We start from the raw sequence: 50,314 nt of genomic DNA, 5'->3' as shown, positions 1-50,314 counted from the left end.
TCATATAATGAGTTATTTGAATAGCTCGATTTGTTGTTTGCGAATTGACTTCGCTCATGTACTTAATTCTTTTCAACCTTCATTGAAAAGCCCTATCACATTTACGAAACTTTGTTCAGTTTTCAAAGGACTACCTTGTCGTTAAGACAACTTTGATAGTATATCTTAGCGGCATATTGATGTCAAACAGAAAGTTGCGGGCTGAATAATTATTCGGCTTTCTCGAATAATTCCGAGAAGATTTAACGCGTCACCCTGTTTGACAACAACAAATATCTTACCAGCCAAACCGCCCTAGCGTCAACACTAAATTCCTTTTTCGGCAAAATAGTCTCCGCTTCGGGAAAAGCGGGGTGTTACCCGGGTTGCACCTCGGGAAAATTCAGCTATAACCGAACGAATAATTATGCGCGTTCAAAATCATTCGAAAAAAGCACTCGGTCAGTCGACTGAGTGCTTCTTCAGAAGCGCAGAGTATTCATCAACCCAGCCATTTAAATGCTCTGCAATCGGCTTGAATCCAACGTGCAGTTTACGATTCGTCCAATAATGTTTGCGATGCCGGTAAGTCGTCATCGCCGGGTCCGGCTGCAAAGCGCGAACCGAAAGGCTGATCTTACCCGAGAACTCATCAATGTCCAAAATCACAACGGAGAGGTGCTGCCCAACCGCGAACAACTCGTCTAGTGCTTTGACAAATCCGTGTTGACACTCAGAAATATGAATAAGCCCTTGGTGTTGGTCATCCAGCAGGACAAACACGCCGTACGGTTGGATTCCAGTGATCTTCCCCGTCACGATGTCGCCAATGCGATAGTTCATCTTGTCACTTCATTTCTATATAGAACTCACCTAACCAGTATACTTGAACGGTGAGTGGCACTCAAACTATGCAATAGTGATCGATTCAATCGTCACGGGGACCTTCGGCTTGTCAGCCGCAGTTTTGACCTTGCTAATCGCCGCTACCACATCCATGCCTTCAAGGACCTGGCCGAAGACCGTGTGGTGGCCGTCGAGCCACGGGGTCCCGCCCTGAGCATACGCATCGATGACGGCCTGCGGATACCCCGCCTGCGGCAGTTGGACTTTCATCTGCGGGTTAAGGTGCTCATTAGAGACGACGAAAAACTGGCTGCCGTTCGTATTCGGACCGGCATTGGCCATGGACAGTGCCCCCTTTAAGTTGAACAGGCGGTCGCTGAACTCGTCTTCAAAGGCCTGCCCCCAGATGCTTTCACCACCGGCACCAGTGCCCGTCGGATCACCGCCCTGGATCATGAAATCAGGGATCACCCGATGAAAGGTAATGCCATTATAGTAGCCTTGCTTGGCCAGCGTGCTAAAATTCTCCACCGCCTTGGGCGCTTGCTCCGGAAACAAAGCGAAGCTGATCGTACCCATGGTGGTTTTCATGACCGCCTTGGGCCCGTTAAAAGAAGCTAATTCGAGTTGGGGATACATAATTTCCTCCTAGTAAATGTTTTGGGGGTAGTATACCACAGCCTAGGCAAAGGCGTGGTTGCGCTCCGAAAAATATGATACGGTTAGCCTGTTAATTCATTTCAGGAAACGGGGAACGATAATGTCATCTCATACCTATGAAATCACCGTGATTGGCGGCGGCCCGGTCGGGATGTTTGCCGCCTTTTACGCCGGCTTACACAGTGCCGACGTGGCACTGGTCGAAAGCTTAGCAGATTTAGGGGGCCAGACCGGTAACCTCTATCCGGCCAAAATTTTGTACGACATCGGCGGCTTCCCCGGCATCAGTGGCGAAGACTTAGTAAAACAGCTGACGATCCAGGCGACCCATTTTCACCCCGCCATCATCACTGGCACCACGGTGCAAGCAATTGATCGCCAAGCGGACGGAACCTTTGTCCTTCAGACGAGTCAGGCCCCAATCCGAACCAAGACCGTGATCATCGCCACCGGCGGCGGGGCCTTTACGCCGCGGCGGCTGGCTGTCGATTACGATCCGGCACTCGATGATCAAAACGTGCTCTACTTTGTGCGCCGCTTGGCTGACTTTGACGGTCAAACCGTCGCCATCGCCGGGGGCGGTGATTCGGCCATCGATTGGGCCTTAGCCCTGGCGCCGCGGGCCAAACAGGTCTCCTTGATCCACCGCCGCGACCAGTTTCGCGGACTGGAAGCAAATGTGGCAGCGCTGAAAAACAGCTCGGTCGTTCTTCACACCCCGTTTCTCATTGACAGCGTGACCAAGGCTAATAACGAGCAGATCACCGTCAGCTTAAAAGAAGTCCGGGGCGAGCGCACCGAAACTCTCACCGTAGACAAGCTGCTGGTCAACTACGGGTTCATGAGCGAAAATAAGCAGCTGCGCGACTGGGCCGTGGCCCTCGACCGGGGCAAAATCAAAGTCAACTCCCAGATGGCCACCAGCCGCGAAGGCGTATTCGCCATTGGCGACGCGGCCAGTTATCCCGGCAAACTGGATTTGATTGCCAGCGGGTTCGGCGAGGCCCCGATCGCGGTCAACGAGGCGCTGGCCTATCTTTACCCGGACCGCCGGCGCGCCTTGCACAGTTCACAGCTTTATCATTAACAAAGAAGGTCATTTAATGGCAGACGAACAAAGCATTACCAACGAACAGAAATTGTACGAACATACCATTGCGCTGCTTCATGAACGCGGCGTGGACCCCCAGGCCATCGGCGAGCTAGTCATGTTTCTACAGGAAAAGTTCATCCCCAGCCTCACCCTGGAAGACGCGACGCAAAACGTCATGATCGTCCTGCGCAAACGCGAGGTCCAAAACGCCGTGATGACCGGTGTGCAACTAGACAAATTGGCCGAGGCTGGCAAGCTCGAACAACCGTTGCAACACATCATCGAAGAGGACGAGGGCCTTTACGGGGTCGATGAGATCCTGGCGTTCTCGATCGTGAACGTGTATGGCTCGATCGGCTTCACCAATTACGGCTACATTGACCGCGTCAAACCGGGGATTTTGGCCAAGTTGAACGCACATGAGCCAGGCATCATCCACACGTTCCTCGATGATATTGTCGGCGCGATTGCTGCCGCTGCCGCCAGCCGGCTCGCCCACTCGCACCCCGAACTGGAGGACGATAATTATTAAGCTTGCATTAAGCAACCAGTAAGCGCGGCTGCCAGCCAGTATAATAGCGACAACTAACTACTGCTCGGGAGGAAACCGATGACTCAACTGATCGACTTTATTTTGCACATCGACACGCACCTTGTCACCATTGTCAACAGCTTCGGCAACTGGACCTACCTCATTTTGTTCGCGATGGTCTTCATCGAGACCGGCCTGGTCGTCTTCCCGTTTCTGCCTGGCGACTCCTTGCTCTTTGCCGCGTGTGCGCTCGCCGCAAACGAAATTTATGGGCTGAACGTCTGGATCTTGTTTGCAGTCTTCCTGGCCGCGGCGGTGATCGGTGACACCGTGAACTACGAGATCGGGCGCCACCTCGGGCTGGCCGCCGCCAACAATTCCTTTTTCGGCCGCTTGATCAACCGGGAGAAGTTAAAGTCCGCCGAGGCGTTCTTCAACAAGCACGGCGGCAAGACCATCGCCATTGCCCGGTTCATGCCGCTGGTGCGGACCTTTGCCCCCTTCGTGGCGGGCGGCTCCAACATGCACTACGGCAAGTTCATCCACTACAACTTGCTCGGCGGCTTTCTCTGGGTGACCCTGTGCTGCGTCACCGGCTTCTTCTTTGGCAACCAGCCTTTCGTTAAAGCTCACTTCTCACTGGTGGTCATCGGCATCGTCATCATTTCACTGGTTCCAATGCTGATTACCGCATTGCGCAGCCGTAAAACCGCAGCCTAACGATCAACATCAAAAATAACGGGTCCGCCTCAATCAAGGCGGACCCGTTATTTTTGACTGTTCATCTTGCACATTCCGTCAGAAAAGCCCGAGCGTTGCTGGTGAAACTAGTGGCGGCGAGCATCCCGGCGACCACTAATGATTGCCCAGAGCATCGCGGCCTCAAACAGAATCAAGGCCAAAGCGAAGCACGCCGCAAAGAAGCCCTCAGGCAGGACGTTGATGATCGGATCGACCGCCGGATCGAACAACCAATCAGCATTGCGGAACAGCACATGGTGAAAGGTGATGAAGACTTCGTCAAAGTTGACCGCCATGAGTGCCCCCAGGATCAGGGGCACCACGGCGCCAACTGACGCCTGCCGCACCAAAAGCCAGCGGCGATGCGTCTTCGTCAGCCGCAGCAGCAGCCGCATCGCCGGAATGACCGTCACCAGAAAGACCACGATTGCCAGGATGAACAGCTGTTTGACGTCCGCGAAATGCTGCGCCCCGCTCGCCGACCAGTGAAAGTCTGGCAGGTCAAAAGAAAGCCCCGGCACCTGCAAATAGGCCATCAGGCGCAAGTAGTTGTGATAAAGGCGACCGGCACTCATGTTGGCGACCGTCCCCAAATGCGCCAGATGAATGAACACCGGGTACAGGGCATAGGTCAATAATACCGTGCCCCACACCGCCCCACTGATGACAAACAGCCACAGCAGGATGCTTTGCCCCAGCTTTTTCATCGCTCAGACCTCCCAGTCTGCCAGACTCGCCACCTGATGCGTTGGTTGAATCGGCTGCGTTGCCACTTGCGCGCGCGTCGAGATGCCCGTGTACACCAGCAGCGTGTCGATGCCGGCGTTGATCCCCGCCTTGATGTCCGTGTTGTAGTTATCACCCACCATGACCACCTGGTCGGCGGCCATCCCCATCTTGCGCAGCGCCTGGTCCATAATGATGCGCTCAGGCTTGCCAATGTAAAACGCCTGCTGCTGGGTGCTGCGCTCAACTAAGGCGATCACCGACCCAGCGCCAGGCACGTGGCCGCGCTCGTTAGGCAGGTTGGTGTCCGCATTTGTGCCAATGAACTTGGCCCCGCGCTGAATGGCCAGGGTCGCCAGCTCGAACTTGTGATAGGTAACATCGTAGTCCAAGCCTACCACCACGTAGTCTGGATCGACTTCATTAAAGCGTAGGCCGACGTCCAGCATGGCTTGCTTTAGCCCGAGTTCGCCGATCACATACACCGACTTACCGCGGCAGTCGCCGCCGTTGTCCTGCTGGATCCAGCTTGCGGTGGCAAGCGCCGGGGTGTAGACCTGGCTGGGAGCGGCTTCGATGTCATGGTTATGGGCGAGGTTCCAGCACACGTCGGCAGGCGCCTTCGTCGTGTTATTCGTCAAAAATAAAAACGGGATGTGCTTGGCTTGGAGCCGCTCCACAAAGGCTTTAGCCTCCGGAATGCGTTCCTTGCCGCGATACATCGTCCCGTCTAGATCGATCATGTAACCTTGATAAGTCAAAATAGTGTTCTACTCCTCATTAGTGGCGCGCGTACGAATGGTGAAATGACGCTTACGCGGTTTATTTTTGGCCACGGTCTCCGCTTTACCGCCGGCCGGCTTGGCCTGGCGGCTCGTCTTCTCCGTGTAGGGCGCGCGATTGCTGCGATGGTGCGGCGGCCGACTGCGCCGGCGCGGCTTGACCGCCGGCGCGTCGAGGCGTTCGAGGACAAAGTACGCACACCCGAAATTGCAGTACTCGTACAGGTAGTCCTGCAGCGTCGAGATCTGCTGATCTTTATTGGCGCGCCGGTCATCGTTTCGATAAAAGCCGCGCAGTCGCAACTGCTCGTAGCCCCAATCGCCGACAATATAGTCGTACTTCTCGAGGATGTCCATGTACCGCTCGGCAAACTTGTCGCGGGCAAACCCGTGCTTGTGATCCAAGACAAGCTGATAACGCCGCCCGCCGACGGTGATCATGTCGGGTGCCACCTGCAGGATCTCCACGATCGGTTCGGCCGGCTTATGCTCCGGCCGCTCTTTTACAGTGCGCTCTGCCATGACCATCCTCCTCTTTTTTGAACCGTCCTAGTATACCACGCCGCCGCACAACTAAAAAAGGCGCCCGAAAAGCGCCGCCTGCCCCCTATTGCTCCAACTTGGCAAACCCCGCCTTGAGGTTGCCTTGAACGGCCTCCGGCAAGAACTTGGCCAGCTGCGGCCAAAAGGAGAACTCGAGGTAGTCCTTAGTGAAATCGCCCTGCTCCAGCTTGCGAAAGCCCAGCGTCAACAGCGCGTTGGCCTGCGCGGCGGCCGTCTTTGGCGTTGCCTGGAGCACCGCTTTGCGCAGCGCCTGCAGCTCATTTTTGACCTGCTCATCCATTCCCTCGCCCCCCACTCTTTCAGTTTCATTTTACTAGGGAAACGATTAGAAATCAATGTGAGATTTTCTAATTATTGTTCAATGCTGGGGGTGCGCCTTTAGGAAGGCCTGCTTGGCGGTAAACAAGCGGTGGATCTCCGCTGCGTTCAGCGGACTCCCCCAAGGCAGGGCCGCCACCGCCGGGTCCAGGGCGCGCTCCGGGGCGTCAACGCCAACGTTGATATCCTCGGCGATCGGGACCATGCTGTGGTGAATGTGACCATGAAGGTTCAGCGTCTGTTTGGTGATCCCCAGCAGCAGCGGGTAATGGGTCATGATGAACTGCGTGTGGTCGTCTTTAATGATGGTCCCCACGTCGTGAAAGAGAAACTTCGGGCCGCCGTGCCACCCCGGATCCTGGCGGTGTAAATATTTAAACCGGGCCTGGTAATCATGGTTGCCTTTAATGAAGACGATCTGGCCGTGGAGCTGCGCAAGGATGGCCAGCACTGCGGCCTCAGTGGGCATCGCCCCTGGGTTCATTGCGATGTCGCCCAGGTGGTAGACCCGGTCGTTGTCATCATCCACGCGCGCGTTCCAAGCGGTGATCATCGCTTGGTCCATCGCCGCCGTCGTGGCGAACAGGCGCGGAGCGAAGGGATTATCGCCTAACAGCGCGGCATGAAAAAAGTGCGTATCCGCAATAAAATAATTCACGCTTGCGTTCCTTTCTCGCGGGTCGACACGACCCACATTGTCAGCGGCACCGTCAGGGTCACCGCGATCATCGAAAACAGGACCGCGATCAGTTCCCCGGCAAAGATCTTGTTGTTCAGCACCTCCCAGAAGGGGTACTTCAGCTGGGCGAACCAGATGAAGAGTCCAGCAAACCCGCCAAAAAAGCCAAAAAACAGGGTGTTCAGCGCCGTGCCGATGATCTCCGCCCCCATCTTCGTCAGCCCCGGCGGCGTGGCGGCACGGCCCAGCTCCTTCATGCCTGCTGCGACCGCAACTGCCGCCTCGGCAATCGCCCCGAGGGTGGAGAAGAGCGCCGTGGCCACCAGAATATTCTGAAACGAGACGCCGATGAGCAGATTATAGCCCTCCAGCTCCTCGGAGTCTTCGGGGCCAAACCCCTGGACATGGGCCAGCGAGGTCCCAATCAGAATAACGCCGAGCACCAGCAGCATCACCAGCAGCGACGCGACAAACGCCGTGGCGGCAACATCCCCATCGCTGGTCGATAGAAAGATGGTCGCGGCCAGCACGCTCAGCCCGATCACCACGGCGACCCCGATCGCGTTGAAGCCGCCGGCAATCAGCACGACGGCAACCACCATCAGCAGCAGATTGATGAGCAGCGCCAAGAAATTGCTGATCCCCTGCTTGCCGCCGACCAGCACCATCAAGATCAACAGCGCCAGCAGCAGCGCCTCAAATGTGTTCATGCGTCGGCCTCCTTTGGATCACCGTGGCCAGCCCGGCAGTCAGCGGCACCGCCAGGACGATCCCGAACGCTGACACCAAGGCCTGAGCAAACCCCAGCCCCATCACCCAGATGAAGGTCTGACTGAGCGCGTTGGCGTTGCGCAGCCAGAGCACTGCCTCGCTCAGCGTCTCGGCGATAAAGATCATGAACAAAACGGCGATCAGCGGCCCCATCACGTTCCGGCCGATCGCCATCCCCGCTTGAAACCGCCGCTTTTTGGCCGCCGGCAGCTGCATCACCGCCACGGCGATATCGTTGCTTTCATCAAGGACCGCCCCAAGCGAACCGATCATGATCTGCACAAAAAACAGCAGCTGCGGGACCTGGGTCACGTAGTTCATCGCCTCGATGTGCAGGCTGCGGTAGTGGGTCACCGTAAACAGCGCGTAGCCGAGCCCGACGGCCAAGGCGGTCGCCCCCAAGGTGGCCGCGGCAATGACCGCTGCTTGCCGCGAAAAGCCCGCAATAAACACCGTCGTCACGGCAGTGAACACGATCGCCATGCCTGCAAACAGAACGTAAGCCAGCTGCTGATTGGCAGGCGAAGTCTCCAGGTGCAAGGTGACCTGCAGCAAGGCCACGTTGGCCAGCAAGCTGCCAACCACCAGCCAGGCCCGGCGCCGAATCACGAGCACCATCAGGGTCAAGGTCGCTGCCAGCAGCCCGAGGACCACCCCGTCGCGCTTGACGTCCTGTAGCTGATAGCCGGCGTTTTGCCGCTGCACAAAGACCACCTGGCCGCGCCGCAGCTTGACGTCAAGGGCCCCCGAGGCGGAAAACGTGTTACTGAAGTGCACCACTTGCCCCCGGGACCGCGTGTTAAGCAGCCGCCCCGTGATTTTTTGGGCCGTCGTGTGGTCCACGTTACCAAAATTATCGACCTGCCGCTGCGGCCGCGCGCTGGTTGCCACCGTCACGCGGACCAGTGGCTGCGGGTAAAGCGGTGCGTCGAGCTCCGCCAGCCCGAACACCGCGGCAAAGACGAGCAGCGGCAGCAGCCACCGCCACTCTTTACCCGACGTGATTCTGCCGCAAAATTTCTTCATAGGCGTCCTTCACCGGCCCCGCTGGCTTGGCCCAAACTTCCCACTGCGTTAGATCAAACGGCGGAAACTGGTAGTGGTCATTGATATACTGCTCGTACACTCGCACCGCGTTGGAGTGCGGGATGTTGAGCTGCAGGATGCGTACCTGCTTAATGAGCCCCTTGATGGCCGCTTTTTCCGCCCGACCGTTCATCATCACGTTGCCGAGCTCAAGGTACGAGGTGCCATCGTTCAGGGTGATTTCTTGAATGAGATCAAAAATTTGACTGTCTTGCTGCTCCATGGTTGCCTCCCCAATCACACACAAAATGGTAAAGTGTGCTAAGGTTTTTTTATTAATACAGAGAAAGGACGGCGTGCTGATGACTAAATGGTTCCATGCAGTCCTACTTTGCCTGCTTTACCTCGGCTTAGCCGGCTTCGTGGTTGTCGGCCACCGCGGCGACCCGCTGAAGGCCCCCGAGCAGACCTTTCAAAGCGACGACTTGGCCTTTGCCGACGGAGCCGCCTACGTTGAGCTGGACGTTCACGAGTCCGCTGACGGCGTGGTCGTCATTCAGCACGACCCCACCACGCTGCGTATGACTGGCGTGAACGCAGTCATCGCCCAAACCCCGTTTCGGACTTTGCAGGGCTATCATACCAAAAATGGCGAACCGGTTCACAGCCTGCAGGAACTCTTTACCCATTATCAACACGGGCCGCAGAAGTTCCTGATCGAAACTAAGATCAAAAAAGACGAGCCGCACCCTCAGCTGGAGGAAAAAATTGCCGCCCTAGTCAACCGCTACGGAATGCAAAAGCGGGTCATGTTCCATTCCTTTTCGTTAGGCAGCCTCAAGCGGCTGCAAAAAGTGTTGCCCGCTTGCCCAAGACTATTTATCGCCGGCTCCCTCAAACGGATCAACTATTCGCTTTTTCAGTACGTGACCGGCATTGACCTTTCAACCGACCTGCTGACGCCGCAGCTGGTGGCCTCCCTGCACGCCGCGGGCCTGAAAGTCTACGCTTGGGACGAAATGACCGAGACCCCGACCAAATGGCAGTGGCTCGCCAACCTTAACATCGACGGCGTGGTCACAAACTATCCGGCCGTGGCCCACGAGTATGCCACCCTTAAAGCCGAGGCCACCACCGTGCACAAAGAGGGACTGGCCACCAACGTTTCCACTGCCGCTTTGCCCATCGTCAAGAATCCTTACACCCCGGTGCCGACTGGTAAGACGGTGCCGGCCCGGGCTGCTTTTGCAGTGCGCAAGCTCGTTGAAAGCGACGCCGGCACATTCTTTCAGCTGTCGCAAAACCAGTTTGTCCCCGCACTGACCGTCGTCCTCGCGCCGCAAGCCGGCACGCTGAATCAGCTGATCGGGCAAACGGCATGGATCCACACCTCTCGCCTGGCCGTGGCGCTGCATCCGGCCCCAAGGCAAAGCGCAGGGCGCGCCGGCTGGGCCGTCAACAATACCCAGGTGACCATCAACGCCGTGCACCAAAGCGGGGCGACCACCTGGATCCACGTCGCAGGCGGCTGGCTTAAATTGACCGCTTGCCAGCTCAAAACCCCAATTGCCAGCTTAGAGCTACCCGCCCATCCCACCGGCCTGTGGCCCAGTCAGGTCGCCCTGCGACTGACGCCGCACTCGGCGCTACTGAATCTCCCTGTCCTTGGATAGTTTAGGCTGGAGTCTGCGTCAGGCGGTATGATATGGTTTAATTAATCAACTAAAGAAAGCTGGGATAATTATGACCAACTGGCAAGCTGAAGCAGAAAAGATCCGCCCGCAACTGCTCTTAGACCTCAAGTCTCTACTGCAAATTGACTCTGCTCGCGACGTTGCGCACAAGACTGCCGAGTTTCCCTTGGGCCCAGGCCCGGCCAAGGCCTTGCAGGCGATGCTTGGCCTAGCCGAACGCGATGGCTTCAACACCCTGAACGTCGATAACGTTGCCGGCCGCATCGAGTATGGGGATGGCGACGAGATCTTCGGCCTGTTTGGCCACATGGATGTCGTGCCCGCCGGTCCTGGTTGGACCACTGATCCTTTTACCCCGGTGGAAAAGGATGGTCGCCTCTACGCGCGCGGCGCCTCCGACGACAAGGGCCCGAGTATCGCGGCTTATTACGCCCTCAAGCTGGTGCGCGACTTGGGGCTGCCGGTGAACAAGAAGATCCACTTCATTATTGGCACCGATGAGGAATCCGAATGGGTCGGGATCAACCGCTACCTTGAACAAGAGCCCGCGCCAGACTTCGGCTTCTCTCCCGACGCCGAATTTCCGATCATCAACGGTGAAAAGGGCATCGCCACTTTCGCCATCACCTTCAAGCCGCAGCCAGCCGCTTCCAGCGCGCTGACTTTGACCAAGTTTGAGGCGGGCATCCGGGTCAACATGGTGCCCCAAACGGCTACCGCGACCTTAACGGGCACTGCGCCAGAGGCGTTAACCGCGCTGATCGAGCAAAAAAACACCGAACCGGGGATCACGGTGGAAGAAGGCCGCACCGATGACGGGGTGATCATCACCCTCACTGGGAAGGGCGCTCATGCGCAGGAGCCGAAAGACGGGATCAATGCCGCCACCCACCTGGCCGCCCTGCTGACCGAACTGGACCTTGACCCCACCGGGCACCAGTACGTTGAAGCCATTGCGGCCCACATGCACGAGGACTCACGCGGGCACCTGCTGGGCATCGCCCACGAGGACGCCGTCATGGGTGAGCTCACCGCCAGTCCCGACCTGTTCAGCTACGACCCAGCCGGCGAGCAAACCGTCATGCTGAACGTGCGCTACCCGCAAGGCACCGATCCGGATACCATCATCGCGGCGATCACCAAGACGCTCGGTGCCGACCACGTCAGCGTCGCCGTGAACGGCCACGCCCAGCCGCCGCACTATGTGTCCGGCGATGACCCGCTGGTTAAGACCCTGCTCCGAGTTTACGAGCAGCACACCGGTCAGGCGGGCCACGAGCAAGTGATCGGTGGCGGGACATACGGCCGCATCATCACGCGCGGCGTCGCCTATGGGGCGCTGATGCCAGACGCAGAAAACGTGATGCATCAGGCGAATGAATACATGACCATCGACAGCTTGATCCAGGCGGTCGCGATTTACGCAGACGCGATCAGCCAGCTAGCAAAGTAAGTGAAAACGCCGTGGCCTTGGGCTACGGCGTTTTCAGTGGAGGCAGCCATGACTTTTGAAGACCAACTAAAGGCCGCTTTGCCGCCGGTCTGGCAGGACCGCGTAACCAGCTACGCCACGATCGACTCAACGAACCGGCAGGCCGCACGCCTGCTAAAAACCGGCGGTTTGCTGCCACTGCTGCTCACCGCCCGGCAGCAGACCGCCGGGGTCGGCCGCCAGGGCCATCACTTCAGTTCACCGGCTGACACCGGTCTTTACTGGTCGGCGGCGCTGACACTGCCGGCACAGGCGCCGCTTTGCCTGGTGACACCGGCCGCCGGCGTGGCTTTGCAACACGCCACTTTTGCGGTGTGGCAGCGCCAGACCACGATCAAATGGGTCAACGATCTGCTGCTTGCCGACCGCAAGGTGGCCGGGATTTTAACGGAAGTGATCCCCGGCCCTCACCCGCAGTTGATCGTCGGCATCGGCTTGAATCTGGCCCCTGACCCCCAGCGCCAAGTGAGCGGCGGCCAGAAGGTGGGGGCCCTGCTGGCCAGCGTTCCAGAGCTTGGGCCGCGCGCGGCGCTGATCAGTACCTGGCTCACCACCTTCATGTGCCTGCTCGCCCACCCTGACGAGATCATGCCAGCGTTTCGGCGGCACGCCGCCTGGCTTAACGTCCCAGTGACCATCAGCGCCCTCGGCCAGAGAGCGGCAGGCGTGCTGGTTGGGTTTGCCGCTGACGGGGCCGCCATTTTGCAGACCCCGAGCGGGCCCAAGCCTATTCAGGACGGCACAATGCGCCGCCGTTAAGCGCAAACCAAATGCCCTGCCCCGCCGATTCAGGACGAATCGCAGGGGCAGGGCATTTATCTGACTGGCGCGTGGTGCCTACGCGTGCTGGCATGCTTTCACCTTGTTCCTGCCACCAGGGTAGTCAGTGCCGCAAACTCACTGAGCTGATACACCGGCGTGATCGCCGTGCGGTTGGGCACCAGGTGCGGATTGAACCACACTGAATCAATCTTGGCATTGCGGCCACCTTGGATATCAGAGGTCAGGGAGTCGCCCACGATCAGCGTCCGGCGCGGGTCAAAGTGCGGGATCCGTTTGATCACGTAATCAAAAAACGCCATGGTTGGTTTCGGTGCGCCGATCACGTCCGAAACGAAAATGTCGGCAAAAAAATCGATCAGGCCCGCCTTGGTCAACCGCGCGTGCTGGACGGCCTCCACCCCGTTTGAGACCACGTACAGCCGGCAGTCGCGCAACGCCTCAAGTGTCGCTGCGACGTGCGGCAGCACAATGGCCTGCTGGTCGAGCAGGTGATGGTACCGTTTCTCGGCGGCGAGGCCGTCCGCGTCAATGTGAAATTCGCGAAACAGCTGGGTGAAGCGGCGCGTGAAAATCTGCTCACGCCGGATCTGGCCGGCCTCATACGCTTCCCATAAACCGGCGTTGATGGCCAAGTACCGGGCCTCGAGCACAGGCGTATAGGGCACTTTCAGGGCCGTGATCGTCTGCTTCAGACAAAGTAGTTCCCCAGCCTTGAAGTCCAGCAGCGTATCGTCGACATCAAACAGGATCGTGTTGTACATGGCGTGCCTCCAACAAGTGTTTACTGGTAGTCTATCACGCCGGCCAAAACACCGGGGTAAAATTTGGGGTATAATACCAGCAAGTATCCGTATCAAATAAAGGGAGAACATACCGTGACCAAAAACCGCCACACCGGTAGCCAGTCCAGCCGCAACCCATTACCAAAGCTGAGCCGCCAAACTTGGCCGCTATACCTAAGCACCGGACTGCGCACATTTAAATCACTTGCTTACTACCTCGTCGGCTTCATCATCATTGCTGGCACGTTTGGGGTCGGCCTGCTGGGCGGCTACTTTGCTGCCATCATCGATAAGACTGAAGTCCCCACTAAGGCGGCGATGACGCGCACACTCAGCAACGTGGAGACCTCCACCCGCCTGTACTACGCCCACAACGTGGAGATCGGCCCAGTCAAAAGCGACCTGATCCGCGACACGGTCACGCTTGACGCTGTGTCGCCGTGGCTGCAAAAGGCCATCGTTAGCACCGAGGATGAGGACTTTTGGACGAACAGCGGCGTCATGCCCAAGGCCCTGGTCCGGGCCGTGCTCACTGAGCTCACCGGCGTCGGCGGGCAGACCGGCGGCTCGACTTTGACCCAGCAGGTCGTCAAGCTTCAGTTCCTGAATTCGCAGACCACATTCAAGCGCAAGGCCACCGAGATCATGATGGCCCTGCGGTTAAATAAGTATTACACCAAGCAGCAGCTGCTCGAGGAATACCTGAACATCATTACCCTGGGGCGCAACAACCGCGGCCAAAACATCGCGGGGGTTCAAACGGCCGCAAGAGGCCTATTCGGCAAGAACGTCAAGGACATCAACCTCGCCGAAAGCGCGTTTATCGCCGGCCTGCCGCAAAGTCCTTCCGCCTACACGCCTTACACCAACACCGGTGCCTTCAAGACTGATCTGAGCGCCGGCCTGAACCGGCAGAAAACCGTGCTTTTCCGCATGTACCGCGCCGGCACGATCACCAAGGCGCAGTACGACACGGCCAAGGCTTTCGACTTGAAAAAGGCCTTCCTCAAGCCTGGCAGCGCCACTGTTCAAACGGGCTCGTCCAGCTACGTCTACAACATGGTCGAATCCGAAGCCAAGGCGATCCTCGCCGATAAACTGGCCGCCGCCGACGGTCACACCAAGGCTGATCTGACGAGAAACAGCGCCCTTAAGGCCATGTACATGAAGACGGCCGGCGAGCAGCTCACCACCCGCGGCTACCAAGTCCACGCCACCATCAACAAACAGGTCTACGACGCGATGCAAAACGTCGTTGACCAGCACAAGGGCGGCTTTGGGGCCACCTACACCAGCTACGTCAAGAACACGACCACCGGCGGCTACTCGGCGGTGAAGCAACCGGTCCAAAACGGAACGGTGCTGCTCGACAACCAAACGGGCGCGATCCTTGGCTTTGTCGGCGGCACGGCCGGGGAGGTCAACCATATTTACACCAAGCGCAGCCCCGGTTCGTCAATTAAGCCAACCGCCGTTTACGGCCCCGCGATCGAAAACAAGATGATCGGCTCCAAGACGATGCTTGCCGACTTCAAGACCAACTTCTCCGGCTACTCCGTGACTGACTACGGCGGGGTGATCTTGAACAAGTTCGTTGACGCCACCACTGCGCTGAAGAATTCTTACAACATCCCTGCCGTGAACCTTTACGACCATGTCATGAAACAGGTCAACGTCAAATCCTACATGCAAAAGATGGGCGTGACCAGCCTGACCGACGACGACTACCAGAACCTCGGCCTCGCCCTCGGTGGTGCCAAGTACGGCGAAACTGTCCAGGAAGCCGCTGGCGCCTTTGCCACTTTTGCTCGCGGCGGGACCAACGTCACCCCTTACGTGATTGAGAAGATCGTCGACCCCACGGGAAAGATCGTGTATCAGCACAAGGAAACACCGCGCAAGGTCTTCTCTAAGGCCACTAGCTACATCATGGCGCAAATGTTGCATCAAACCATTCTGAGTGGGACCGGGATCACAGCCGGCAGTAGCGTCGCGTTTAACAGCGGCAACCTGATCGCCAAGACCGGGACCTCAAACGACTACAAGGACCTCTGGTTTATCGGCTCAACGCCGGGCATTACCATGGCCAGCTGGATGGGCTACGACAACGATAACGGTGCCAATCACGTCATGAGCTCTAACGGCTCTGCGATCAACCAGCAGTACTGGGCGGCCTTGGCCAATGCCGTGTACCGCTTGATCCCCCAACAGTTTGAAGTGAACAAGACCATGAGCCGGCCAAGCGGCGTGCGGACCACGGCCGTCAACAGTAAGACTGGCGAGCGCAACGGAACGGTCCACCTGGGTGATAGCACCATCACGCTCACCGGCGACACCACGGCCAACCTCTCCTACAACTACACCCCGGGGGTGACGCAGGCCCAGTTCGGCATTGGCGGCACCGCCGCCAATTACGCGGACTTCTGGGCTAACTTTACCAATCCCCAAAAGGCGGTCAAGCCTAAACCGGATGAGTCGAGCAGTACGAGTAGCAGTAGCGTTGCCAGTTCCACCAGTGAAGCGACCGCATCGAGCGAAGCGGCCAGCAGCACGGCCGCTCCGGCGCAGTGACAAGCCAGCACGCAAAAACCGCCCACCCAGAAGTTTTCTGGGTGGGCGGTTTGGCGTGTGCTTAGCGGGTTGACTTGCGGGTTGTGATATCAAAGCCAAGGCGGATGGTCTTTTCGTCGATGTCTTCCTTGTTCATCATCTTGGTGAGCAGACGCATCGCGACGGCACCGATATCATACAAAGGCTGATCGATCGAAGTCAGCTGCGGGCGGGCCATCTCGGTGAGCTTAGTGTTGTTGGACGTGATGATCTGGAAGTCCGCTGGCACCTTGACGCCGGCATCAAGCGCGCCGTCCAGGACCCCGAACGCCACTTCGTCGTCGCCGACGATCGCCGCATTGGCGCCGGCCTTTTGCAACTGATTAAACAGGGCCAAACCAGCGTGGTAACTGGTTTCGGTTTCAAAGACAAAGCTCTCGTCGTAGGCCAAGCCGGCCTTTTGCAGTGCCTGCTTGTAGCCCTTCAGCCGGTACTGACCGTTGATTGGCTGCGTCAATGGCCCGGTGACCAAAGCGACCTGTTTTGAGCCCGCGTTGATCAGCTGTGTGGTCGCGGCCTCGACCGCAGCGACGTAATCAATGTTGACGGAGCCAACCTGTTCGTCGGGGTCGACCGAACCGGCGAGAACAATGGGAGTCTTGCTCCGGGAGAACTCCTGGCGCACGTTATCGGAAATGTCGTTGCCCATGTAGATCAACCCGTCGACCTGCTTGGCCAGTAAAGTGTTCAGGACCTGGACCTCTTTTTGGCTGTTCTCATCCGAATTAGCCAAGATGATATTGTACTTGTACATGGTGGCCACGTCGTCGATCCCGCGCGCTAAGCTCGAGAAGAACATGTTGGTGACATCTGGAATGATGACCCCGACCGTTGTGGTCTTCTTAGACGCCAACCCACGCGCCACCGCGTTTGGCCGGTAATCCAGCTTATCGATGACTTCCAGCACCTTCTTACGGGTTGCCGGCTTAACATTCGGGTTCCCGTTAACCACCCGGGAAACCGTTGCCATGCTGACCCCGGCCTCACGCGCGACGTCGTAGATCGTAATTGTTTGCTTTTCCATATTGAATTCTCTCCTCACACAGGCAATGGGTCTGCGTTAATTTCCAATCTACTGTAGCAAAAGTAAATCAGCAATGCAAGCGGTTTACTGAATTTTTCAAAGGAATTTTCATAAGCACTTTTCAGAAAGCCGTCAGACCAAGGCTATGCTATACTGACAGGGCCAAAATACCTAAGGAGGCTACATTATGAACGAACATCTGAAGCAACTACAGACCTGGGTCGCGGACCAGAGCCTTGATGTGGCATACATCAGCAACTTCACTAACATCAATTATTTCACGGGCTTTTTCTCCGACCCTGAGGAACGCATCACGGGCCTGTTCGTCTTTCCAGACCAGGAGCCATTGCTGTTCGTCCCTGCCCTGTCGATTGAGGCGGTCAAAAAGGTCGGTTGGCCGTACGCCGTAGTCGGCTACCTTGACCACGAGGAGCCTTTCGCACTGATCGCCGATGCGCTGAAGCAGCGCGTTGCCAGCCCTTTGCGCTGGGGGATCGAAAAGGACGACCTGGCCGTCTTCAAGTTTGAGGCCATCATGCGTCAGTTTCCGCAGGCGACCTTCCCTGCCGATGCCAGCCGCTTCATCGAAGCGCAGCAGCTGATCAAAACGCCGAGTGAGATCGCCCAGATGGAAGAGGCCGGCCGGCAAGCCGACCGGGCCTTCGCTGCCGGATTCAAAGCCCTGCGCACCGGTATTACCGAGCAGGGCGTCGTGGCCGAAATTGAGTACGCCATGATGAAGGAAGGCGTCATGCACATGTCTTTTGACACCATCGTCCAGGCCGGAGAAGACGCCGCCGACCCCCACGGCGGCCCCGAGCAAGTCGCCATCAAGCCGGGTGAGTTGGTCCTTTTTGACCTCGGCACCGACAACCACGGCTACATGAGCGATGCCACCCGCACGGTCGCCTTTGGCCAGGGTGTCTCCGCCAAGGCGCAGGAGCTGCACAAGGTCTGCCTGGAGGCGCAGCTGACCGCTCAGGCCGCAGTTCGCCCCGGGATGCGCGCCGCGGCGCTGGACAAAATCGCCCGCGACATCATCACCAAGGCCGGCTATGGGGAGTACTTCAATCACCGGCTTGGCCACGGCATTGGCATGTCGACGCACGAATTTCCTTCCATCATGGCTGGCAACGACATGCTGCTGCAGCCGGGAATGTGCTTTTCGATCGAGCCGGGGATCTATGTGCCCGGCGTTGCCGGCGTGCGCATTGAGGATTGTGTTCACGTGACGGAAACCGGCTGCGAGCCATTCACGCACACCCCGAAGGAATACACGGTCATCGCCTAATGACCTGGCCCAGCAGCATTTGACGCTGGGCCATTTTGGTGATCAGCCTGGCGAAAATGATACAGCCAATTGTTATTGAAAGCTGGCCCGGCACCTGAAAAAGCGTCCAGTTTAGCCCGTCAATGAATGATGAGCCAAAAATGAGATTCTAAGCACCGCTGGTTTTCTCCCTTCTGCCGGTTCCTTGTGAATTACTTATAAAGGCCGTGTGCACGGCTTTCGTCAGCGTGAAACTGGACCCTTGTTCTTGCTTCGTAAACACATGAAAACTCATGTATTTATTATTTGCACATTTTCACCTAGGCCGTTATGGTTAGGATGAAAAGAAAGAACAAGGAGGACAGATGATTATGCCTGTATCTGATATCGAACGTGCCATGAGCCCACAAATGGGTTTGCCAAACGACCTAATGTTGAAACTGATGCACCAGCACATCGAACAAGTGGCAGAACATGCCCGCGTCCGCAAAGAAGCTAAGCAAGCTTCAAAATAATCAAACATTAAATCAATACTCGCACCTGTTGGCATCAGCCAGCAGGTGCTTTTTTCGCCGCAAATTACCAGCGGAAAACTAGCTCTCCTCAAGCGGCTAGCCGGCGGGCTATGTGCGTCGACTCTGCGCACCTTGATCTAACTGGGCGCCAAGTCGACAACGCCCGAGCAGCCAGCTACGCCTGAGTCCTCGCCGCCAAAGACCAGCGGCAATGCCTCTGGCTATGCTTAGCCTTTAGCCATTTATGGCGTACAGGCTGACATGCGTAGCGGCTGGCCGGCGGGCTAAGTGCGTCGACCCTGCGCACCTTGATCTAACTGGGCTCCGGGTCGACAACGCCCGAGCAGCCAGCTACGCCTGAGTCCTCGCCGCCAAAGACCAGCGGCAATGCCTCTGGCTAGGCTGGCCGTCGGGCTAAGTGCGTCGACTCTGCGCACCTTATACTTAATCGGGCGCCGGGCCGACAACGGGGGAGCAGTTAGCTACGCTGCCCACTTCACCTGCTGCGCAGGCAAAGTGGACCGCTAGGCTAACTGTCCCCCTAGGTTCGTCGCCCCTCTGCACCTTCAAAAAAGCCGCCCGGTTGCCCGGACGGCCTGCACTGGTTAAAAAAGGCTATGCTTGCGGCTGATCATCTTCCTGCGCCGGCAGGCCAGGATCTTCGTCGTCCACGTCAGCCGCGTGGTCCGCCGTCTGGCTCGCCGCCAGATCTGCATCTGCCTGGGCGGCCTCCGTTGCCTCACCGTTATCATCCGCCGCGTTGATCTCGGCGTCATCCTTGGCTTGGGCAAAAGCACTCTTCCCGTCGAGAACAATGTCGTCGAAGTCGTCATTATTGGCAGACTCAGGCGCGCCGGTCAGCTGGTCCTTGAGGGCCGTCGTCGCGTCATCGTAGCTGGCAACGTCGCCGGTATCGGCCTTGGCTGCCACCTTATCCTTCAGGTCCGAAACCACGCCTTGGGCAGACTCACGCCATTCGGCCGTGGCGTCCTTAGCGTAGTCATAATAATCTGCGGCCCGATCCGCCAAGTCGTCCTTGGTCTTCGCAAACTTTTCCTTCAGCTCATCGCTGGTCTGCGGTGTGAGCAGGTACGTTGCGGCCAATGAACTGGCTGCCCCTAAAACAAACCCCAGCAGAAAATGACTCTTTTTTGCCATATCAATGCCTCCTAATCTGATTAACGTTCAGTGTCTTTTGTCTTCGAAAATAAACTCATTGCTTTCTGGCCGACCTTAGCCGCGACGGCGACCTTGGTCCCGCTTTTCGCTCCGCCTTTGACCTTCGTTGCCAGATTACGCGTCGAGGTGTTCAAGTCAGACACACTTTCGCCCAGCTCGCCAATCGCGGTGAAGACCGGATCGATCGCCGCAACTTTGCCATTGACATCGTTCAACAACACGTTGGACTTAGTCAACAACGCCTCGATTTCATTCGTCAACGGCTTGATCTCACCATTGACCGTGTCCAGTGTGTGGTTCACCTCGGTCACGGTTTGCTTGATCTCCTTCGTGACCCCGGACAGCCGAATCGCGATAATGGCCACCGCCAAGGCGATGATCAGAAAGGCGACCGCGGCGATCACGCCGGCAACTTCTGCTCCTGACATGCAACACCCTCCTTTAGCATACAAAATTAATGCATGCGTATACAATTAGAATAGCATCATTGCCATAAGCCGGCAAACCTTTCCCTAAGTTTCGCCAACCGGGGCGCTTTGAGCGACACAGCGGTTACGGAATTTGGTACACTAGAAGGAACATTAAGGAGCGAAAAACGTGGATCACTTATTGCTAACTAGTTCTATCACCGCGCAGACCAACGGCTGGGTTCGCTATTTTCAGCGAATCAACTGGAGCCAGATCATGGACAAGGTCCTCGGCACCGGCCTAGAGATCGTGCTGTTTTCCCTTCTTTTTCTGGTGGTGAACAGCATCGGCAAGCGGCTTATCAACCGCGGCTTTCGGACCTACACCCAGCGGCCGGGCGTCTCCAGCACCCGGGCGAAGACCATGCACACCCTGAGCATCAACATTTTGAGCTACACGATCTTCTTCTTCTATCTGTACGCGGTCTTGAGCGTCCTCGGCGTCCCGGTGGGCAGCCTGCTGGCCGGTGCAGGCATCGTCGGCATCGCCTTGGGCCTAGGCGCGCAGGGCTTTGTTGCGGATGTGGTCACCGGCTTCTTCATCCTGCTTGAGGGCCAGATCGACGTTGGTGATGCGGTCCAGCTCGGTGAGGTCACCGGCACGGTCACCTCGGTGGGCCTGCGGACAACGATCGTCAAAAGCTACGACGGCACGGTGAACTTCATTCCTAACCGCAACATCACAATTGTGTCCAACCTGTCGCGCAGCAACATGCAAGCCCTGATCAGCCTGCCGATGCGCGCGGACGCCGACCTCAATCAAGTCCGCGAAGTGATCGGCGAAGTTAACGACGCCCTCGTCCCGAAGGTCAAGGCGATCCGCCAGGGCCCGGATATTCTCGGGTTAACCCCCGGCGCCAACGGCACGTTCAGTTACCAGGTTAAATTTCTGACCGAAAACGGCGAGCAGCTGGCCGTGCAGCGCAAGTTCCTGGCCGCCTACATTGAGGCTCTGAAAAAAGCTGGCATCGAGCTGCCCAGCGCCGCTTTGACCCTGACTAAGTAGCCCGCCGCAGTCCCGCGCGCTAACACCCTGACTTTGGAGGAGTTGCCTTGCTGAACATGATCAAAGGTGCCCTGATTGGCATCGCGCTTGTTATCCCCGGCCTGTCCGGCAGTATTTTTGCCGTCGTGGTCGGCCTTTACGACCGCCTGCTTACGGCGGTCAACCACTTCCGAGAGGCGCCTAAAGTCCACGCCAAGCTGCTGCTCCCGGTGGGCATCGGCGCCGTGATCGGGGTGCTGCTGTCCACCCGCGCCGTACTGGCCATGACGACGACTTGGCCACTCGCCAGCTACGGTTTTTTCATTGGGCTAGTGGTGGGCATCGGGCCGTTTGTGTGGCGCAAAATTCGCCAAGTCAGCTTTCGCGGCTGGTACTTAGTGCTGCCAGTTCTTGGATTCGCCCTCATCTACGGGCTCGCGCAGCTGGGCGGTGAACAGCCAGAGAACCTGATTACCCTCACCCGCCTGACCAGCGTCCAGGACGGCTTCACGATGGGGTTTGCCGGCGTGTTCGCGGTGGCGCTCATGGCGATCCCCGGGATCTCGGGATCGATCATGCTGATGGTGATCGATCAGTACGGCACCGTTTATAACGCAGTCGCGGCGCTCGGCCCGACCCTGCGCGCCGGGTTGGCCGGCAATTGGGCCGCGGCCGGCCACCACCTCCAGACGGTGGCCCTCCTGCTGCCGTTCATGATCGGCGCGGCCGGCGGTTTACTGGTGATCGCCAAGGTGATGGAGGCACTGCTCAAGCGGTTTGAGGCGCAGGTTTACTACGCCGTGATCGGAATCGTGCTGGCCGCGGTGGTGATCCTCATTCAAACTGGGTTGCAGCCGTACTGGCCGCAATCTGGCGGGCTTGCCGCAAGCGGTGTGGTGTTGATCAGTGTGGTCATCGGGACGCTGGCGACCCTCTTTTTGGACAAGCCAGCTGGCGAATGACCGCGGGTGACCGCGGGCCGCTTTTCTTTTGCCCCAGGGTTGGCTATAATCGAGCCAATTCGCAAAGAGGGTGGCTTTATTGACAATCAACTTCAGCCTGGCAACCGCGCAGGACCTCCCGCGCATCGTTGCCATCTATAACCAGATCATCCCCAGCCGCCTGGCAACGGCGGACCTCACGCCCGTCAGTGTGGCCTCAAGAAAAGCGTGGTTTGCCGCCTTTGATCCGGCCCGGCGGCCGCTTTGGGTCATGCAAAGCGCCGGGCGCTGCATCGGCTGGGTCGGCCTTGAGGACTTTTACGGCCGCCCCGCTTACCTGCACACCGCTGAGGTCAGCATCTACATCGATCAGGCGTTTCGCCACCAGCACGTCGGCCAGCAAGCGCTGGACTTTGTGTTCACGCAGCTGCCGCGGCTGGGCCTGAATGCCTTGGTCGCCTTTATCTTCGCCCACAATCAGCCCAGCCTCGCGCTGTTTGGGCACAACGGGTTTGAACGCTGGGGCCTGCTGCCGGACGTGGCCGAGCTGGATGGCTGCCGCCGCAGCCTCGCCATTATGGGGCGCCGCTTCAATTAAAAAGGGACTGCGACAATCAGTCACAGTCCCTTTTTGCTTTCTCGCGTCGCAGCGGGCGCTCAGCTCGACATTCCTTCTACTTGCGCGCTGCCGGCTGTTTAGCCGCAATGTCGTACTCCTTATCGATATTATGACCGATGTAATTGATGCCCTTCATGACCTCACGGCGCGTCACAATCCCAGTGAACGTCCCGTCGCTTTGAACGACCGGCAGAAAAGCACTGTCGACTAGGGCGTGCAGCACCTCTTCGATGTTGTATGGGTCATCGATCGTGGTGACCCCAGTTTCCATCACGTCGCGGACGCAGAACTCGTCCAGCGGCTGGGCGGTGATCTCGTCAAGCCCTAGCATCTTATCGGTAATCATCGACAAGGACAAAAGGCCCTTGAAGTGATCATCGTTATCCAGCACCGGGATCTTGGCGTAACGCACCTTGGTCAGCACAAGAAACGCGTGCCGCAGCGAATTATCTTCGTTCACACTGGCGATCATCTCACCTGGGATGAGAAAGTGGCTGCGGTTTTGGGTCATCATGTGGTCGATCACTTGATTGATCAAATTGAATCGCTCCTTTTTGGACTACGGCTCCATTCTACCGGAATCAAGGAGTGAAAGCACTATCACGGCCTGGCCTTTGCCGCATTTTAATCTGTGTGAAGAAATCAAGAACCCGGCGCCTGTGGGCAACAATCGCCACCGGCCAGCGTAGCGCTACTGATCCTCAACGACCAGATAGGTCATATCCAGTGGCCCATGGACCCCGACGATCAGCACCATTTCAATGTCCCCCGAGTTCGACGGCCCGGTGATGAAATTGATGTTAGAGGTCGTCAGGCGCCCCGCCTTGATCTCCTGGTCATACCAGGTGGCCGCCTGCCGCGAGCGAGCGACAATGCGACTGGCCGGAATGATCGCGAGGTAATGAGTGGGTAAAAAATGGAACGCGCGGCCTTGCCCCGGGGTGGTAGCGACGGTAATCGTGCCCGACTCAGCAAGCAGAAAGTCGGCAAAGCCGATCGCCGCGTCGGCCTCCGAAGCGGCCTTAAGGTTCGCCTCGCGGCCGGCGTCAGGCAGCCAGTACTGCGGCTTGGGCGAGACCGATGCACGCCAGTTCTCAAGCTGGTAGCGCGCAAACTGGGCGGAAGTCGGCAGCAGCAGCGCAGTTGCTGCCTTGGCCTGCAGGAACGCGTCCAGCGCGTGCGGAAGGGCCGCTGTGGTCGTCGTCTGGTAGGTCACATGCACCGCCTCGCTATTTTGCTTTGCCAGTGCGGCAAGCGCCTGAGGGGTTTGATCCGCAAGCGTGGTCTCAGGCAGATCATTCATGGGCTTGAATGGGTGTGCTTGCAGCTGATGGCGCGGCCTGCCTGCTTTTTCCGCCAGCGCATTCAAAAAATCTTCTCGCTCAGTCATGGTGCACCTCCCGCTCCTTTTGGTGCTTCTTGAACCAGCTCCGGAAGTTCTCGCCGTGCTTTGGCATTTCCGGCAGGTCGCGCACGTCCGTCCAGCCCTTGGCCATCGATGGTGCCTTTCTGATGATACCTTCCGGAAATTCGTTCTCAACGGTGATCGGCGCCTTCTTCGTGAGCGGCGCCATGGCGACGTGGTCGGCCGTTAGCGCCATGCGGAACAGCGCCGGCGTGCCGGTGGCCACGCCGATGCCTTTCATGATCACGTTGTTGAACGACTTGTCCGTGTGCAGCTTGTTCATCATCACGGTCCGGTGCTTGATCAAAAGCTCGTGCAGCGGGATGCGCACTGGACAGGTCTCGGTGCAGGCCCCGCAAAGACTGGACGCAAACGGCAGGTCCCCAAACTGCTCATAGCCGCGCAAGACTGGCGACAGCACCGCGCCGATCGGGCCGGGATAAATCGAGCCGTACCCGTGGCCGCCGATGTGCCGATAAACCGGGCAAACATTCAGGCACGCCCCGCAGCGAATGCACTGCAAGACTGGCTCGAACTCGGTACCCAAGGCGTTGCTGCGGCCATTGTCAACAATGACCACGTAAAAATTCTCGGGCCCATCGCTTTCGCCGCTGACCTGCCGGCTGGAAAAGCTGCAATACGAGGTCAGCTTTTGCCCCACCGCCGAGCGTGCCAGCATGTTGTCTAGCACCTCAGCTTCCTTGAGGCTCGGCACCAAACGCTCCATCCCCATCACGACGACCTGCGTCTTGGGGATCGCCATGACCAGGTCGGCATTGCCCTCATTGGTGACGAGGTTGATCAGCCCCGAGTCCGCGATGGCAAAGTTGCACCCCGTGATCCCCATATCAGCCTTCAAGAACGAGGCGCGCAGGTAGGCGCGGGCGAAGCGGGCCAAGTGCTGAGGATCATTGTCACCGGTGTAGCCCAGCTTCTGAAAAATCTGCTGCACCTGGTCGCGATTCTTATGGAGCGTTGGGAAAACAATGTGCGTCGGCTCGTCCCAGTCGTCCTCTTGCAGGATGAACTCGGCCAGATCAGTCTCCAACAGCGCCAGCCCAGGGATCTTGAGTAGTTCCTTATCCAAATCAATTTCGGTGGTGACCATCGACTTGGACTTCACCACGTGCTGCACGTGCTTCTCCTCGGCAATGTGCTTGATGTAGCTGCTGGCTTCCTGATCCGTCTTGGCGAAAAACACGTGGCCGCCGCGTTTTTCAATGTTATCGGCGAACTCCTCGAGGTAGTCCGGCAGGTAGCGGATCACGTGCTGGCGGATCTGCTCACCTAAGTCGCGCCACTGCTCCCAGTGGCCGAGCTCGGCGCGCGCCGCCGTGCGCTTATCCCACTGCGCGTCCTGCGCCTTGGCGACCGCTTTTTGCATGAAGGGATCTGCTTCCGATTCCTTAAGCCGCGTCAAAAACGGGGCGTTCGAAGTCTTGATGGTCATGCGCCCACCTCCTTTTGCACAGCACTTTGCGTGAATCCTTGGTTGTAGCCGCCGGCATACAAAGCGGCGCGCTCCGCCTGCGGAACATACTTAATGCGGGCCGGATCCACGTTGCTGTTCAGGACCTCGGCGATGTGCATGATCTTGATCTTCTCGCCGCGCCGGTTGAAGCGCCCGGCAATGTTCATCAGACAGGCCGGATCAGCGGAGATCAGCACACTCGCCCCAGTGGCAAGCACGTCATCGACTTTTTCGTCCACCATCTGCTTAGAGATCTCAGGTTCCTTCACCGAAAAAAGCCCACCAAACCCGCAGCAATTTTCTAGGTGCGGCAGCGGGACCATCTTGAGGTCCAACACGTGATCAAGCAGCACAAACGGGCTGGTCCGCTCACCAAGCAGCCGTGTCATGTGACAGGAGCGATGATACGTCGCCGTTGCGGCCAGCTCGGCGCCGGCATCCAGGACCCCCAGCACCCGGTAAAGAAACTGCGAGAACTCCCAGGTCTTGGCCGCGACCTGTTTGGCTTTCTCCGCATACTCGGGATCATCCTTCAGCTGCACTTGAAACTCGCGCAGCATGTTGACACACGACCCCGCCGGCCCGACGATGTAGTCCGCATCGATACTCAACAGGGCATCGATCTGATTGCGAAAGACTGGCTGGGTCTCCTTTGCGTATCCCGAATTGAACGTCGGCTGGCCGCAACATATCTGTTTCACCGGCATGTAGGTCTCACAGCCGAAGCGTTCAAGCACCTCCACCATCGCTTTGCCCACGTTGGGGAAAAACAAATCGACGATGCAGGTGGAAAAAATAACCACCTTCATGACATACCCCTCCCCGGCGCTGCTCCCCACTGCATCGCCTTTAATTAGACTGATTACAATTCTAGTATACGCCGTATTCTGCAGGTTGCGTATCAATGATCATGTTTTTCCGTTATTTGTTAGCGTTTTCCTTCTGGGGAAGGACGCCCGGTTAGCATAACGATGCTGCGCTTCCATTGCCGTTCTAAGCGTTATTCAATCTTTGTGAAATCGTTTACAGGTTCTCTCACTTTGTGCGTTATTTCATTAATTGCAAGCGCTTGCATTTTTCACAAACGTTGTTTACTATCTTCTTATCAGTTGATAAACTGAATAACATATAACTGCCCGGTTTCAGAAAACAGGCAGATGGAGGCGTAAAAAATGACGTACGATCTTTGGACCCGACTCTTCGCAGAGTTTATGGGGACGGCCATCATGGTCGCGCTGGGAAATGGCTCAGTCGCCAATGTGGACTTGAAAGGCACCAAAGGTAATGGCTCGGACTGGATGTTGATCGCGGTTGGGTACGGTGCCGGGGTCATGATCCCAGCCATGATGATTGGCGGGATCTCTGGCAATCACATCAACCCCGCCTTCACCCTCGGCCTGGCCGTGGCCGGAATGTTTCCATGGGCAGAAGTAGTGCCTTACCTCATCGCTCAGTTTGCAGGTGCGCTGTTCGGCCAGATGTGGGTCGTGGCCGCTTACAAGCCGCACTACGACTTGACCACCGACCCACGACATATTCTGGGGACTTTCTCCACCATTAACGCGACTTCAAGCAAGCTCAACGGCTTCATCAATGAATTTATTGGTTCTTTCATTCTTTTCTTTGGCGCCTTGGGCATCACAAAAGCCCCGTTCTTCCAGAATAACCTGGGCACCGCCCACATGGCCCTAGGCTTTTTAGTTGCTACTCTGGTCGCGTCGTTTGGCGGCCCCACCGGCCCGGCGCTTAACCCAGCGCGGGACCTCAGTCCGCGAATCTTGCACGCCCTGTTGCCGCTCAAACACAAGGGCACCTCGGACTGGGGCTACGCCTGGGTGCCGGTGGTGGCGCCGATCCTCGCTGCCATCACTGCGGTCCTGCTGTACAAGAGCGTGTTCCTGCGCTAATTCATGTTGATCACCACCAAGGAGGCGCCGGCGGGCGGCCTCCTTTTTTGTAGGGTGCGCAGGGCTGGCGAACTTAGGCCGATGACATGCCACTACGCATGTCACCCTGTATGCCATGAATGGCTACAGGGTGATCATCGCCCGGTGCTTTGCCTGCAGGGCAGGTGAAGCGCCGGGCGTAGCAGGGCATGCGGCCGTTGCCAGCCCGGAAGCCCAACTACAGGGTGCGTAGGCTTGGCGCTTTTAGCCCGACAGCTAGCCTAGCTCAAGTCATTGCCGGCGTCTTTTGCGGGCGAGGGCTTGAGCGTAGCTAGATGCTCGGGCGTTGCCGAGCCGAAGCCCAACTACAGAGTGCGCAGGGCCGGCGTAATCGGGCTCCAAGTTCGCAACGCGGGGACAGCTAAAAACGCGAACTCTGCGCACCTTGAAGAACAAAAAAGCCCCAAGCCACTACTGTGGTTTGGGGCATCGAACTGGTGACAATTAGCGCGTGAACGTCCTGGCCAAGCCCGGCGCCGGGCGGCCGTTGCGCAAGTAGTACGTGACGCGAAAGCGCGCTGCCGTGCTTTCAATCACCGCGTAGGTCCCGCCGAGGGGCGCAAACTCGCCGCGCGGCTGGCTGATACTGCCGGGGTTAAGGGTCAAGATCCCTTGGTGCATTTCCACGCCCAGCGCATGCGTGTGGCCAAAAATCGCCACCTGCGCCCCCGCCTTCTGGGCCGCCTCAAGCAGCATACTCAGCGAAAAGCCCACCATTAAGCGGTGCCCGTGCGCCAGAAAAACCGTCACGTCGCCCACCGTCAGCGTGCGCGTCAGCGGGAAGGCCGAATCGAAATCCATGTTGCCCCGCACGGCCTGATAGTGCGTGAAAATAGGATCGGCGGCCGCAAACTCTGAATCGCCAGCGTACAGGTACGCATCTGCATCCGGCTGCTGGGTCAAAATTGTCTCAAGGATCTTGTGGTCGCCGTGCGTGTCGCTGACTGCCACCAGCTTCATTCCGCTGCCTCCTTGTACCACTTCTGCCACTTGGCCTCAAGCGCCCGCATTGCGTTGCCACGGTGGCTGATCCGATTTTTCTCCTGTGGGCTAAGTTCAGCCATCGTCTTGTCAAGCTGAGGCAAGTAGAAGTACGGATCGTACCCAAAGCCGTTATCACCGCGCGGCACGCCTGTGATCCGGCCACTGACGCTGCCACTAACGACCAGGTCCTCGCCCGGTCGGTTGGGTTTGGCGAACACCAGCGTTGTATGGAACGTCGCGGTGCGTTTTTCGCTTGGGACCTCGGCCAGGTTCGCAATCAACTTCGCGTTATTAGCCGCATCGTTGTGGCCTTGGCCCGCATAGCGTGCGGAGAACACGCCGGGGGCGCCGTCCAACGCATCGACCATGAGCCCCGAATCGTCGGCCACCACCGGCAGCTCAAGCGCCCTGGCGTACCCGTCCGCCTTCAGCCGCGCATTCTCCTCGAACGTCTGACCGGTTTCCGGCACACTGGGCACGGCCGGAAAATCCGCCAGGCTCTTCACTGTCAGGCCATCAGCCTCAAACATGGCCGCCAGTTCCCTGACCTTACCCGCGTTTTTGGAAGCAATCACCACGGTGCGCGGTGGCTGCTTGGCCAGGGTTTTGGGCTCCTGATCGATGACCACCCGGCTGGCCTTCACGGTCAGGTTCAGCCAGTTGCCGGCGATGAGGTCGAACATCTCGGCGTTGCCAGTCGTGTAAAAGGTCTTAGTCGCCGGCGCTTTGCCATCCGCGGCAATATCAAAGTAATCCAGCAGCATCGAGACTTCACTGACCGCTTCGGCCCCCGAATCGATCAGGGTGACTTCATCCCCCATCACGTTTTGAATCAGCGGCCGCAGCAGCGGGTAGTGCGTGCAACCCATCACCAGCGTGTCGATGTCTTGATGCAGCAGCGGCTGCAGCGTTTCAGCCACGACCCGCTTGGCCACCGGCGAGGTCATTTCGTTCGACTCCACCAGCGGGACAAACTTCGGGGCGGCCAGTTCGGTGACGGTCACCTGCTTGGCCTTGCCGCGAATCGTATCGCCGTATGCATGGCTGCGCACCGTGCCTTCCGTGCCGATCACCCCGATGTGATTGGTCTTGGTGGCCTTGATCGCCGCCCGCGATCCTGGCACGATCACGCCGACGACCGGGATCTCAAGCTTTTTTCGCACCTCCGGCAGCGCCGCCGCAGTAGCGGTGTTGCAAGCGATCACGAGCATTTTAATGTGTTTCTGAAGCAGGAAGTTCACCATCTGCCAGGTGAAGTCGCGCACCTGCGCCGCCGGCCGCGGACCGTACGGCAGGCGCGCCTGGTCGCCTAAGAAGACGACACTTTCGTTGGGCAATTGGCGCAGCGCCTCTTTGACCACAGTCAGGCCGCCCACGCCGGAATCGATGAACCCAATTGGTTGGTTGTTCATTATTTCCCTCCGTCTGAAAAGTTCTGAACCTTCATTGTGCGGCACTCCCGAAAAAAATTCAAGACGGCAGGCCGGCGCTGTTTTTCCCCTCGAGATTTCGGTATACTGAGTAGGAATGCGGCAGATTGCCGCCTTGGGAGGTTGCTCATGGCGAATGGAACATACAAAGATCTACTGACCCTGCCGGCCAACGGGCCACTGTTCGGGCAGCTGATGCTGCGAGACTTGCTGATGCCAGCGCTACTCGGCTCAGAGACTTCAAACATCTCTTATTGGGCTGGCCGCGACCTGGCCCGTAAGCTACCGGTCACTGAAGACGACCTCACGAAGTTGTTCGAGCAGGTGGGTTTCGGGACCCTGACGGCAGTGAGCGCGAAGAAGCAGGAGCGCCACTACCTGCTCTCCGGGGCCGTGGTGGAAACTCGGATCGCCACCTTCAAGGAGCCGGATTTCCGGCTAGAGGCCGGGTTCCTGGCGCAAAGCCTTCAGCAGATCCTTGGCATCGTGGTCGAGGCCAACCCCGTGGTCGAAACCCGCAAGCAGCAGGTCGCCATCACGGTTGCTCTAGATCCAAAGGCGGCGCAACCAGTCGCCCCAGAACCCCTGCACCTGTAAGCACGCGTAATCAGGCGCAATACTGACCTTTGCTTCATACAGAAAAATCCCGGTAAACGCCGCATGCGTTTACCGGGATTTTGTGGTTTAGGCTGGTGTTTTAGTGTACTTATCCAATACGGCGTTCAACTGATCCTTGGTCTGGTAGCCGACGAGCTTCTCGACCACTTCGCCGTCCTTCTTCACGATCAACGTCGGGATCGCCATGATACCAAACGCACCGGGGGTCTCAGGGTTCTGATCAACGTCCATCTTGGTGAATTTGACGTCTCCCCGATCCTGCTCGAGGGCCTCGATTACCGGGCTTTGCATCTTGCAGGGGCCACACCACGTTGCCCAGAAGTCTGTCAGGGTCACCCCAGTGTCAGTTTCTTGCTTGAAATCCTGATCATTTACCACTTTAACCATACGAGTTCCTCCTTGCGCGTGACAGTAACTAACTATCTTACTATTCGTAACCATTGTAGCACGGTCGTCAATCCGTCGCCACTAAATTGTCCGCAATTAACTATTTGAACTGGACGATCGTCGCCCCAGAGCCACCGGCGTTTTGCGGCGCGAAGCCAAATTTTTTCACCTGCGAGTGACGCTTCAGGTACTCGGTAACGCCGTTTCTGATCGCGCCAGTGCCCAGGCCATGAACGATTGTGACCTGCGGGTAGCCGGCCAGCAAGGCGGCGTCGATATACCGATCCAGCCGCGCCATTGCGTCTTCGTAGCGCACTCCGCGCAGGTCCAAGGTCGTTTCCGGACCACTGGTCGCGCCGCCCTTGACGATGGCCATTTGGCGCTTCGGCTCAGGCTTGGGCTCGGCCACCTTTTCCAGATCTGCGGTTTTGATCTTCATCCGTAAAATACCAAGCTGCACGTTCCAGTGGTTTTTGTCCACCTGGTCCAGCAGATCGCCCGTTTGATCGTAAGACAAAACCCGGACCCGGTCGCCGGGGTGCAGCGCCTGTTTTTGTTTCTCGCGGCGCAGCACGCGGTTTTGCGGCTGTGGCTGCTCGCGGTGGAGCTGCTTCAGTGCGGTCGTCGCCTCGATCAGCTGGTTTTCCTTCACGTTGCCGCCTGCTTTTTGCATCTGGCGCAGGTTCGCAATGATCTTGTCCGCCTTTTGCTGGGCCTTATCGACCATGGCGTTGGCCTGCTCGCGGGCTTTATTCAGCTGACCGCTGCGTTCCTGCTCGAAGTCCGCATAGGCCGCCTGCAGATCCGCCAGCAGCTGCTGTGCGGCATCCGTGTCGGCGCGGGCGGCCTTGTACTCGGTCTCCGCGGCCTTCCGCTGGCTTTCCAGATCGGCGATCATGTTGTTCAGATCGTGGCTGTCGTCGGCGATCAAGGCCTTGGCACGGTCGACGATCGCGTCGCTCAGGCCGAGGCGCCGGGAGATGTCAAAAGCGTTGGAGCGCCCAGGCACCCCGATGAGTAGCCGGTAGGTCGGCTGCAAGGTGGCCGCGTCGAATTCCATCGAGGCGTTGATCGTCCCGGGGGTGTTGTAGCCGTATAGTTTCAGCTCCGGGTAGTGCGTGGTCGCGACCACGTCTGCCCCGATGACGCCAACTTCGTCAAGAATCGAGATGGCAAGCGCCGCCCCTTCCTGCGGGTCGGTGCCGGCACCCAACTCGTCAAAGAGCACCAGCGCCTGATCGTCCAGGTGCGCCAGGATGTCAACGATATTGGCCATGTGCCCGGAAAAAGTACTGAGGCTCTGCTCGATGCTTTGCTCATCGCCGATATCGGCGAAGACTTCCGAGAACACGCCGATGGTACTTTCCTCGGCCGCCGGAATGAATAAGCCGGCCTGACCCATCAGCTGCAACAGGCCCAACGTCTTCAGCGTGATGGTCTTCCCGCCGGTGTTGGGACCGGTGACCACGATGGCCTGGTAATCTTTCCCAAGCACAATGTCGTTTGGCACCACCTTATGGGGATCCAGCAGCGGATGGCGCGCCTGCAACAAGTCGACCTCATTGTGCGGCGCCACCAGCGGCTCCGTTGCTTTGAGCTCGCGGGCATAGCGGGCCTTCGCATTAATGAAATCAAAATGGCCCAGCACCGCCGCATTACGGGCGATCTGCTTAGTGTAAGGGGCCACTTCTTCAGACAGGGCCGCCAGCACCCGCGCGATCTCCTGCTGTTCTTCGATTTGCGCCTCACGCAGCCGGTTGTTCATGTCCACAATGGCTTGCGGCTCGATGAACAGTGTTGCCCCGGAGGCACTTTGATCGTGCACGACCCCAGGGACCTGGCCGCGTGAGTCGGAGCGTACCGGGAGCACAAAGCGGTCGTCGCGCAGCGTGATGATCGGATCCGACAGGTACTTGGCCAGTTTGCCGTGAACGTAGGAATCCATCCGGCTACGGATATTGGCCTCCAGCTGGCGGATCTGATTGCGTACGGCGCGCAGGGTGTCGCTGGCCTCATCGGTCAGGTTACCCTCTTCGTCGACCGCCGTGTACAGCCGGCGCGCCAAGGCGGGCAGCACCGTCAGCTGTTCCTGCAGTTGGTAAACGCGGCGCAGCTCGATCTTGTCCGTCATCTCGGTCAAAAAATCGTCGACGGCACTGACACTGCGCAAGACCCGGGTCAACTGCGCCAGCTCCTTGCCGTTCAGCGTCGCCCCGATCGCCACCCGCTTCAGCGCCGGGCCAACGTCGGTCAGCTCTGGTAGCGGAATACCGCCCTTCAGCCGCAGCAGCGCGGCGCCGTCTGCGGTTTCATCCAGGGCTTCTTGGACCTGGTCGCGGTCAGCCGTCGGCATCAGCGCCTGAACGCGCGCCTGACCGGCCGCTGTAACCACCAGCTTGCCAAGGGCGGCCCTGATCTGGTCAAACCCCAAGGTGGTGAGAATTTTTTTATTCATGATAATACTCCTTAGAAATGCTAAAACCAGCACCCATAAAGTGCTGGTTCATTTACAAGCGGTCGCAGTGCCGGGCAACCCCGCACACGCTCAGAGCCACATGGCAGTGACCCAGTTGGTGAGGCCAATGGAATAACGCACGATGGTTCGTGCCATGAATGAATTAGCGAGCATGTCCTGCAGTCCGGCCAGCGGGATCAAGGCGACGACGTACAACATCATAAAAATGAATATGTAGCCCATCACCAGGTTCAACACCCCACCAGTGATCAAGCTGGCTTGGTCGGCGCCGCGGTACTTTAGGTCATGGACCCAAAGCGCAGCGAACCGCGTGAGCAGCCAGCCCGCCGCCAGCACCAGCAAAAAGCCGATTCCGCGGTAAAAGGCACTGTCCAGAGTCAGTCCCACCTGATTAGAGAAGAAGACAAAGCGGCTGGACTGGGTGGCCGACGGGTACGGGACCCAAAGCGACAACGCCTGGCCCACCGGCCGGTACAGCAGCGTGGCCACCACCAGTGAAAGCAGGTAACCACCCACGTGGACCAGCTGAAGCCACAGCCCGCGCTCGGCGCCCGCGTAAAAGAAATACGCCAACACGGCGATGATCGCAAGGCTAAGCATCCGTTTCCTCCGTTTTCTGCTTGGCGGCCTCAGCCGTGACCTGATCAGACATGACGTTGAACGCCAGCAGCACCGCCGCGTCCTCCTTCGTCAGCTTGGGCGCCGCCTCGCGGAGCGCAGCGAGCCGCTGGTTGAGCAGGGCCGTGACTGCTTGAAAGTGCGCAGTCGACCCCGGCCCGATGATCGTGTATTCTTTTCCGTCAATCTCAGCCTTAAATCGCCGTTTGCGCTCAGTCATTGCCGCTTTCCCTCCAAAAAAATACCGCGCCTGATCTCGGCGCGGCCTGCCGGTTATTCGCCGTCTTCGTCCTCATCAGCCAAGAAGGTGTTGAGCACCTCTTCGACCATGTCCCATTCGTCGTCGTCTTCGATCGGGTAAAGATCACCCGAGCTGGCGTCGCCGTTCTCGTCCGGGGTGAACGCGAAGGCCTGGATGTCGACTTCTTCGTCATCACTGGCGCTTTCCGGGTAAAGCAACACGTAACTCTTGCCGTAGTCCTCTGAGTCAAAGGTGAACAAGACCTGGTAAAGTTCTTCGTTGCCATTAACGTCCACCAGCGTGATCAGCTGCTGATCGTCGCCTTCGTGCACGTGATTGTTTTCTTCTGCCATGATGGCCTCCTTGTCAGCGGCTGTGCAGATCCAGGTAATTCTGCAGGATCAGCTGGGCCGCCAGTTTGTCGATGACTTGTTTTTGACGTTTGCGCGAGGCGTCTGCCTCTTCGATCAGCATCCGGCTCGCTTCGACGGTAGTCAGACGCTCGTCGGTGTACGCGACAGGCAGACTAAACCGGTCCGCCAGCATCTGGCCGTACGCCTTGGCCTTTTCCACCCGCGGGCCTTCAGTATTATTCATATTCTTGGGGAGCCCCACAACAAAGTTAGTCACCTCATATTGGGTGACTAATTCGCCGACGCGCGCCAACCCGAAATCTTCCTTATCCTCGTTGATCCGGATGATCTCAAGTCCTTGCGCCGTCCACCCCAACGGATCGGAGACTGCCACCCCCACCGTACGGGATCCAACATCCAGCCCCATGTAGCGCACTAGCCTTTCTCCTTACCGAGGTAGTTGCGAACAAGCTCCTCGATGATCACGTCGCGTTCGAACTTGCGAATCAGGTTCCGCGAGTCATTGTACCGCGGGATGTAGGCCGGATCGCCTGAAATCAGGTAACCGACGATCTGGTTGATCGGGTTGTAGCCCTTTTCCTCAAGGGACTTGTAAACCGTTGCCAGCGTCTCGTGGACATTTTTCGGATTATTCTCCGGAAAATCAAAATGAACGGTTTGATCTAATGTGCTCATTCCAAACACCTCTATTCCTTCCAGCTATCCCTATTTTACTTGAAAGCCCGCTAAAGTACAACGACCGCACCGGCGAGCGGGCCCCGTGCCACTGCGCTTTCTTGACGATAAGGGGGGTCTAGTGCGCATTACATTTTCATTGCAAAGGAAAAGCCGCAGGCCTGAGCCTGCGACTTCTCCACCGGAGGTAAAGGCGCATCACTTCGCCGCCAGCACCTCGTGGGCCTGCTTCAAAGCGGTTGGAATCCCAGCCGCCTGCTTGCCGCCGGCCTGCGCCATGTCGGGCCGGCCGCCGCCGCCGCCGCCAATGGCCGGGGCAATGGCTTTGATCACGTCGCCCGCCTTGACGCCTTGGGCGATCGCGTCCTGGCTGGCCGCGACCAGCAAGCTGACCTTCTCACCGCTGGCGGTGGCCAGGACCAGAATGTCAGACGCGTTCTTTGCACGCCACTGATCAGCGAGGTCCCGCAGTTCTTTCATCCCCGCCACGTTCAGCTGCTTGGCAATCAGCGTGTACTGGCCTGCCTGCTCGGCGTGGTCGAAAATACCGGCAGCGGCCTGGTTGGCCAGTTTAGCCTGCAAGCCCTCGACAGTCTTCTGACTGGCTTTCAGCTCCTGCTGGAGGCTTTCGACCTTCGCCGGCACGCCGGCCACCTGGTCAAGCTTCAAGACTGCAGCGGTATGCGCCAGCTCGTCTTGCTGCTTGGTCAAGTACTCGTAGGCTTCCTTAGACGTCACGGCCTCAATGCGCCGAATGCCCGCACCGATCCCGGACTCGCCGGTGATCTTGAACAGCCCCAGCGCCGCGGTATTCTGCGGGTGGGTGCCGCCGTCAAACTCGCGGTTGAAATCACCGATCGTTACGACCCGGACCGTCTCGCCGTACTTATCGCCGAACATCGCAATGGCGCCTTGCTTTTTGGCCTCTTCGATCGGCATCTCTTTCCACGTGATCGGCAGCTGCCGCCAGATCTGCTGGTTGACGACCGTTTCAACCGCGCGCAGCTGCGCATCCGTGACCTGGCCAAAGTTCGTGAAGTCAAAACGCAAATAGGTCGGCTCGACCAACGAGCCAGCCTGGTGCGTGTGCTCGCCCAGAACCTGCCGCAGGGCCTGATCCAGCAGGTGAGTCGCGGTGTGGTTCATCGAGACCTTCTTGCGCCGCTCAACGTCGACCTTCAAGGTGTAGGTCTCACCCTTTTTCAAGGTGTTTTCGACCTCAACCGTGTGCAGGTTCTGACCATTTGGCGCGTGCTGGACGTCGGTGACCTTGGCCACCAGCGCCCCGCCTGCGTCCAGGATCTCGCCGTGGTCGGCGACCTGGCCGCCCATTTCGGCGTAAAACGGCGTCTGATCAAAGATCAGCTGCGCCACACCGCCGGTGACCCGGTCTTGCTCCTGATCATCCTGAATCAGGTCGGTCAACTTCGCATCGTCCTGCAGGTCAGTCCAACCCGTGAACTTGCTGGCGGTCTTAATGGCCATCAACGTTTTGTCCTGACTGCCCATTGACTGGGCATCGCCGCGAGCGGCGCGCGCCCGGGTCCGCTGGGCTTCCATGTTTTCTTCGTAGCCCTTCATGTCGACATCGATGCCCTGATCTGACGCGATTTCCTTGGTCAGCTCAACAGGGAACCCGAACGTGTCAAACAGCTTGAAGGCCGTCGCCCCTGGCACCACTGTTTCGCCTTTAGCCTTGAGGCCGGTAATGGTTTGGTTCAGCAGACTTAGCCCGGCGTCCAGCGTCTCGGCAAAGCGATCTTCTTCAGACCGGATCACCTTTTGGATAAACGCCTTATTGCGGTTGATCTCCGGATAGTAGCTGGCCATGATATCGCCAACGACCGGCACAAGCTTGTACAGGAACGCCTCCTTGATGCCAAGCCGGCGGCCGTTGACCGCGGCCCGCCGAATCAGGCGCCGCAGCACGTAGCCGCGGCCTTCGTTGCTTGGCAAAGCCCCGTCGCCGATGGCGAACGTGACGGTCCGGGCGTGGTCGGCAATGATCTTGAAGGCCACATCGTCGCGGCCGCCTTGGCCATAGGTCTTGCCGGCCGAGAGCTGTTCGGTCGCCTTGATGATCGGCAAGAACAGGTCAGTTTCAAAGTTGGTCTTAGTGCCCTGAATGACCGAAACAAGGCGTTCGAGGCCCATCCCAGTATCGATGTTCTTGTGCGGCTGGTCGACGTAGCGGCCGTCCGGCAGGTGATTGTACTGCGAAAAGACGATGTTCCAGATCTCCTCGTAGCGCTCGTTTTCGCCGCCTGGATAGTTCTCTGGGTCGTCTTCCGCCAGGTTGTTAAAGCTTTGCCCGCGATCGTAGAAGATCTCAGTATCCGGACCCGATGGGCCTTCGCCGATGTCCCAGAAGTTGTCTTCAACTTCATAAATGTGAGAAGCCGGCACCCCGGTCTTCTCCCACAGCGCCTTGGCATCCTTGTCCTTGGGATAAACCGTGACGTAGAGCTTATCCTTATCCAGCCCCAGCCACTGGTCCGACGTCAAAAATTCCCACGCCCAGGGAATGACCTCTTTTTTGAAGTAATCACCAACACTAAAGTTGCCGAGCATTTCAAAGAAGGTCAGATGCCGCGCCGTTTTACCGACGTTTTCAATATCGTTGGTCCGAATCGACTTCTGCGCGTTCGTGATCCGCGGGTTCTTCGGGACCACCGTGCCATCAAAGTACTTCTTCAGGGTGGCGACCCCGGAGTTGATCCACAGCAGGGTCGGATCATCGACTGGGATCAGGCTGGCGCTGGGTTCGACCGCGTGGCCCTTGGACTTAAAGAAGTCGAGAAACATCTGGCGGATCTCGCCGCTTGAAAGTTTTTTCATGCTATCCTCCTTGGCAAAAGAAAAAACACCACTGCATTCCAAGGACGCTTGCGCGCGGTACCACCTTGGTTGCAACGATGTTGGTCGTTTACCACTTCATTGATTGATTATCTTAGTCAGATCAGGGAGCACAGGAGCCGGTCCGCTATCGCCTCACACCGCCCGGCGACTTTCTGAAAACGGCGACGACCCTGCATGTCCTAACAAAGTTTCATTATACGAACCGGGCTGCGGCGTGTCAATATCGCAGCGGGCCTCGGCTAAAAAGCCAGCGGCCGCACCCACGCAGCGGGCCATCAAGTGGCCGCCGCGGCGAATACCCGCCGCAGTCAGTTCAGCTCGACCTTGGCGATCTTGCGGTAACGCATGGTGGCAAAATCGCCCAGCCGCGTACGGTAAAATGGCGACAGCGGCAAGAGCGCTTGGCCGGTCGCCCCTGACGCCACCGGGGCGCTTTTGGCAAAGGCGCTGCGCACGAGCTCTGCCCCGCTGCGCAGAACCGGCACCGTGAGGCCAAAGCGGTTGGGGACGTAACGCAAACCCGGTTCAGGCAGCCGATTGCCCCAGCCAAACAGGGAATCAAGTCCTCCGCTCATCAGGTACTCGTACTCGCGCTCATCCGGCAAGCCGAAGCCAAACCGGGACAGGTGCTTGACGAGCCCGGCCTGGTCCCAGTCACGCTTGACGGCGATTTGGTAAACATGTTCTCCGGCCAGTCGCAGCACCACCGCATCGTCGGCTAGCCGCGGCGCAAACGCCGACTTGCCTTGCGGCGCTAGACTGGCGCTCTTAGGGCGCAGCAGGGTCAACACGCGATTTTTGACCGGCATGTACGCCAGGTGATCGCCGGCAAAGACCTGAGTGGTCAGATCGATCGTGCCGATGACGGCCTCGTCGGTGCGCACACTGGCCCTGGCGACCAGCATCGGCGGCATGTCGCGGACCGCGGCCGGACTGAGGTGGGCCGCCGCGCTGGGCGCAGCGACGCCCAAGGCGGCCAGTGCGTCTTGCATCTGCGTCGGCACCGGATCCTGGATCCCCAGCGCGACGTTTGGCATGCCGGGCACAAAGCGCATCCATTCCCCACCAATCAAGATGTCGAAGGTGCTCAGGTGATTGCCGAAGTAGTCCACGGCCACCGGCACGATCGCATCAAGCGCCAGCAAGGGACTGAGAAAATAGCGACCAAGCTGCGTGACAATGAAGCGCCGCCGGTCTTCCGTCAGTGCATTCCACTCCGAAAGCATCAGTTCCACTTTTGCCATGATTCACCTCACCAGCGCCGGTTACTGTTGACCCTTTTTCGCCTTGCGCGCAGAACGGGCGGCGTTGCGCTTTTCCACCCGGTTATTGAACCACGCTTCTTTTTCGGCGGCCTTGCGGATCTTCTTCTTGTAGCCAGGCATCTTCTTCTTGGCTTCCTTAGCGGCCATTCCGGCGATCTTGCCGGAAACTGGGGCGGCCTTCTTCTGGCGCCGAATGCGGCGGTTGCGGTCGTATGAATCGACCAGCTCGCCGGCCTTTAGTGCCTTAGGGGTAAAGTGCACGCCCATGTGCTCAAGCTCGGCGATCTGCGCCTCCTGCCCGGGCTCGTAAAGCGTGACGGCCACCCCAGGCTGGCCATTGCGGCCCGTCCGCCCGACGCGGTGGATGAAGAACTCGTTATCCTTCGGCAGCTCAGCATTGATCACCAAAGACACGCCGTCGATGTCGATCCCGCGCGCCGCCAGGTCGGTGGCGACCACGTACTGGTACTTGAGTTCGCCGATTTGCTTCATCACCTGCCGGCGCCGCCGAGGCTCCACGCCGCCGTGGATCTTGGCGACCTTCAGGCCCTGATCGGTCAGGTACTTGTGCAACCCGTCAACGGCCGTCTTCGTGTTGGCAAAAATCAGGACCAAGAAGGGCTCCCCCATCGTGGCCAGCTTGTAGATCAGTGCGTTGCGGTCGCGGGCAGGGACCTGCATCAGGTCATTTTCGACGGTGTCGGCGATGACGGTTTGCGGCTTCAGTTCAATGATGGTCGGATTGGCCATGTATTTTTTCAAAAACGGTTGGAGTTTCTGCGGAATGGTGGCCGAAAAGACTGCCATCTGCAGGTCTTCACCAAACTGGCCAGCGATTTGATCCACGGTGGCTAAAAAGCCCATGTCCAGCGTCATGTCCGCTTCGTCGACCACGAACATCTTCGCGGTGTATGCAGCCAGCGCGTGGTCCGAGATCAGATCCAGCAGGCGGCCTGGCGTCCCGATGGCGACATGCGGCTGCTTGCTCGCCAGTTTCTCTTCCTGACGGCCCTTGTCCGTTCCGCCGACGTAGCGTTGCACGCGCAGCGTCGGGGCAAACTGCACCAAGCTTTCTGCCACTTCGTAAAGCTGATCAGCTAACTCCCGCGACGGGGCGGTGATCACCAGTTGCACCTCGTCTTTGTCCGGATCGACCCGGGTCAACAGCGGTAAGAGAAACGCGTGCGTCTTCCCTGAGCCAGTTTGGCTCTGACCCACCACGCTTTCACCGCGCAGCAACGCCGGGATCACCTTTTCCTGGATGGGAGTCGGCGCCGTGATGTGATCGGCGTCCAGCGCCGAAATCAAAAACGGCGCAAGTTGGTATTGTTTGAATTGATTGGTCATGGGATCCTACTTTCTGAATGCTGCGGTCAAAGCGTCTAATTCCTGGGTGATCTGCGCAATTTCGGTCTCGTCTGCGGCCTTGGCCCCGCTGGCCAGCGGATGGCCGCCGCCGCGGTGCGCCTTGGCCAGCCCGTTAATGACCGGGCCCTTGGAGCGCAGGTTGACCCGGTATGGTTCGCCGGCCTGCTCCACAAACAGCGCCCAAGCGATCACTTCACCCAGCCGGCCCGGTGTGCCCACCGCCGCGTGCACCTCGTCTGGCGCGAGCCCCAGGTCTTCGGTGACCACCAGCGGAACAGTGACGGTGGCGGCCCCTGCCGGTGAAATCGTCAGGTGATCGAAGATGTAACTTTGCAGCTTGGCCTGCGGGAAGGTCAGCGCGTTCATCTGATTGTTCAAGCCGGCCGGGTCAAAGTCCTCCTGCACCAGCCGTGCAGCCGCCGCCAGGGTGTGAGGCGTCGTGTTGTTGAAGCGAAAGCGCCCCGTGTCGCCAACAAGGCCCGCGTAAAGCAGGCGGGCACTGGCCGCCGTCAAAAACAGGCGGCGGTCGGAGGCTTGAATCAAGTCGTAGATCATTTCGGACACCGAGCTGGCGTCTTCGTCGACCCACTGCAGGTCGCCAAAGGCATCATCGTTGGGGTGATGATCGATCTTGATCAGCATGGCCCCGCGGTCAAAGCGGTCATCCGCGATCCGCGGCCGATCCGCCGTGTCACACACGATGACCAAGGCGCCGGCGTATGCGTCATCGGGGACTTCCTGCATTGTGCTCAGCCACGCCAGGTCCCCGACACTGCCGCCGACCTGGTACACCGTTTTGCTCGGGTAAGCGGCCCGAATGGCTTCGGCCAGCCCGCCCTGAGAGCCCAGTGCGTCAGGGTCAGGCTTGACGTGCCGGTGAATAATGATCGTGTCGTAACTTTGAATGGCATCAAGAATTTTGGTTTGAATCATCGTGTTGTCCTTTCGAGTAACTGACAGGTCACCAGTGCCAAGGCGGCCATCATGCCGTCCGCGGCCAGTGAAACTTCAAAGACCCCGGTGTGGGAGTTCAGATCCAGCGTCTTGACTTCGATGTGCACCGTCGCTTCCAGTTGAAGCGGCCGAAACGCGTGCAGAGCAAGCTGCTCGATCAAGACGTTGCGGCGACCCTGGGCGTTGAGAAAGTGGGTGACCGCGTAGTTGATGATCTCGTTCAACACCCCAAAGCTCAGGGTGCCGAGTTTGTTCATCATCATCGGGGTCGTGACCAGCGTGTACGCCGCGCCCACCGGTGGGGCCGCGGCCGCCGGCGTGACTGCCCCGGCGACCGAATCGGCAATGGTGGTGCCTTGCGAATTGGTGCCCAGCTCGGCCAAAGCGGAGTAGACCGCCCCGCGAGTGACGATGCCCAGCAGCTGCCAGGAATCATCGACCACGGGCAACACTGAGAGGCCGTTGCCTTGCATCATGTGCCCCACCGCGGTGACGCCGAGGTAAGGCCGCACGGTGATGGCGTCTTTCACCATGATCCGCTCAAGCACCGTTCCCGGCTTTTTGCCGGTAGTCTGCTTCTTGCTGACCATGCCGACCAGGCGGTTTGCCGGCGTCACGATGGGGAGGGCGAAGTCGTTGCGCCCGGCGCGCAGCCGGTTGAAATCGGCCACGGTTTGCTCGGGCTGACCCACTTGGACCTCTGCATCCAGTGGCGTGTAGATTGAGGCGATCGTCAAAATGTCCTGCTTGATCGCCTGATCGGACAGGGCACGGTTGATCATGGTCGCCACGGTAAAGGTATCGTGCGTGGTCTGCATGACCGGCAGCTCCATCTCGTTGGCCAGCCGGATCACCCGGTCGGTGGTCGCAAAGCCCCCGGTGATGAGGACCGCCGCGCCATTTTGAAGCGCCAGCATCTGGGCGTCTTCACGGTTCCCGACGATCACCAGTGAGTTTTTGGTGATGTAGCGCAGCATTTCGTCAGGCGTCATGGCGCCGATGACAAATTTGTCCAGGTGCTTGGCCAGCCCGGCCGAGCCGCCCAGCACCTTGGCGTCGGTCAGGGCGAGCAGTCCGCGGAAGGTCAAGGAGTCGATGTTGTTAAGCGGCTTTTGCTCAATGCGAATCGTGCCGACCCGCTCGATCGTCGAGACGAGACCGGACGTCTCCGCCTCCTTAATGGCGCGGTATGCTGTGCCTTCCGAAACGCGCTGGTCCTTGGCCACTGCGCGGACGGAAATCTTGGTGCCCACCGGCAGGCCGCCGATGTAGGCCAGGATCTGTTCATGTTTGGTTGCCAAGTCCTTCGCCTCACTTTTGTGTTTTCTGTAGTATAACACATGTCAAGCTGTTATATTGGTAGGTCGAGATTCTCGTACTGCTGGGGGTCAAGCCCAGTCACCGTGATCCCGAGCAGCCGGATCTGTTGGGGATGGGTCGTCTCCTGTTCCCACAGCTGCCAGGCTGCCGTCAGGATCGACGCGGCGGAGCGGAAGTAGTGGTCGGCGGTTTGCCGCCGGGTCTGGGTGTTGAAGTCCCCATCGCGCACCTTCAGCACCACCGTCTTGCCGTGCATCTGCTTGCGGGCCAACGCCTCAGCGACCAAGGCGGCCAGCTTCTCCAACTGGGCGCGCACCGCGGCTTCGGACGTCAATAACGCGCGGTAGGTCCGCTCCTTCCCGATCGACTTGGCCGAACGAACCAGGACCGGCCGGTTGTCGACACCGAGCGCATGGCGGTAAAGCTCGTAGCCCATTTTGCCCAGCTTGGCGATCAGCCGCTCCTGGCCGTAAGTCCGCAGCGTCAGGCCGTCCACAATGCCCAGCTCCTGAAGCAGCGGCGCGGTTTTTTTGCCCACGCCGCGAAACTCCTCGATCGGCAGGCGGTCAAGAAACAGCTGCGCCTGCTCCGGCAGAATGACTGTCCGCCCGCGCGGCTTGTTGTACTCGGACGCCTCCTTGGCCAAGAATTTGTTGTACGACAGGCCGATCGAACTGCTCAGGCGGGTCTGCTGATAAATCTGATCTTGGAGCCACAGGGCCAGCTGGATCGTATTCTTAAAGTCGCGGTTGGCCGTGACGTCAAGGTACGCCTCATCGAGCGCCACCGGTTCGATCAAGTCAGTGACCTGGTGAAACAGCTGGTGGATCTGGTGGGAGACTGCCCGGTACTTGTCAAAATCTGGCGTTTTGAACGTCAGCAGCCGCTTGGGTACCAGCTTCAGCGCCTCGTTGGCCAGCATCGCCGAGTGCACCCCAAACTGCCGGGCGACGTAATTAGCCGTGGTCACAACACCCTTGCCGCCGGTTTGGCGCGGATCGTGCGCCATCACCAGCGCCCGCGGCTTCAAGCTGGGATCGTCGCGCTCCTCGATCGAGGCGTAAAAAGCATCCATGTCCACGTGCACGATCTTGCGCGAGGTGTCATTTTGCATTGGGATCTCAAGCATCAAGTCACCCCTTTCGCGGGCAAAAGGGCCGGCACCAAGCCGACCCTCCCTCAAGCACCCGCCGTCAGGCTCACCACCAGCGAACCTGACGCCTTCTTATTAATCGGCTAGCTGCGTGTGCCGCGGCTGCCAGTACCAATCGTGGTCGCCGGCCTTCAGCAGGTCAAACGCGGCCTTGGGGCCCATCGATCCCGCTTCGTAAGTCGGCATGGTCTGGTCCTTGGCCCACGCCTTGGAGATCACATCGACGTAGCGCCACGTCTGCGCCAGCTCGTTCCAGTGGTTAAAGTTGGTCTGATCGCCCGCCAGCACGTCGCCAATCAGCCGTTCATAGGCTTCTGGTGCATCCTTGACCGCCTGGGGCTCGTGGCGCATGTTCAGCCACTCGCGCTCCAGCGTGGTCGTCTCGCCCAGCTTTTTGGCGTTGATCTCCAGGGTGTAACCTTCGTTTGGCTCGATGTAGATGGTCAGCTGATTGCCCTTGACCTGGCCGAACGGGCTGGCGCCGCCCTTCAGCGTCACAGTGACCTGCGTCGACTTGCGCGTCAGGCGCTTGCCGGTGCGAATGAAGATCGGCACGCCGGCCAAGTTGGGATTGTCGGTCAGGATCTTGCCCGCAACGAACGTGTCGGTCATGGAATCTTTGGCCACGCCATCTTCTTCACGGTAGCCAGGGACCGCTTGGCCATCAATGGTGGCCGCCGTGTACTGGGCCCGCACAAAGTTCTGCTTGGCCTCGGCTTCCGTGTAGCGGTGCAGGTCATCGAAGGCCTTCGCCTTGACCTGGTGAATGGCTTCAGGCGTCAGGCTCTTGGGCTCATCCATCGTCAGGTACGCGACCAGCTGCATGACGTGGTTTTGCACCATGTCGCGCAGGGCACCGGCAGTTTCGTAGTAGCCGGCGCGCTCCTCCACGCCCACGGCCTCCGCCAGCGTGATCTGGATATCCTTGATGTAATCCTTGTTCCACACGCCCTTAAGCCATGGGTTGGCAAACCGCAACGCTAAAATTGCCTGCGCCATATCCTTGCCCAGATAATGATCGATCCGGTAGATCTGGTCCTCCTTGAACGTCCCGGTGATCGCATCGTTCAGTGCCTTGGCGCTGGCGTAATCGTGGCCGAACGGTTTCTCAATGATGAGGCGGTTGAAGCCCTGCTCCGTCAGCAACTCTTCAGACTTCAGGTGCGTGGCAATGGTGCTAAAGAAGGTCGGCGCCATGGCCATGTAGTACAGGCGGTTGCCGCCCACCTCGTACTGATCATCGAGTTTGGCTGCCAGCTGCTTCAACGTCACATAGTGGTCAGCGTCTGTCACGTCGTGCGACTGGTAGCAAAAATGCGCGGCAAAGGCGGCGATGGCTTGGTCATCGGTGGCGCCTGCCTCGCGCACCGAGTCCGCCACGATCTGCTGGTAATGATCATCGCTCCAGGGCCGGCGAGCGGTCCCAATCACGGCAAAGTGGTCCTTTAACACGCCGTGCTGAAAAAGCCCAAACAGCGCGGGGTACAGTTTGCGGTGGGCGAGGTCGCCCGAGCCGCCGAACATGATAATGACTGCATTAACTTCTTTACTCATAGTGAAACTGCCACCGCTTTCAATAATCGCTACAATTCAACAAAAATGTGCTCGGCCCGCACTGGATCGATGTCCAGTTCTTTACCGGTTTCCCGCTGCCGGACCCGGATCGCAGCCGCAGTTTTGGCGATCACCTCAAAGTGATCCTCAATCGCCAGCCCCAGCCCAAAAACGTAATCGATCAGTCCCGGCTCGTCCACGATGCGCTCGATGTGACCTTGTGTGCCGACTTGACACTGGCTCAGCGTGACGCGGCTTTGGTCCAAATAATGGCCGTCCTCGTCGGGGATCACACCGCCGTGGGGGCAGTATTTCGGGTTGCCGAGGAACTTGGCCATGCGGGCCGCCATTTCGGGCGTCATTGCGTGCTCCAGCATCTCCGCTTCGGTGTGAACATTGTCGACTGGGTAGCCCAAGTCATTGGTCAAAAAGACCTCCCACAGGCGGTGATTGCGCACCAAAGCAGCCGCGCGCCGCTGGCCACTGGCCGTCAGCTTGATCCCCTGATACGGCGTGTGGGTCACGTACTTCTGCTCCACTAACTTGGTGATCATCTCGCTGACCGACGCGGCCGACACGCTCAGCCCGGCAACGATCTGCTTATTGGAGATCAAGGCGGTGTCGCCGCCCAGCTCGAAAATCATTTTGAGATAATCCTCTTTATTTGGTGTCATACTCATCCTTACTTTCAGTTTATACACACTCTCCATTATGCATGAGTTACACAAAAAAAACACGCCTTTCGACGTGTTCTTCCGGTTCTCAAGACTTGTGAAGAAGAAATGGTTACTTAGTGCCAACGCTTGAAGCAGTGCCTTCGTACTCGTCTAGCACGATTTGCCGCATGTCCGCGATCAACGGCTCGATCGGGTTGGTGACCGTGCAGTTGTCTTCGTAGGCCAGCTCGGCGATGCGATCCACGTTGTCCAGCACGGCTTGCTTCTCGATGCCCTGATCTTTCAGGCTCATCTTGACGCCCACGCGGTGTGCAAGGTCGATGTAGGCCTGGGCGAACGCCTCGACCAACTCGGCCGTGGTGTTGCCCTTGAGGCCCAGGTAACGGGCGATTTCAGCGTAGTCTTCGTCAGCGCGGAAGTAGTTGTACTTGGACCATACGGCGCGTTTCTTCGGCCGGGCCGCGTTGTAGCGAACAATGTGCGGGAAGGTGATCGCGATGCAGCGTCCGTGAGGCAGGTGGAACGTCTGGCCCAGCTTGTGCGCGATACTGTGGTTGATCCCCAGCAGGGCGTTGGCGAAGGCCATCCCGGCGATGGTTGACGCGTCGTGCATCTTCGCCTTGGCTTCCAGGTCGCCGTTGTACGATGCCTCCAGGTTTTCAAAAGCAATCTTCAGTGCTTGCAGTGAAAGGCCGCGGGTGTAGTCACTGGCCATGGTCGAAACAAAGCTTTCGGTAGCGTGGCAGATCACGTCCAGCCCAGTGTCGGCAACGACCTTCGGGGGCACAGTCTCGATAAACTGAGAATCGACCAGTGCGACATCCGGAGTCAACGCGTAGTCAGCCAGCGGGTATTTGATGCCGGTGTCCGAGTCGGTGATGACTGCAAACGGGGTCACTTCAGAGCCAGTTCCTGAGGTAGTCGGAATGCAGACCAGCTTGGATTTAGTCGGCTTAGGGAACTTGTACGTGCGCTTGCGGATATCCAAGAACTTCTGCTTGGCGCCGAAGAAGTCACCATCGCCATCGTAAAACAACCAGATCCCCTTGGCCGCATCCATGACGGAGCCGCCGCCGACCGCGACGATCGCGTCGGGCTTAAAGTCCTTCGCAATCGCGGTGCCTTTGTAAACTGTGTTCGTGGAAGGATCCGGTTCAACGTCCAGGAAGGTCTGGACGTCCACGTTGTTCGTGCGGTTCTTCAACACGTCTTCAACGATGCGGACGTAGCCAAGCTTTTCCATTCCCCGGTCGCCGACGATCAGGACGCGGTCGAGCCCGTCCATCTTTTCCAGGTAGCGGACCGAGTTGCGCTCGAAGTAGATCTTCGGCGGCAGCTTGACCCATTGCATGTTGTTGCGGCGCTTTGCCAGCGTTTTGATGTTAAGCAAGTCGATCGTCCCCACGTTGTGTGAAATTGAGTTGCCACCATAGGAGCCGCAGCCAAGCGTCAGGCTCGGGATCATCTCGTTGTACAGATCCCCAATGCCCCCGAACGTCGATGGGCTGTTGACCAGCACGCGGCAGGCCTGCATTTTATCCGCGTAGTCCAGCGCGAGGTCCTGATCTGCCGTGTGAATGATTGCCGTGTGCCCAAGGCCACCAATGTCGAGCATGGTTTCTGCCAGCTTAAAGGCTTCTTCGTGGTCCTGCGCCTTCATCATCGCCAAAACGGGACTGAGCTTTTCATGGGACAGCGGGTAAGCATCCCCGACCCCCTTGAGCTCGGCGATCAAAATCGTGGTGTCCTGTGGGATCTCAATGCCAGCCCATTCGGCGATCTGCTGAACGCTTTGGCCGACGATCCGCGGGTTAACAGCCATCTTTTCGGTATTGATGACGGTCTCGGTGAACTTCTTCAAGTCCTTTTGCTTGATGAAGTAAGCCCCTTGCGCCTGGAACTCGTTTTTGACCTTATCGTAGATCGGCGCGTCAACGATCACCCCTTGCTCGGATGCGCAGACCATGCCGTTGTCAAAGCTCTTGGACAGGACGATGTCGTTGACCGCCTGCTTGATGTTCGCTGTCGCCTCGATGTAGGCTGGCGCGTTGCCGGCACCAACACCCAGCGCTGGCTTGCCGCTGGAGTACGCGGACTTCACCATGCCAGGACCGCCAGTGGCCAGGATCGTCGCGATGCCTGGGTGATGCATCAACGCCTGGCAAGCCTCAATGCTTGGCTCGGCGATGAACTGCAAGGCACCTTCTGGCAGCCCCACCTTCATCGCTTCGTCGCGGATCACTTCCAGGGCTTTGGCCGAGGATTTCTGGGCGCCGGGGTGGAAGGAGAAGATGATCGGGTTGCGGGTCTTGATGGCAATTTCAGACTTGAACATCACAGTCGAAGTCGGGTTAGTGACCGGAGTGACACCGGCAATGACCCCAATTGGTTCGGCGATCATCGTCAGGCCCTTCTGCTTGTCCTCAGAAATAACACCAACGGTCTTGTTGTCCTTGATCGAGTGCCAGATTTCTTCAGTGGCGAACATGTTCTTGATCGCCTTGTCTTCGTAAACCCCGCGGCCGGTTTCTTCAACCGCCATCTTGGCGAGCTCCATGTGGTGATCCAGGCCAGCGATGGCCATGCGGTGCACGATCTTGTCGATTTTTTCTTGGTCATATGTCTTCAGGACCGCAAGCGCTTCTTGCCCCTTCTTCACGAGCGCATCGATCGTCGTTTCGATGTCGGTTTGCGTTTCTGGCTTCTGTTTGAGCATTGATATCCCTCCACAAGTCTGTCAATTTTTTCGTTAACCATTTCACAAACAATAATATACAGGAGGTATGTGAATTTGTAAACAAATTTGAGTGAAAAATTTCACGGAATTGTTGATAGGCCTTCCCAACGCCCTTAGCATCAGCCTTTTCATTGAAATTTTCTTTAGTGACCGGATGAGCGTAACCGGCTTCATCTAAGTCGATTTTGGCGAAATCATCCACCTAAAGCGATCTGACTTGCGCGCATGAACCCTGCACAGCCAAAATTAGGCTGGCTGTCCCGCTAAAACCGCGAATTCTGCGCACCTTGGCCTAACTGGGCTACGGGTCGACAACGCCCGAGCAGCTAGCTACGCACCAGCCCTCGCCGCCAAAAAACGGCGGCAATGACTGGTGCTATGATCAGCCTGTAGCCGCTCGCGGCGTACAGGCTGACATGCGTAGCGGCTACCCATCCCGCTAAGTGCGCGAACTCTGCGCACCTTGCTCTAATTGGGCTTCGAGTTCGCAACGCGGGAGTGGCTAGCTACGCACCAGCCCTCGCCGCCAAAAAACGGCGGCAATGACTGGTGCTATGATCAGCCTGTAGCCGCTCGCGGCGTACAGGCTGACATGCGTAGCGGCTACCCATCCCGCTAAGTGCGCGAACTCTGCGCACCTTGAACGTGACGAATTGTCAAATCAAGTGCAACTTTTTACCTAGGTAGACTTCAGCTGGTGTCTTCCAGCCCAAGACCTTGCGTG

50 protein-coding genes are annotated in these 50,314 nt (G+C 58.4%); 14 read left to right on the top strand and 36 right to left on the bottom strand.

From position 1 onward, the window contains the following. Nucleotides 1-441: 441 nt before the first annotated feature. Nucleotides 442-822 carry a CvfD/Ygs/GSP13 family RNA-binding post-transcriptional regulator gene (locus EKM85_RS07760; protein ID WP_125585706.1) on the bottom strand — a complete coding sequence of 127 codons (381 nt, stop codon included), beginning with the start codon at nt 820-822 and terminating at the stop codon, nt 442-444. Nucleotides 823-888: 66 nt separating this feature from the next. After that, complete coding sequence (locus EKM85_RS07755) at nt 889-1,467, bottom strand: peptidylprolyl isomerase (RefSeq protein WP_125585705.1); 579 nt, start codon at nt 1,465-1,467, stop codon at nt 889-891. 115 nt (nt 1,468-1,582) lie between these two features. Here EKM85_RS07755 and EKM85_RS07750 point away from each other — a divergent pair, with 115 nt between their 5' ends. From EKM85_RS07750 to EKM85_RS07740, 3 genes are all read left to right on the top strand, one after another. Beyond that, the gene (locus tag EKM85_RS07750) at nt 1,583-2,572 is read left to right on the top strand and encodes an NAD(P)/FAD-dependent oxidoreductase (protein ID WP_379882377.1); all 990 of its coding nucleotides are present in this window, start codon (nt 1,583-1,585) and stop codon (nt 2,570-2,572) included. A 34-nt stretch (nt 2,573-2,606) separates the two neighbouring features. Next, nucleotides 2,607-3,110, top strand: a complete 504-nt coding sequence (locus EKM85_RS07745; RefSeq protein ID WP_125585708.1) for a phosphatidylglycerophosphatase A family protein — start codon at nt 2,607-2,609, stop codon at nt 3,108-3,110. Between the two features lie 78 nt (nt 3,111-3,188). After that, nucleotides 3,189-3,830, top strand: coding sequence for a VTT domain-containing protein (locus tag EKM85_RS07740; RefSeq protein ID WP_125585703.1), 642 nt, complete (start codon nt 3,189-3,191; stop codon nt 3,828-3,830). A 107-nt stretch (nt 3,831-3,937) separates the two neighbouring features. On the opposite strand, the gene EKM85_RS07735 is transcribed toward EKM85_RS07740, so the two are convergent. The 8 genes from EKM85_RS07735 to EKM85_RS07700 form a co-directional block, all read right to left on the bottom strand. Continuing rightward, nucleotides 3,938-4,558: a TIGR01906 family membrane protein gene (locus tag EKM85_RS07735; RefSeq protein ID WP_125585702.1), complete on the bottom strand. Its 621-nt coding sequence runs from the start codon at nt 4,556-4,558 to the stop codon at nt 3,938-3,940. A gap of 3 nt (nt 4,559-4,561) precedes the next feature. After that, nucleotides 4,562-5,338 carry a TIGR01457 family HAD-type hydrolase gene (locus EKM85_RS07730; protein WP_125585701.1) on the bottom strand — a complete coding sequence of 259 codons (777 nt, stop codon included), beginning with the start codon at nt 5,336-5,338 and terminating at the stop codon, nt 4,562-4,564. A gap of 9 nt (nt 5,339-5,347) precedes the next feature. Beyond that, on the bottom strand, nt 5,348-5,881 hold the full coding sequence (locus EKM85_RS07725; RefSeq protein WP_125585700.1) for a YutD family protein: 534 nt from the start codon (nt 5,879-5,881) through the stop codon (nt 5,348-5,350). Between the two features lie 85 nt (nt 5,882-5,966). Next, nucleotides 5,967-6,203 carry a hypothetical protein gene (locus tag EKM85_RS07720; protein ID WP_125585699.1) on the bottom strand — a complete coding sequence of 79 codons (237 nt, stop codon included), beginning with the start codon at nt 6,201-6,203 and terminating at the stop codon, nt 5,967-5,969. A gap of 78 nt (nt 6,204-6,281) precedes the next feature. Further along, a complete protein-coding gene (locus EKM85_RS07715) occupies nt 6,282-6,899 on the bottom strand; it encodes a metallophosphoesterase (protein ID WP_125585698.1) in 618 nt (205 codons plus the stop codon). Continuing rightward, nucleotides 6,896-7,630 (bottom strand): YibE/F family protein, encoded by a 735-nt coding sequence (locus EKM85_RS07710; RefSeq protein WP_125585697.1) that lies wholly within the window; start codon nt 7,628-7,630, stop codon nt 6,896-6,898. Before EKM85_RS07710 ends, EKM85_RS07715 begins: the two co-directional genes overlap by 4 nt. Then, on the bottom strand, nt 7,617-8,717 hold the full coding sequence (locus tag EKM85_RS07705; protein ID WP_125585696.1) for a YibE/F family protein: 1,101 nt from the start codon (nt 8,715-8,717) through the stop codon (nt 7,617-7,619). Before EKM85_RS07705 ends, EKM85_RS07710 begins: the two co-directional genes overlap by 14 nt. Further along, entirely contained in the window at nt 8,683-9,000 is a 318-nt protein-coding gene (locus tag EKM85_RS07700; protein WP_125585695.1) for a hypothetical protein, read from the bottom strand. Before EKM85_RS07700 ends, EKM85_RS07705 begins: the two co-directional genes overlap by 35 nt. 79 nt (nt 9,001-9,079) lie before the next feature. Here EKM85_RS07700 and EKM85_RS07695 point away from each other — a divergent pair, with 79 nt between their 5' ends. From EKM85_RS07695 to EKM85_RS07685, 3 genes are all read left to right on the top strand, one after another. After that, entirely contained in the window at nt 9,080-10,390 is a 1,311-nt protein-coding gene (locus EKM85_RS07695) for a glycerophosphodiester phosphodiesterase (protein WP_164510710.1), read from the top strand. Between the two features lie 67 nt (nt 10,391-10,457). Continuing rightward, complete coding sequence (pepV, locus tag EKM85_RS07690) at nt 10,458-11,864, top strand: dipeptidase PepV (protein WP_125585693.1); 1,407 nt, start codon at nt 10,458-10,460, stop codon at nt 11,862-11,864. A gap of 48 nt (nt 11,865-11,912) precedes the next feature. Then, the gene (locus tag EKM85_RS07685; RefSeq protein WP_125585692.1) at nt 11,913-12,662 is read left to right on the top strand and encodes a biotin--[acetyl-CoA-carboxylase] ligase; all 750 of its coding nucleotides are present in this window, start codon (nt 11,913-11,915) and stop codon (nt 12,660-12,662) included. 98 nt (nt 12,663-12,760) lie between these two features. On the opposite strand, the gene EKM85_RS07680 is transcribed toward EKM85_RS07685, so the two are convergent. Next, nucleotides 12,761-13,447, bottom strand: a complete 687-nt coding sequence (locus EKM85_RS07680; protein ID WP_125585691.1) for a YjjG family noncanonical pyrimidine nucleotidase — start codon at nt 13,445-13,447, stop codon at nt 12,761-12,763. A gap of 114 nt (nt 13,448-13,561) precedes the next feature. Here EKM85_RS07680 and EKM85_RS07675 point away from each other — a divergent pair, with 114 nt between their 5' ends. Continuing rightward, nucleotides 13,562-16,039: a transglycosylase domain-containing protein gene (locus EKM85_RS07675; protein ID WP_125585690.1), complete on the top strand. Its 2,478-nt coding sequence runs from the start codon at nt 13,562-13,564 to the stop codon at nt 16,037-16,039. A 61-nt stretch (nt 16,040-16,100) separates the two neighbouring features. Here EKM85_RS07675 and ccpA read toward each other — a convergent pair whose 3' ends face one another. Beyond that, nucleotides 16,101-17,102 carry a catabolite control protein A gene (ccpA, locus tag EKM85_RS07670; RefSeq protein WP_125585689.1) on the bottom strand — a complete coding sequence of 334 codons (1,002 nt, stop codon included), beginning with the start codon at nt 17,100-17,102 and terminating at the stop codon, nt 16,101-16,103. A 187-nt stretch (nt 17,103-17,289) separates the two neighbouring features. On the opposite strand from ccpA, the gene EKM85_RS07665 reads away from it, so the two are divergent. Continuing rightward, complete coding sequence (locus EKM85_RS07665) at nt 17,290-18,393, top strand: M24 family metallopeptidase (protein ID WP_125585688.1); 1,104 nt, start codon at nt 17,290-17,292, stop codon at nt 18,391-18,393. A 350-nt stretch (nt 18,394-18,743) separates the two neighbouring features. Then, the gene (locus EKM85_RS11475; protein WP_164510709.1) at nt 18,744-18,887 is read left to right on the top strand and encodes a hypothetical protein; all 144 of its coding nucleotides are present in this window, start codon (nt 18,744-18,746) and stop codon (nt 18,885-18,887) included. Nucleotides 18,888-19,502: 615 nt separating this feature from the next. Here the strand turns inward: EKM85_RS11475 and EKM85_RS07660 are convergent. Then, nucleotides 19,503-20,045: a YtxH domain-containing protein gene (locus tag EKM85_RS07660; protein WP_125585687.1), complete on the bottom strand. Its 543-nt coding sequence runs from the start codon at nt 20,043-20,045 to the stop codon at nt 19,503-19,505. 20 nt (nt 20,046-20,065) lie between these two features. Next, the gene (locus EKM85_RS07655) at nt 20,066-20,494 is read right to left on the bottom strand and encodes a DUF948 domain-containing protein (protein WP_125585686.1); all 429 of its coding nucleotides are present in this window, start codon (nt 20,492-20,494) and stop codon (nt 20,066-20,068) included. A 169-nt stretch (nt 20,495-20,663) separates the two neighbouring features. Between EKM85_RS07655 and EKM85_RS07650 the strand changes: the two genes are divergently transcribed. The 3 genes from EKM85_RS07650 to EKM85_RS07640 all read left to right on the top strand — a co-directional run bounded on the left by EKM85_RS07650 (nt 20,664) and on the right by EKM85_RS07640 (nt 23,057). Then, a complete protein-coding gene (locus EKM85_RS07650) occupies nt 20,664-21,539 on the top strand; it encodes a mechanosensitive ion channel family protein (RefSeq protein WP_225418956.1) in 876 nt (291 codons plus the stop codon). A 47-nt stretch (nt 21,540-21,586) separates the two neighbouring features. Then, entirely contained in the window at nt 21,587-22,480 is an 894-nt protein-coding gene (locus EKM85_RS07645; protein ID WP_125585685.1) for a DUF368 domain-containing protein, read from the top strand. 79 nt (nt 22,481-22,559) lie between these two features. Beyond that, nucleotides 22,560-23,057: a GNAT family N-acetyltransferase gene (locus tag EKM85_RS07640; protein WP_125585684.1), complete on the top strand. Its 498-nt coding sequence runs from the start codon at nt 22,560-22,562 to the stop codon at nt 23,055-23,057. A gap of 76 nt (nt 23,058-23,133) precedes the next feature. Here the strand turns inward: EKM85_RS07640 and cbpB are convergent, their stop codons facing one another. The 4 genes from cbpB to EKM85_RS07620 all read right to left on the bottom strand — a co-directional run bounded on the left by cbpB (nt 23,134) and on the right by EKM85_RS07620 (nt 26,763). After that, nucleotides 23,134-23,616, bottom strand: a complete 483-nt coding sequence (cbpB, locus tag EKM85_RS07635) for a cyclic-di-AMP-binding protein CbpB (protein WP_125585683.1) — start codon at nt 23,614-23,616, stop codon at nt 23,134-23,136. Nucleotides 23,617-23,769: 153 nt separating this feature from the next. Beyond that, complete coding sequence (locus tag EKM85_RS07630) at nt 23,770-24,468, bottom strand: LutC/YkgG family protein (protein ID WP_125585682.1); 699 nt, start codon at nt 24,466-24,468, stop codon at nt 23,770-23,772. Then, entirely contained in the window at nt 24,461-25,933 is a 1,473-nt protein-coding gene (locus tag EKM85_RS07625; protein WP_125585681.1) for a LutB/LldF family L-lactate oxidation iron-sulfur protein, read from the bottom strand. The genes EKM85_RS07630 and EKM85_RS07625 overlap by 8 nt, the downstream gene beginning before the upstream one ends. Continuing rightward, nucleotides 25,930-26,763, bottom strand: a complete 834-nt coding sequence (locus EKM85_RS07620; RefSeq protein ID WP_125585680.1) for a (Fe-S)-binding protein — start codon at nt 26,761-26,763, stop codon at nt 25,930-25,932. The genes EKM85_RS07625 and EKM85_RS07620 overlap by 4 nt, the downstream gene beginning before the upstream one ends. A 363-nt stretch (nt 26,764-27,126) precedes the next feature. On the opposite strand from EKM85_RS07620, the gene EKM85_RS07615 reads away from it, so the two are divergent. Then, complete coding sequence (locus EKM85_RS07615) at nt 27,127-27,861, top strand: MIP/aquaporin family protein (protein WP_125585679.1); 735 nt, start codon at nt 27,127-27,129, stop codon at nt 27,859-27,861. Between the two features lie 483 nt (nt 27,862-28,344). Here EKM85_RS07615 and EKM85_RS07610 read toward each other — a convergent pair whose 3' ends face one another. Continuing rightward, complete coding sequence (locus tag EKM85_RS07610; protein WP_125585678.1) at nt 28,345-28,860, bottom strand: YfcE family phosphodiesterase; 516 nt, start codon at nt 28,858-28,860, stop codon at nt 28,345-28,347. Further along, entirely contained in the window at nt 28,857-30,296 is a 1,440-nt protein-coding gene (gene racE / locus EKM85_RS07605) for a glutamate racemase (RefSeq protein WP_125585677.1), read from the bottom strand. Before racE ends, EKM85_RS07610 begins: the two co-directional genes overlap by 4 nt. A 147-nt stretch (nt 30,297-30,443) precedes the next feature. Between racE and EKM85_RS07600 the strand changes: the two genes are divergently transcribed. Continuing rightward, nucleotides 30,444-30,911, top strand: a complete 468-nt coding sequence (locus EKM85_RS07600) for a YslB family protein (protein WP_125585676.1) — start codon at nt 30,444-30,446, stop codon at nt 30,909-30,911. An 87-nt stretch (nt 30,912-30,998) separates the two neighbouring features. Here the strand turns inward: EKM85_RS07600 and trxA are convergent, their stop codons facing one another. The 16 genes from trxA to adhE form a co-directional block, all read right to left on the bottom strand. Then, complete coding sequence (gene trxA, locus EKM85_RS07595) at nt 30,999-31,319, bottom strand: thioredoxin (protein ID WP_125585675.1); 321 nt, start codon at nt 31,317-31,319, stop codon at nt 30,999-31,001. Nucleotides 31,320-31,419: 100 nt separating this feature from the next. Then, the gene (locus EKM85_RS07590; protein WP_125585674.1) at nt 31,420-33,774 is read right to left on the bottom strand and encodes an endonuclease MutS2; all 2,355 of its coding nucleotides are present in this window, start codon (nt 33,772-33,774) and stop codon (nt 31,420-31,422) included. Nucleotides 33,775-33,864: 90 nt separating this feature from the next. After that, on the bottom strand, nt 33,865-34,395 hold the full coding sequence (locus EKM85_RS07585; RefSeq protein WP_125585673.1) for a CvpA family protein: 531 nt from the start codon (nt 34,393-34,395) through the stop codon (nt 33,865-33,867). Next, complete coding sequence (locus EKM85_RS07580) at nt 34,388-34,633, bottom strand: cell division protein ZapA (RefSeq protein ID WP_125585672.1); 246 nt, start codon at nt 34,631-34,633, stop codon at nt 34,388-34,390. Before EKM85_RS07580 ends, EKM85_RS07585 begins: the two co-directional genes overlap by 8 nt. Nucleotides 34,634-34,686: 53 nt before the next feature. After that, nucleotides 34,687-35,007: a DUF1292 domain-containing protein gene (locus tag EKM85_RS07575; protein ID WP_125585671.1), complete on the bottom strand. Its 321-nt coding sequence runs from the start codon at nt 35,005-35,007 to the stop codon at nt 34,687-34,689. A gap of 13 nt (nt 35,008-35,020) precedes the next feature. Further along, nucleotides 35,021-35,443, bottom strand: coding sequence for a Holliday junction resolvase RuvX (gene ruvX, locus EKM85_RS07570; protein ID WP_125585670.1), 423 nt, complete (start codon nt 35,441-35,443; stop codon nt 35,021-35,023). Further along, nucleotides 35,443-35,703, bottom strand: a complete 261-nt coding sequence (locus tag EKM85_RS07565) for an IreB family regulatory phosphoprotein (protein ID WP_125585669.1) — start codon at nt 35,701-35,703, stop codon at nt 35,443-35,445. Before EKM85_RS07565 ends, ruvX begins: the two co-directional genes overlap by 1 nt. Before the next feature lie 198 nt (nt 35,704-35,901). After that, nucleotides 35,902-38,541, bottom strand: coding sequence for an alanine--tRNA ligase (gene alaS, locus EKM85_RS07560; protein ID WP_125585668.1), 2,640 nt, complete (start codon nt 38,539-38,541; stop codon nt 35,902-35,904). A 329-nt stretch (nt 38,542-38,870) separates the two neighbouring features. Beyond that, a complete protein-coding gene (locus tag EKM85_RS07555; protein WP_125585667.1) occupies nt 38,871-39,806 on the bottom strand; it encodes a hypothetical protein in 936 nt (311 codons plus the stop codon). Nucleotides 39,807-39,827: 21 nt separating this feature from the next. Then, nucleotides 39,828-41,174, bottom strand: coding sequence for a DEAD/DEAH box helicase (locus tag EKM85_RS07550; RefSeq protein ID WP_125585666.1), 1,347 nt, complete (start codon nt 41,172-41,174; stop codon nt 39,828-39,830). A gap of 6 nt (nt 41,175-41,180) precedes the next feature. Next, nucleotides 41,181-42,128, bottom strand: coding sequence for a DHH family phosphoesterase (locus EKM85_RS07545; RefSeq protein ID WP_125585665.1), 948 nt, complete (start codon nt 42,126-42,128; stop codon nt 41,181-41,183). Further along, nucleotides 42,125-43,450 carry a DRTGG domain-containing protein gene (locus EKM85_RS07540; protein ID WP_125585664.1) on the bottom strand — a complete coding sequence of 442 codons (1,326 nt, stop codon included), beginning with the start codon at nt 43,448-43,450 and terminating at the stop codon, nt 42,125-42,127. The genes EKM85_RS07545 and EKM85_RS07540 overlap by 4 nt, the downstream gene beginning before the upstream one ends. A 50-nt stretch (nt 43,451-43,500) precedes the next feature. Further along, nucleotides 43,501-44,598: a DNA polymerase IV gene (gene dinB, locus EKM85_RS07535; protein WP_125585663.1), complete on the bottom strand. Its 1,098-nt coding sequence runs from the start codon at nt 44,596-44,598 to the stop codon at nt 43,501-43,503. A 99-nt stretch (nt 44,599-44,697) separates the two neighbouring features. Continuing rightward, a complete protein-coding gene (zwf, locus tag EKM85_RS07530; protein ID WP_125585662.1) occupies nt 44,698-46,176 on the bottom strand; it encodes a glucose-6-phosphate dehydrogenase in 1,479 nt (492 codons plus the stop codon). Nucleotides 46,177-46,205: 29 nt separating this feature from the next. Then, nucleotides 46,206-46,850, bottom strand: coding sequence for a metal-dependent transcriptional regulator (locus tag EKM85_RS07525; RefSeq protein WP_125585661.1), 645 nt, complete (start codon nt 46,848-46,850; stop codon nt 46,206-46,208). Nucleotides 46,851-46,962: 112 nt separating this feature from the next. Then, nucleotides 46,963-49,569 carry a bifunctional acetaldehyde-CoA/alcohol dehydrogenase gene (gene adhE, locus EKM85_RS07520; RefSeq protein WP_125585660.1) on the bottom strand — a complete coding sequence of 869 codons (2,607 nt, stop codon included), beginning with the start codon at nt 49,567-49,569 and terminating at the stop codon, nt 46,963-46,965. Nucleotides 49,570-50,314: the final 745 nt, after the last annotated feature.

Origin of the sequence: Lacticaseibacillus jixianensis, from assembly GCF_003946485.1 — a bacterium.
GTDB classification, from domain to species: Bacteria; Bacillota; Bacilli; order Lactobacillales; family Lactobacillaceae; genus Lacticaseibacillus; species Lacticaseibacillus jixianensis.
This window is presented reverse-complemented; position numbering and strand designations above follow the sequence as displayed.

Coding starts and splice junctions, on each gene's coding strand:
- EKM85_RS07555 (WP_125585667.1), bottom strand. CDS start 39,806: ATGGCAAAAGTGGAACTGATGCTTTCGGAGTGGAATGCACTGACGGAA.
- adhE (WP_125585660.1), bottom strand. CDS start 49,569: ATGCTCAAACAGAAGCCAGAAACGCAAACCGACATCGAAACGACGATC.
- EKM85_RS07525 (WP_125585661.1), bottom strand. CDS start 46,850: ATGACACCAAATAAAGAGGATTATCTCAAAATGATTTTCGAGCTGGGC.
- EKM85_RS07585 (WP_125585673.1), bottom strand. CDS start 34,395: ATGCTTAGCCTTGCGATCATCGCCGTGTTGGCGTATTTCTTTTACGCG.
- EKM85_RS07720 (WP_125585699.1), bottom strand. CDS start 6,203: ATGGATGAGCAGGTCAAAAATGAGCTGCAGGCGCTGCGCAAAGCGGTG.
- EKM85_RS07620 (WP_125585680.1), bottom strand. CDS start 26,763: ATGAAGGTGGTTATTTTTTCCACCTGCATCGTCGATTTGTTTTTCCCC.
- EKM85_RS07550 (WP_125585666.1), bottom strand. CDS start 41,174: ATGACCAATCAATTCAAACAATACCAACTTGCGCCGTTTTTGATTTCG.
- EKM85_RS07735 (WP_125585702.1), bottom strand. CDS start 4,558: ATGAAAAAGCTGGGGCAAAGCATCCTGCTGTGGCTGTTTGTCATCAGT.
- EKM85_RS07660 (WP_125585687.1), bottom strand. CDS start 20,045: ATGGCAAAAAAGAGTCATTTTCTGCTGGGGTTTGTTTTAGGGGCAGCC.
- EKM85_RS07590 (WP_125585674.1), bottom strand. CDS start 33,774: ATGAATAAAAAAATTCTCACCACCTTGGGGTTTGACCAGATCAGGGCC.
- EKM85_RS07760 (WP_125585706.1), bottom strand. CDS start 822: ATGAACTATCGCATTGGCGACATCGTGACGGGGAAGATCACTGGAATC.
- racE (WP_125585677.1), bottom strand. CDS start 30,296: ATGAACAACCAACCAATTGGGTTCATCGATTCCGGCGTGGGCGGCCTG.
- EKM85_RS07705 (WP_125585696.1), bottom strand. CDS start 8,717: ATGAAGAAATTTTGCGGCAGAATCACGTCGGGTAAAGAGTGGCGGTGG.
- EKM85_RS07725 (WP_125585700.1), bottom strand. CDS start 5,881: ATGGCAGAGCGCACTGTAAAAGAGCGGCCGGAGCATAAGCCGGCCGAA.
- zwf (WP_125585662.1), bottom strand. CDS start 46,176: ATGAGTAAAGAAGTTAATGCAGTCATTATCATGTTCGGCGGCTCGGGC.
- EKM85_RS07695 (WP_164510710.1), top strand. CDS start 9,080: ATGACTAAATGGTTCCATGCAGTCCTACTTTGCCTGCTTTACCTCGGC.
- EKM85_RS07740 (WP_125585703.1), top strand. CDS start 3,189: ATGACTCAACTGATCGACTTTATTTTGCACATCGACACGCACCTTGTC.
- EKM85_RS07710 (WP_125585697.1), bottom strand. CDS start 7,630: ATGAACACATTTGAGGCGCTGCTGCTGGCGCTGTTGATCTTGATGGTG.
- EKM85_RS07625 (WP_125585681.1), bottom strand. CDS start 25,933: ATGACCATCAAGACTTCGAACGCCCCGTTTTTGACGCGGCTTAAGGAA.
- EKM85_RS07630 (WP_125585682.1), bottom strand. CDS start 24,468: ATGACTGAGCGAGAAGATTTTTTGAATGCGCTGGCGGAAAAAGCAGGC.
- alaS (WP_125585668.1), bottom strand. CDS start 38,541: ATGAAAAAACTTTCAAGCGGCGAGATCCGCCAGATGTTTCTCGACTTC.
- EKM85_RS07565 (WP_125585669.1), bottom strand. CDS start 35,703: ATGAGCACATTAGATCAAACCGTTCATTTTGATTTTCCGGAGAATAAT.
- EKM85_RS07700 (WP_125585695.1), bottom strand. CDS start 9,000: ATGGAGCAGCAAGACAGTCAAATTTTTGATCTCATTCAAGAAATCACC.
- ccpA (WP_125585689.1), bottom strand. CDS start 17,102: ATGGAAAAGCAAACAATTACGATCTACGACGTCGCGCGTGAGGCCGGG.
- EKM85_RS07610 (WP_125585678.1), bottom strand. CDS start 28,860: ATGAAGCTGGTGGCAGTCAGCGACACGCACGGCGACCACAAGATCCTT.
- EKM85_RS07580 (WP_125585672.1), bottom strand. CDS start 34,633: ATGACTGAGCGCAAACGGCGATTTAAGGCTGAGATTGACGGAAAAGAA.
- EKM85_RS11475 (WP_164510709.1), top strand. CDS start 18,744: ATGCCTGTATCTGATATCGAACGTGCCATGAGCCCACAAATGGGTTTG.
- EKM85_RS07655 (WP_125585686.1), bottom strand. CDS start 20,494: ATGTCAGGAGCAGAAGTTGCCGGCGTGATCGCCGCGGTCGCCTTTCTG.
- EKM85_RS07665 (WP_125585688.1), top strand. CDS start 17,290: ATGAACGAACATCTGAAGCAACTACAGACCTGGGTCGCGGACCAGAGC.
- EKM85_RS07545 (WP_125585665.1), bottom strand. CDS start 42,128: ATGATTCAAACCAAAATTCTTGATGCCATTCAAAGTTACGACACGATC.
- EKM85_RS07600 (WP_125585676.1), top strand. CDS start 30,444: ATGGCGAATGGAACATACAAAGATCTACTGACCCTGCCGGCCAACGGG.
- dinB (WP_125585663.1), bottom strand. CDS start 44,598: ATGCTTGAGATCCCAATGCAAAATGACACCTCGCGCAAGATCGTGCAC.
- EKM85_RS07575 (WP_125585671.1), bottom strand. CDS start 35,007: ATGGCAGAAGAAAACAATCACGTGCACGAAGGCGACGATCAGCAGCTG.
- EKM85_RS07685 (WP_125585692.1), top strand. CDS start 11,913: ATGACTTTTGAAGACCAACTAAAGGCCGCTTTGCCGCCGGTCTGGCAG.
- EKM85_RS07615 (WP_125585679.1), top strand. CDS start 27,127: ATGACGTACGATCTTTGGACCCGACTCTTCGCAGAGTTTATGGGGACG.
- EKM85_RS07680 (WP_125585691.1), bottom strand. CDS start 13,447: ATGTACAACACGATCCTGTTTGATGTCGACGATACGCTGCTGGACTTC.
- trxA (WP_125585675.1), bottom strand. CDS start 31,319: ATGGTTAAAGTGGTAAATGATCAGGATTTCAAGCAAGAAACTGACACT.